Source organism: Enterococcus sp. AZ080 (assembly GCF_051714945.1).
Lineage (GTDB): Bacteria > Bacillota > Bacilli > Lactobacillales > Enterococcaceae > Enterococcus_B > Enterococcus_B pernyi.
The window spans coordinates 2645001-2702671 of record NZ_JBIOSV010000001.1; the positions used below are offsets into that span (position 1 = coordinate 2645001).

Sequence of the window (57671 nt, forward strand, 5' to 3'; positions counted from 1 at the left end):
TATACGTAACATCCTATAAAAGATGCTGGGTTCCCCCATTCGGAAATCTCTGGATCATAGCTTACGTACAGCTCCCCAAAGCATATCGGTGTTAGTCCCGTCCTTCATCGGCTCCTAGTGCCAAGGCATCCACCGTGCGCCCTTATTCACTTAACCTTATCAACCTTGCGGTTGGGTTTTGATCTTTCTTCTAGCGATAGAAGTCCAATCAAGAAAAATAAGCAATTGAACTTATTAAAAAACTCATTCAACGCGGTGTTCTCGGTTTGTATTACTTACATTTTTACTTCAATATCCAGTTTTCAATGAACAAAATTTTGAGAGTAGACCTCTCAAAACTGAACAAAGTATCGACAAACGTGTGTAGTCTCCGTAATATTCCTTAGAAAGGAGGTGATCCAGCCGCACCTTCCGATACGGCTACCTTGTTACGACTTCACCCCAATCATCTATCCCACCTTAGGCGGCTGGCTCCAAAAAGGTTACCTCACCGACTTCGGGTGTTACAAACTCTCGTGGTGTGACGGGCGGTGTGTACAAGGCCCGGGAACGTATTCACCGCGGCGTGCTGATCCGCGATTACTAGCGATTCCGGCTTCATGTAGGCGAGTTGCAGCCTACAATCCGAACTGAGAGAAGCTTTAAGAGATTAGCTTAGCCTCACGACTTCGCGACTCGTTGTACTTCCCATTGTAGCACGTGTGTAGCCCAGGTCATAAGGGGCATGATGATTTGACGTCATCCCCACCTTCCTCCGGTTTGTCACCGGCAGTCTTGCTAGAGTGCCCAACTAAATGATGGCAACTAACAATAAGGGTTGCGCTCGTTGCGGGACTTAACCCAACATCTCACGACACGAGCTGACGACAACCATGCACCACCTGTCACTTTGCCCCCGAAGGGGAAGCTCTATCTCTAGAGTGGTCAAAGGATGTCAAGACCTGGTAAGGTTCTTCGCGTTGCTTCGAATTAAACCACATGCTCCACCGCTTGTGCGGGCCCCCGTCAATTCCTTTGAGTTTCAACCTTGCGGTCGTACTCCCCAGGCGGAGTGCTTAATGCGTTAGCTGCAGCACTGAAGGGCGGAAACCCTCCAACACTTAGCACTCATCGTTTACGGCGTGGACTACCAGGGTATCTAATCCTGTTTGCTCCCCACGCTTTCGAGCCTCAGCGTCAGTTACAGACCAGAGAGCCGCCTTCGCCACTGGTGTTCCTCCATATATCTACGCATTTCACCGCTACACATGGAATTCCACTCTCCTCTTCTGCACTCAAGTCTCCCAGTTTCCAATGACCCTCCCCGGTTGAGCCGGGGGCTTTCACATCAGACTTAAGAAACCGCCTGCGCTCGCTTTACGCCCAATAAATCCGGACAACGCTTGCCACCTACGTATTACCGCGGCTGCTGGCACGTAGTTAGCCGTGGCTTTCTGGTTAGATACCGTCAAGGGGTGAACAGTTACTCTCACCCTTGTTCTTCTCTAACAACAGAGTTTTACGATCCGAAAACCTTCTTCACTCACGCGGCGTTGCTCGGTCAGACTTTCGTCCATTGCCGAAGATTCCCTACTGCTGCCTCCCGTAGGAGTTTGGGCCGTGTCTCAGTCCCAATGTGGCCGATCACCCTCTCAGGTCGGCTATGCATCGTGGCCTTGGTGAGCCGTTACCTCACCAACTAGCTAATGCACCGCGGGTCCATCCATCAGCGGCACCGTAAAGCGCCTTTCAAAACGAAACCATGCGGTTTCGATTGTTATACGGTATTAGCACCTGTTTCCAAGTGTTATCCCCTTCTGATGGGCAGGTTACCCACGTGTTACTCACCCGTTCGCCACTCCTCTCTTCCCGGTGGAGCAAGCTCCGGTGGGAAAAGAAGCGTTCGACTTGCATGTATTAGGCACGCCGCCAGCGTTCGTCCTGAGCCAGGATCAAACTCTCATAATATGCTAGTTCCTCACAGCGAAAGCTGATGTGGAACTGTAGTTCGAAATTTACTTTCGAACATCATATAGTTCATTTGTTAAGCTCAATTGTTTGCTAGCATATTGCTTGCTTGTTAAAAATGTTTGTTGTCTTGAATTGAATCAAGACGCCCTACACATTTGGTTTGTCTTACTTTGTTCAGTTTTCAAAGGTCTACGTGATAATTGAAACACAACTGTCTCAGCTTATCATTTGTGATTGCCTTAGCAACTTTTATATCTTAGCAAACTCTCGAATGATTGTCAACTATTTTTTAAAAGTTTTTTGAACTCGTTTTTCACGAGATCGTTTTAGCAACTCACTTATCATAACTCACCGTTTGTTATTTGTCAACATGTTTTTTTGTTTATTTCTTAATAAAATCAACATCTAAAAACTCATCTCTCATAACCAACTTCGTTATATTATCACATGGAATTATGATTGTCAATAAAACTTTTAAACAAATTTCATGATTGTTTTCATGTTTCAGCAACGTTGACTATACTATCATTAAAAAAAAGATTGGTCAAGGTAAAATTTAACTTTCACTGCACCTAATCTTTTTTTTATTTATTTCATTCCATTTCTATTTCCTGATAGTTGAAATAATCAAAATCAGCATAGCTCCCTCCTCTTACGTTTAAATCATGCACACCAATACCAACAAAGTTTCCTGTAAAACCACCTGTTAGTGTCTGCACATCAATTTCAGCACCGATTTTTTTCCAGTCTTGCGAACGTTTCACATAAAATTGTCCAAAAGTCTTTTCAACAACTACTTTAATCACTGTCTCTCTTCCTCTTAGCGGATAAATTTCAGGCCTAATCGTAACATGACCGTCAACTGCACTAAGTAATCGGAGACACTTCCCTATCTTTTCATCCCAGGTCATACAGCAATAATAATAATTTTCTTCATTTAGAAAAAGAAGCAGCCCAGCCATTTGGTTGAAGTGCTTTGGCTCATATTCCATCTTAGTTTGTGCAATAAATGAAAACGTTGTTTGCCGTATCGCTAATAAGTGTTGGTCAAACGTTGACTGCAGTGATTCTCCTGCGAGCATTCTTAGATAGCCATATCGGCTAGTCAAATCCCACCAAGTTATGTTTGGTAAACAACGACGAGCGTTCCAACTTTTTTTCATTTCACCTGCAAAATCATCAAAAAAACAAGAATTGATCTTTTGGATCACTTTCTCTTGTGTTGGAATGGTGACGATCTCTCTTGGTTCATTTCCTCCTTCTTTTATCCGCAACCAATAGTCTTCCGTCCAATACACTTCTTGAATAGCTGTTTCTCTACCTAAGATAGCAACACCTTCGATAGGGCGAGTACAAAGATGGACTATATACCATCTGTCGAATTCTGTTTGAACTAAACTTGCATGTCCCGCACATTGTAAACTTGAGCTTGGATAACCACTTGCTGTCAACATTGGATTTTGGGGATCGACTTTGTATGGTCCTAACAAATCACGACTACGACACACGGTAACAGCATGTCCACTACCAGTACCACCTTCAGCAGTCAGCAAATAATAGTAATCATTGACATAGTAAAGATGAGGTGCTTCGGTCTTTGCGAGTTCGGTTCCTGTAAAGATCGTGTGAATCGACCCGACTAGTTGTTTTTGTTTTGCATCATATTCTTGAATGACGATCTCTGCTGATTTATTAGGTGTAGTTAGTCGAAAATCCCAGATTTCATTCAAAAGCCATTTCCTACCTGTACGTGGATCATGAAAAAGCGAGGGATCAAAACCACTACTATTTAGATAGATTGGACTTTCCCAAGGTCCATTGATATCCTCTGCGATCATCATGTAATTGTGGGTGTCTTTAAAAGGACGTGTTACGCTTTTAACCTCTGTATAAATAAGATAAAATCGCCCAGCTGAGTAACTGATTTGTGGCGCCCAGATACTTCCATTGATTGGATGACCCTTTAACGATACTTGATCAGTTAAAATATCTGTTTTATGTTCCCAATTAATCAGATCTGTCGATTCATATACACGAATACCTGGTAACCACTCAAAAGAAGAAACGATCACATAATAAGAACTACCCACTTTCAAAATATTCGGGTCCGGATTAAATCCTCGAATGATTGGATTGACTACTTTACTTTGAAACATCCGATCTCCACCTTTGCTCTATTTTTTGGCGATACATACTTGAACCCGCTGCTAATAGATAGAAAAAGACAAAAGGGTACGCAATGAATTGTGTACCGAACAACAGCAGGACTCCTGAAATCAAATAAATGAGTGCCGCCATCGGACTTGCTTTTCCCTTCAACGATAGATAAAGAGCCAGACACAGCCCAACCAATGAGAGGAATAGGCTAACGCTAAACAACCCCGTCATGCTCCGTAGTGACTCAAAGGTTTCTTGTACACTACCAAAGCCCTCTAATGAGAGAGCTTGGTATGTTTCTCGGAAATTTGAAAGAGACATTTGATTGAAGGTCACAGCAATCCCACCAAAAAACAACAAAGCGGTAGACCCACCGATCAAGCCAAAAGTTATTTCCCATTTTTTCGTCATCTAATCGACCTCCGTTTCCACAGTAACCCATGATTCGCGACAAATTCCCCTTTGATACCTATTATTTTTTTCATAAAAGCGTGCTGTTTGTCTGTTTTGTTTCTCATCCCAGTCATGCCAGCCACTTTGGTAGACATGCGCTCCTACATCACACTCTTCAAATGTCACCTGAGCATACGGACGCCAAGGTCGACCTAAATAGATAGAAGGTGCCTCGTAATCTGCGATGATTGCACACCTAAAAAAAAGAAAACCTCGTTCTTGTTCTTTTACCGTTGAAGCGGCTGTGATATAACCATTAGAAGAACTAACCAAACTGTGGATGAAACAGCGGTAAAACAACGCATCTGCCCCACCGAAAATAAAGTCCACCGTCCCTTCGATCCAACATCGTTCATAAGATTGCCGACAATACTTACGCTCCTTTAACACTGGGGTAAAAAATGGGCGACCATCTTTTTGAATCGGAGGCAACGGTCCTGTGCATAATGTATCTTGTTGCCCGCACAACCGACAATTGATCAACTGGACTTGATGGGCATAATTGAATAGCGCGACTGCTTGACCTACTTGTTCTCCTGCACCAGCGTTATTGATGATTTGTATATTTTCGAGACGAATATTTTCTCCTTCAAGAAATAGTGTCGCGGTTCGAAATGTTTCTCTTGCTTCACCAGATGAAAGTGTTTGTTTCGCAAAACGGCATCCAACAATCTTTACTTCTCCTTGTCCAAACATTTGGAAATTTGACAGCCGACATTCGATATATTCATGATAGACCCCTTCTCGAATGATCATGGTCTTTTTTACGTAATTCGGCAATGAGCTAAGATGAGCAATTCCTGCTTGAATGGTCTGATAGTCTGCTTTTCTTGGAATCGGGTCGATCACGATTTCTGTCTTCATTATAGGTACTCCTTTAAAAATGCTTGCCACTTCATTCGCATATCACGTGTTTCAAAGTGTCCACCATTTAAAGAGTATCCTTGAAAATTCGTTGGCACTCCCAATTGTTGATAATACAAATCTAGCTGTTTATTCAAGCGACAGACGCCTTCTGTTGGACACATTCGATCGTTTTTTCCTACTATAGTGAGGCGTTTACGAGGAGCAATTTTTTGCTGAATAGCTAGGGTCGTATACTCCGTCAATAAATCAGGAACATAATAATAGTAACCGTGGTAGTCTAACATTTGATGTTTCAAGAGTGTTTCAACCTCTACTTGGCTAGCTAGGTCAATACATACTTTCACACGTTCATCCAATGCACTTGTCCACCAACTTAATAGTCCACCCATAGATAACCCGATCGTTGCGATACGTTGTGTGTCAATATCTTCTCGTGTTTCCAAGTAGTCGATCAAGCTTAGCACATCAAAGATCCGCATTCCCCAAAGTGTTCGTCCTGTTAATAAGAATCGCTTAAAAAGTTCACTTTCAGCAATTCCGCCGCGTTCTTCAAATCCCCAAGCATCAATCGCCCATATACCATACCCCATACTCGTCACGGCCTTTGCAAACGAAGGTTCTACAAAATAAGATGCACCTGCTAGTAATTCACTTTTTCCTAGTGAAAAATCACCCCCATGTGAATGCAGATAGATCACAGCAGGCAAAGGTTCCTTCTTTTTTACTGGATAAACATAAATGGCAGAAACAGGTTCAAGATCATTTAATATCAATTGATAATACTCAATTATTTGATCATCGATGATTTTTTGTGATAAACAGCTACCACTCGGTCTCAAGCAACGTGCGTCTTTCCCTAAGTACTCGATCAACTCCATTTTATTTAAGTTCCTTCTATAATAGATACATTCTTTTTATCCAACTCTGTCGATCGCATACGTTTAATTTCGATATCTTCCGAATCTTCAATCATGATTGCTGGTCCTTCATGATAATCGATCGTGATCTGCTGGAAAGAAATATGCTTACCAAACCGCACATAAAATCCTTGTTGGCGCATGGGTTCTAAACCTGTCATCATAGCTGGCACGCCCGCTTTTGCATCTTTTTCCATTGATATATCGACATGATCGAAAGAAATGTCTTGAACCGCTTGTTCTGCTAGACCATAAATAAATCCCGCGGAAGCATGAACATTTCGAGCAGTGATCGATGAAAAATGAACACGTCGAACTTGTGGCGTTCGCTCATCGATTGGATACACTTCCTTGTCCCAGACATAAGGATCTTTGCCACGAGGCCCGCAAAAATAATAAAGATTGATGACAAACGGACACAGTACTTGGTCCATGATCAAATTAGTTACTCGGACATCTTCGATCATCCCACCTCGACCTCGGCGTGTCTTTAATCGAATTCCACGATCGGTTTGTTGGAATACACAGTTCGAAATCGTTACATTCCGAATCCCGCCACTCATTTCACTGCCCAAAACTACGCCACCATGACCGTGTACCATCGTACAATTAGTGATCGTGATATTTTGACAAGGCACTTTATTAACGGCATCCTCTGTCCCTGCTTTGATCGCAATACAGTCATCGCCCACATCAATATGGCAATTACTGATATGCACATTATGACAAGACTCTGGATCAATACCGTCTGTGTTCGGCGAATCAGCAGGATTACAAATGACTACGTGATCGATAGTCACATCTTGGCAATGATTCGGATGGATCGTCCAACTTGGTGAGTCGACCAACTGGATATCACGAATCGTTACTCGTCGACAATGATCAAAACCAAGCAATTTTGGTCGCGGGTACTCAAGTATTTCATGCTCCTCTCGAAAAATGCGCCACCAGTTAGGACCACTACCATCTAATTTCCCTAAACCAGTGACAGCAATATTTTCTGCATGTTGCGCATAGATACATGAAGCATAGACCTTTTTAGGTACCCCCTCCCAGCTGGATAAAATGGCTGAATACTGGGCTGGGTCATCTGTAAATTTCAATACTGCTCCAGGAGAAAGATACAACTCCACATTACTTTTCAAGCACAATGGCCCCGTTAAAAACTGCCCACTTGGAATGGTTACTCTTCCCCCACCTGCTTCTGCTACTTGATCAATGGCTTGTTGGATCACCGTCGTGTTGAGTATATCGACTGAGGCACCTAAGCTTAAAATATTTATCACCTAGATACACCTTCCACTTCTACTAAGGCTTGCAAAAAAGCCCCAACACCTTTTTGATCATTACATACGATTGGCTCACTAATATAGTAGGCATAAGAACCATCTCTTTGGTCCGCCCCGCCTAGACCTGCAACTTGGCAATTTTTATTCAGATTCAACCAGCCTTCTTTTGTTTCCAAAACAAATTCATCAAATAAGCCTTGATAAGATTTTTTCAACTGAGGAAACCACACTTCCTTCTCCAATATTCCTATGCGAATCCCCTTTGCCATCGCATAAACGAACATGCTGCTTCCTGAAGCTTCTAGATAATTACCTTTACGGTTCGTTTCGGTTGTTACTTGGTACCAGGTGCCAGTTTCTGATTGATAAGGTAACAATGCTTCTAATGTGGATGTCAGAATCCGCCCCAATAATCGACAATCCACTTCTTTATGCAACAACTCGTAAGTATCAACACACGCCATCAAATACCAACCAATTGAGCGGCTCCAAAAATGATGAGATAATCCAGTTTCTGTATCCGCCCAAGGTTGGACCTTTTTTTCATCCCACGCATGGAACAATAAATTCGTTTTTGAGTCGAACAATCGCTGATAACTGATCTCGAATTGACATAAAACATCTTGATAGTCTTTTTTCGACGTAAAGGTTTGGATATATTCCGCATAAAAAGGCGCTCCCATGTACAATCCATCTAACCATATTTGCCAAGGATAGATTGCCTTATGCCAAAATACACCTTCAGATGTTCGTGGGTGATTCAACAATTGTTTGGCGCAAGTTTCTGCTGCTTTGCGATATTTCTCATCTCCTGTTTCTTTATAGAGTATAAAGAACAGTTTTCCGGTATTGATATGGTCGATATTGTATTCTTCTAATTCATAGCCTTTGATCGATCCATCTTCTTGTACGAAGTAATCAATGTTTGTTTGGATGAAGTCTAAGTACTTCTTCTCCTTTGTTTTCAGCCATAACAACTGAAATCCTTTCAAAACAACGCCATAATCATAAGACCATTTTTGTTTATATCCTTTATCTAGATACAAATAGGGTGTACGCGCCATAATACTATCTGCTAATTTCTCTGACCAATTCAATCTTCTTCCTCCAATCAATCATTTTAAGAGAGAAAGGGTTGCGGTTGGAATGGTTACAGCCCTTTCTTGATATATCTACTATTGCTGTGCAGCTTTATAAGCCTCTTCGTATTCTTCAGCAATTTGATCGCCACCTTGGGCACGCCAATTGCTGATTGCTTGTTTGAATCCATCTTCATCTATTTGTCCCATAATATATTGGACAGTTGCATCGATCATGATTTTTTCGATTTCTGAACCGACTTCATTGTTTTTCTCTGAATCTAATGGAACCGTTGGATCTAACACAACAAACTGTTCATTTTCCTTGACTAATTGATTGGATAATTCTTTCTCTGGATCAGCATCTTTAAACGAAAATGTGACTTCACTTGGTCTTGAACTAGACAATGGTTGCACTTCCTGTTGCCAAAGATCCATGTCGATATATTCGATTGCGCCATCGTCTTGCAATTGGTAATGTGTTCCTTCAATACCACCTGTCATCAATTTATACATATCTTCTTCTAATAAATCATCGACAAACTGAAGTAATTTCTTCAATTGTGCTTCATCTTTGACCGAGGATTTAGGAAATGCCAATAATCCCCCTACGCCATTTCCTTCTGACCACACATGATAATCCCCATCTTCACCATCTGATATTTTATTTACTGGCACAAGCTCCATCTCTGGTTGAATATCTTTCCCCATATTTTTTAGGTTTTTGATATCGATCATCCCGGTATAGATCCCTGTCTTACCTTGTGCAAATTGTTCCTGTTGGTCTGTCTTTTGAGTCACTGCAAAGTCTTGTGCTAAGTAACCGTTTTCAAATAAATCTCTAGAAAAATCCATCGCTTTCTTATATTCAGCTGTATCAAATTCGGGAGTAAATTTTCCGTTGCTCTCTACTTTCCAACCATTTGGTGCGCCGTAATACGAAGTGAATAATTTGAAGCTTGTATAACGGATATCACTTGGCGCGCGATCGCCAAAACCAACCGTATCATCGACACCATTGCCGTCTGGATCATTTTCTGTGAATTGTTTTGCTACTCCATAAAGTTCATCCAATGTATCTGGTACTTCTAAGCCTAGATTATCTAACCAATCTTTCCGGATAACTAAACCTGCACGAGCATAGTCTTTTTGCATAGGTACGCCATACAATGCACCATCGATACTTGCCGCTTCGATTCGATCCTCTGATATTTTACTTAAATTTTTATAGTCAGCTAAATAATCAGACACATCCCAGAAAACACCGGACTTCAATGCATTTCGTACAGAGGAATTTTTTAGCATAGCAATTTGTAGTGTCACGATATCTCCCAGCTCATTTGAAGCTAATGCAGTGGTCAACCGTTCCTCTTTTGACGCATCAGGAATCCAGTTAAACGTCAATTCTGTATTGGTTTTCTCCTCGATTTTATCAACGATCGTATCATTAGGTGGTGAAGCTGTATGTAAAATGTTCAACCACGTGATTCGCGTTTTCCCATCCTCTGTATCTGCGGATGTGTCACTTGAATCATTGCCACAAGCTGACAAAGCAAGTATGCTGAGTAAACCGATCCCTGCTGTTACTAACGTTTTTTTCTTCATAATTGTTCTCCTTCACTGAATGTATTTTTATCTATTGCTACTTCTTTCTTTTTAAGACGATCAAATAGTTGCACCGCTGTCCAAGTGATGGCAAAAAAGAAGAAGCTACTCCCCATGAACGTCAACATACCCGGCATCAAGCGAATAATTATCGCGTAACTGCCAATAATGATCAACAGTAAAACGAGTGAATAATGTAACTGAGAAAAACCGAATAAAAAAGCCATTTTGATTTTATAAAACATCCCTTGCCATTGGTAATGGGCCATAATTGGGAAAATATATAGTGCAGATAACACGTAAAAAAAGCTAATGACCAAAATCACAACGCGTAAATGCCAATTTTGGATATAGGCAAGATCTACGTATAAGACGAAAGCAACTGAAAAATACAACCAACTGATCAACAACGTTTCTTTGTAGTTTTCTTTAAAATAGTGAAAGTACGTCTGTGTCAGTGGAAAATCCTCAGATGAGCGTAACCACTTCCGGATTACTGAGACCATTGCGTAAGACGCTGGACCAAAAGTGAATAGTCCGAGACCCAAAACAACTAATATTCCCCACAAAAAATTTAAGTAAATGAGTTGCAGGAGTCTGATTAATTTTTTATTTGTACTCTCTAACTTTTGCAACATCTGTTTGCTCCTTTTCTAGTACACACCGTCTTCACCCAGTTTTTTTGCTACCTTGTTCGCAAGTATGACCATAAACAAGCCTACTACACCTTTGAACAAGCCCATTGAAGTACTAAAACTTAATTGTCCATTTTTCAATCCAGCAGTATAGATATATGTATCAAAAATCTCTGCCACACTGCGATTCAATGAATTGAGTAGTAAGTACATATGCTCAAATCCTAGGTCAAGTGTTTGACCTATTTTCAAAATCAACAAGGTAATGATCACTGGACGGATCGCAGGTAATGTCACATGCCATGTCTTACGTAAACGTCCTGCGCCATCCATTTCGGCTGCTTCATATAATTGCGTATCTACTGCGGTAATCGCAGAAAGGTAAATGATTGTTGACCAACCGAGTTCTTTCCAAATCACCTGTCCAATGTAGACTGTTCGTGTCCAATCAGGTGATGTCAAAAAACTTATTTTATCTAACCCAATACTGGCCAAAAATTCATTGATGACTCCACCGTCCACATTTAAAAAAACATAGGTGATCGAGACGATGATGACCCAAGACATGAAATGTGGAATGTAAATGATTGTTTGGATACTATTCTTGAATCGCTTGCTGGTTACTTCATTCAATAGAAGCGACAGAATGATCGGCATTGGGAAAAAGACAAAAATATTCAGTCCAAACAAAATCAGCGTATTCCTCAACAACATAAAAAATGTTGGCTCAGTAAATAAACGAATAAAGTGCTTGAAACCAACCCAAGGACTCCCCAGAATCCCCAGATAGGGTTGATAGTCTTGGAACGCAATCACTAAGCCACCCATAGGTAAATATCTGAAAACAATGAAATAAAGGATTCCTGGAAGAATCATCAAGTACAAAAATTTATTCGTTTTGATTCCAGCAATCGTCTTCCTTCTTCTTTTTGTTCGTTCTTCCTTTTTTGATAAAGTAATTGAACCTAGCTCTCTTTTTACACTCTCCATAAGCCCTCCTTGTTAAACATTGTGTGACTTTATTCGCTATCCACAGCATAAAGGAAGAAAAGTGATTCCGTATATAATCATTTTCACTGACGTAGGTAACTGGCGATCATCACTTGATTAATCACTTTTCTGCTTCATCTGTTTGATTTTTTAGGAAATGCCCGTTCCATCTATATGAAACCTCCTGATTTACCCTCCCTAAAAAATGATTATGTACGTAATTTCAAGCAGATGATAGATTGGAGGTACAAAAATACTTATGGTTTAAAGGAGGGTTCTCTCTAAATGAAAAAAAGGTTTCGCTTGGAGAAAAAAGCTTTACGATTTTTAATTCTATTTTTCTACTATTATTAGCTTTGATCTGTATCGTACCGTTTTTAAATATCATCGCCACTTCATTTGCTTCTACACAAGAAGTCGTAGCAAAAAAATTCATCCTTTTCCCGACTACGTTTTCTTTAGATGCCTATCGTTACATCTTATCTACACCAACGATTTTTCGAGCTTTAGCTGTTTCTATTGGTGTTACTGGGCTTGGGACAGTCGTCAGCATGTGCGTGACTTCATTGATGGCCTATGGATTATCACGTAAATATCTTTTTGGGCGAGGCTTTTTTAACTTTATGGTTGTCTTCTCCATGCTCTTTAGTGGTGGAATGATCCCGACATTCTTAGTGGTGCGCTCTTTGGGGTTGATCAATTCGTACTGGTCGATGATCCTACCTGTAACTGTCAACGCCATGAACATGATCATCATGCGTAACTTTTTTCAAGCTTTACCTAATAGTTTAGAAGAATCTGCCAAAATGGATGGCTGTACTGATTTTGGGGTCTTTTTCAAAATTATGTTGCCTCTTGCTTTACCTTCTATTGCGACGATTTCACTTTTTTATGCTGTGACCTATTGGAATACTTATATGACGGCGATTTTATACATTAACGATTCCTCAAAATGGCCGATCCAAATCTTGTTACGTCAAATTGTGATCGTGTCAAGTGGAATGCAAGCAGAAAGTAGTGCTGTCGATATCATCCCGCCGGCACAGACGATCAAAATGGCCGTCATTGTAATTGCTACAGTGCCAATGTTGGTTGCTTATCCGTTTGTTCAAAAGTACTTTGTGAAAGGGGCATTGGTCGGCTCTGTCAAAGGTTGACCCTTTCACACTTAAAGATACGCGTAAAAATAATTATTCATTTAAATAGCACGATCTAAGAAAAATTCATTTTTCAAAGATCGTGCTATTTCTCGCAATCGAAACAACTATTTTTCCTAAGTAACTTATGTAGGACTTTAATGATCGACGTTCACTAAGTTGTCCTCAACGGTTTTTCTTACGGTACTCACCAGGAGTGACGGATTCTTTCTTTTTGAAAAAGCGAATAAAGTTTTGTGAGTTACGATATTTGAGTCTTTCTGCAATTTCTTTCACGGATAACGTCGTTTCTTTCAACCATTTCTTAGCGATCTCTAAGCGGTAGTTCTGAATGAAATCTCCAAAGTTTTCACCGGTTTCTTTCTTGAACACATTACTCAAATAGTTAGGATTATAGTGCAGACGGTCTGCCACCATGTCTAGTGATAGATCACGATCGTATTCGCTATAGATGATATGGATCATTTTTTCTGATAACGATTTAAACTCTTGCTCCGTGATTTCTTGAGCACTTTTTGTGATTGGTTGAACAAATTGTTCTAACAGCAATTGTTCAAGTTCTTGAGAATGATAAGTATGTAATACCTTAACATATATTTGCTTCAATTCTTCAAACTGCGTAATATTCACACCCAATAGTTGTCCCAACTGAACAAATTCATTGACTAACCGAATAGCTACAACTTCTCGATTCAATCGATTTTTATTTTGAGTGAACATCTCAATGATCAATTCGTGAAGAAGGTGACTGACGTGTTCGTCTCCTGAACGGATGGCTTCAAATAAACGATTTTGTTGTTTCATCGGATATTTGATCAATGTCTTCTCCTGCTGCTCTGAGATGATTTCATGGTAGAACACAATTGAATTTGGTCCAGTGTTTACCCGATGGTATAAGGCTTCTTTCGCTTGGTCGACAGATTGCTTACTGTCATTGAGCGTAGTAAAACATTCACTGATCCCAATGCTAACAGTCAATTTGAGATATTCTTGAATCATTTTTTGGATCTGACGACAGTGATCCATTACTTTTTTATTCGCGAATTCTTCTTCTTTAGGAATTCGATAAATCGTTGCTTGCATTTCTTCGTTTAGCACGATAGGAATCATTCGTTCTTCTTTAGGAACGATCTCAGCAATCATTTGGTTGATAGCCAATAGCAATAAATCTCGTTCTCCTCCATGGCTGTCTTCAAAAAGATCGATCTGCACGATTGCTGTATAGTAACATTCATTTTGCGAGTCGTAGTTGAACTGCCGTAACCGTTGATCCAACTCCCGTTTTTCCACACGATTTCTAAAGAGACTCAAGACAAATAATGTTTCTAGTTGTGGTTTCTGAGTAATCAAATTTGCACTCAATAGTTCATTTTCACCAATTACTTGGCTCACTGACTGAACAACGTTCTCTAGTTTCTTTCCAGATAAGCCTTCCGAATGAAGATTCAATCGGTCTTGAATCTGGCTGATAGGACGAACATATCGCTCAGAAAAGATATAGGACAAGCCCCCTACTAAAATGATCAAAGTAAAGGATACAGTAGCTAATCCGATTTGCAAGTTTCGGACAGTCGTACCTATAGTTGCAGGATCGATCTCTAATTGATACTGCCATTGATTGTAATCAGATTGGAGCAAGATGAAATTCCGACCATTTCTTTGAACCACTGTTGGTACATTCGCTTCGATATTTTGGACTGTTATCATCCCTTCTCTTGATGATTCAGCATCAGTAAAAAGTATCTCTGCTCCATAATAGATCGTTAAGCGGTCTTCATTGCTTCGTTCAATGATTCGTTTCAGTGCCTGATGGTCGATCGAAGCAAAACCTAGCGCATACTTTTCACTGACTGCTTTAGGTAATGCAACAACCATTTCAATTCCATCTGGTTGTTTCGTCCAAAAAACTTGTTGATCCTGATGGACGTACTGGGCTTTTAAATCAGTCACTTCTTGTGGTGATAGTTGATTCAGCGACCCATTCACGACACCCCAACCGCCTTCTAGGCTGACTAACTTGAACGCATTTTCCTCCATTGCGATCGTTTCAATAAAATTAAGTTCTTTTCGTACTTCGGAATAAATAGTGTAGTCGGTATGATTCAAAGGAGATTGAAATATTTCGGAGAAGTTTTTAGTGGAGCCGTATGTAGCGAAAGAGTATTCAATCGTCCGAAACTTCCATTCTACATTTGTTTTGATTTGTTTCAATAGATTTTGTTTATCTAATAAGTAGTTCTCTTCAATCGATTCATAGGTGTTGGTATAGATAAACAAACTAAAGCCAACGACCAGTACCACACCGATAATAAAAAGCGGCATAAACATTTGATAAAACAACATTTTGTTCCTCATTTAGCTTTCTCCCCCTCCAGAATTAAAAGGCTTACATTTTATGTAAAATTGATTATCTTCTAAAGCAATGAGTATCTTCACTCTTTCAGATTAACATACTACTATTTAAAAACATAAGTTTTTTTGAAAGAGCAAAACCTAACGATAGCAAGCTATATTGACTAAACCTTCCATTCATATTACGATGAATGCGCTACCAAAAAAATTGAACCTAGCATGAAAATCAAAAATAGATTTAGCTATAAAAAAAAACATAAAATCTGTCAAAAAGAAGCATGAAACCGTCATAAAAATAACAAGCATTGATAATTCTCGTTTCGTTCCAGAGATTTTTATCATAAAATTTTTGTCTCACAGAAAGGAAATCATTCGATGGAAAGATTAACTAAAAAGCAATACCCTAAAAACCAAGCTACAATTACTTGTCTACAGTTTGGTGAAGGAAATTTTATGAGAGGATTCGTTGATTGGCAACTTCAGCAGTTAAACAATCAAGGACTCTATCAAGGAAATGTTGCAATCGTCCAGCCACTAGCTCACGGCTTAAGTGACAAGCTGGCTGAACAAGATCAGCTCTATACGGTTCTACTTCAAGGGTTAATTGATGGCAAAGTCATCGATACGACAGAGCCGATCACTGTGATCGACCGTACGCTCAACCCTTACGAGCAATGGCAAGAATTCCTCGCATTGGCAGAAATCGATGAATTAGCCTTTGTTTTTTCTAATACGACAGAAGCTGGTATTAGTTATCATGAAGCCGATACTCGAAATGATATCCCTCCAACAAGCTTCCCCGCAAAATTGACTGCCTTTTTGTATCATCGATTCAAAATGAATAAAAACGGACTTACGATCATCCCATGCGAATTGATTGATCGCAATGCAGAGCTTTTAAAAAAATTCGTTTTACAGTATGCAAAAAATTGGCAGCTTGAAACAAAATTTGTCAATTGGCTACACCAAGAAAATCATTTTTATTGCAGTTTGGTGGATCGGATCGTTCCTGGATTCCCGAGAGATGAAATCGATGAATTGCACCAACGATTGGGATATGACGATCAACTGTTGGTCAAAGCTGAACCATTTATGTTGTGGGTGATCGAAGCACCAGAGGAATTGAATGAACGCTTACCATTGAAAAAAGCAGGTCTGAATGTTGTTTTGACTGATGATTTGACGCCTTATCGTGAGCGGAAAGTCCATCTACTCAATGGTCCTCATACTGCAATGGTGCCGATTGGTCTACTGTCAAACGTCTCAACAGTCGAAGAAGTCATGAAAGATCCTCTGCTATCCGATTACATCAACACATTAGTGACTAGTGAATTGATCCCAATGTTACGCTTACCCGAAGAAGAATTGCTGGCGTACGCTAGACAAATCAACGAACGGTTCTTAAATCCTTTTGCACATCATCAATTACATGCGATTGCTTTGAACAGTGTTGCCAAATTTCAAACACGATTACTACCTATTCTAAAAAAATACATTGAAAAAAGGGAAGCGCTCCCTTCCTACCTGACTGTCTCATTTGCTGCCTTGATCTTGCTTTATCGTTCCGATCATTCGAAAATCCAGGTAAACGATGACCCTATGGTACTCGCTAGCTTCGCTGAAGCTTGGGCTGAGCCAGAGACTGCTGTCCTTCAACTATTGAAAAATCCAACGCTTTGGGGCGAAGATCTATCCGTACTTCCTGATTTAACAGAAACAGTTTCACTTTACGTGAAAGAGATCGATCAAAAAGGCATTCGTAACGTATTACATGAATTGAAAGGATGAAAAAAATGACTGATCCAGATTTCTCCACTCGAATCATCCAATTACACCCACAGGACAGCGTTGTCGTAGCTACTACCACGATTCCAACGAATACAACACTTCGCTTCGATGATGTTACGTTAACTACCTTTGAAGAAATCCCCTTAGGCCATAAAATTGCTTTGTCTGATTTGAGCGCAGGGACTGATGTGATCAAGTATGGCTATCCGATTGGTCATCTCTTGACGGATGTCAAAGCGGGGCAATGGATACATACGCATAATATCAAAACAAATCTTTCTGGTGAGGAAAGCTACCAATACCAACCAAAATCACGCCCCATCGTCTATCCACAAGAAAATCGCACCTTTCAAGGCTATCTTCGTGAAGACGGACAAGCTGGGATTCGCAATGATCTCTTTATCGTTCCAACCGTTGGCTGTGTCAATGGAATTGCTGAATTGATCATCCAAGAGTTTAAAAAACGACATGCAGATGACAATCCTTTCGATCATCTCACGATTTTAAAACATCCTTATGGTTGTTCTCAACTAGGTAAGGACCATGAGAATACGAAAAAGATCTTAGCTGATGCCATCCATCACCCAAATGCTGGCGGTGTGCTTGTATTTGGATTAGGTTGTGAAAATAATACGATACAAGAATTAAAAGCTAGTTTAAATAAATATAACAAACAACGAGTAAAATTTTTAACTGCCCAAGATGTCACTGATGAAATAGCACATGGCGTATCATTACTTGAAGAATTAGCAGAAATCGCACGAAGAGATTTCCGTGTTCCTGTTCCTCTGGATAAACTAACGATCGGTTTGAAATGTGGTGGTTCGGATGGATTGTCAGGGATTACTGCCAATCCATTGCTAGGTGCCTTTTCTGACTATTTGATTTCACAAGGAGGTAGCACGATCTTGACGGAAGTGCCTGAAATGTTTGGTGCCGAACAAGTACTGATGGCACGAGCAGAAAATCAAGAAGTCTTTGAATCGATCGTTCGTTTGATCAATGATTTCAAACAATATTTTCTCTCTTATAATGAACCAGTCTATGAAAATCCTTCTCCTGGAAACAAAGCAGGCGGTATCTCTACCTTAGAAGACAAGTCACTTGGTTGCACCCAAAAAGCAGGAAATTCAACGGTAGTCGATGTGTTAGCCTATGGTGATAAAGTACGTAAAACTGGGCTGAGTTTACTGGAGGCACCCGGTAATGACCTTGTTGCCGCATCTGCGTTAGCTTCTGCTGATTGTCAACTCGTCTTGTTCACCACAGGTAGAGGAACACCTTTTGGTTCTTATGTTCCCACGCTGAAAGTATCAACTAACACACCTTTATTCGAACGAAAACAACATTGGATGGACTTTGATGCTGGTGAATTATTGACTCAATCCATGGCAGAGGTCTTACCTTTATTTATCGATAAGATCATCCGTGTTGCGAGCGGAGAAGAGACAAAAAATGAAGCCAACGACGTAAGAGAACTAGCTATTTTTAAAAATGGTGTCACACTTTGATTTTTCTTATCACTACCTAATCTGAAATTGAAAGAAGTGAAGTAAATGTTTTTATCTGATGATTTTTTATTAACCAATCAATGGTCAAAAAAACTGTACCATTCATCTGCTGAAAAAATGCCGATCATCGACTATCACTGTCATCTATCACCAAAAGAAATTTATGAGAACAAACCTTTCACTAATTTGACAGAAGCCTGGTTGAGTGGCGATCATTACAAATGGCGTTTGATGCGAGCTTGCGGGGTTCCTGAAGAAAAAATCACTGGTCACGCCTCAGATTACGAAAAATTTTATGCTTGGTGTCAAACGGTGCCGAAAATCATAGGCAATCCTTTGTATACTTGGACACATCTTGAATTGAAACGTTTCTTCCAAATCGATTTACTGATCAATGAAGAAAATGCCCTTAACATTTGGGAACAAGCAAATAAACGTTTAGCTGAACCAGCGTTTCGGCGACGAGAGATGGCGAAAAATGCGAAGGTGACTGTCATTTGCACAACAGATGACCCCATCGACGAATTAGTTTATCACGAATTATTGGCAAAAGAAGAACCTGATCTCAAAGTATTACCAGCATTCCGTCCCGATGCTGCGTTAAATCTCACCCACGAGGGATTTTCTGAATGGTTGTCAAAATTGTCTCACGTAATTGGCAAACCAATCGCTGATTACACTTCTTTGATCACCGCATTGAGTCAAAGGATCGACTATTTCCATCAGCATGGCTGTCGCCTATCGGATCATGGATTAGATCGCTTGTCCTATCATACAGCTTCGGAAAATGAGCTTGAACAGATTTTCCAGAAAGCATTGACGAAAGAAACACTGACACAAACAGAAATTGATGCTTATCGAACGGAAACACTCAACCGGCTGATCACTTTATATCATGCGCATGGTTGGACGATGCAGTTGCATCTCCATGCTTATCGTAACTGCAATACCCAAGCATTCACACGCTTAGGGCCAGATACTGGTTATGACGGAATCAACGATCAACCACTAACCAGCCACCTGCAACAGTTATTGGATCATGCCGATCAAACCAGTCAATTACCAAAGACAATCCTTTATTCACTCAATCCAAATGATTATCCCTTACTTCTTGCTCTGATGGGTTGCTTTCAAAAGGAAACCGCCGGAAAACTTCAACTCGGTTCTGGTTGGTGGTATAACGATACCCGAGCAGGCATGCGTGAACAGATGACACAACTTGCTGATGGCGGTGTTTTAGGAAATTTCGTCGGTATGTTGACGGATTCTCGCAGCTTTCTCTCTTATACACGACACGAGTATTTCCGACGCGTTCTCTGTGAGCTGATCGGTGAAATCGTGGAACGAGGTGAAGCGCCCGAAGACATCCATCTTTTAGGAACCTTAGTGGAAGATATCTGTTATACAAATGCGCGAAACTATTTCGGTTTTTTTGAGGAAGAAGAATGACTATGCAAACGATCCATATCGCAGGCGACTCCACTGCTTCGATCAAACACATGACTGCTCGACCAGAAACCGGCTGGGGAGAAGTTCTTGGTAAATACTTCCAGCCTAAGATTCGGGTAAACAATCAAGCAAAAAATGGCCGTAGTTCAAAATCATTCATTGAAGAAGGACGATTCACTCGCTTGAAAGAAGAATTTCAAGCGGGGGACTTTTTGCTGATCCAGTTTGGCCACAACGACCAAAAAATCACTGAAGCAAAAGGAACAGAACCATATGGTGGGTATATAGATGCACTTGCTATCTATGCACAAACAGCCTTATCCTCAAATGTACAGCCAATTTTCTTGACCCCTGTCACGCGACGCCTTTACTTGAAAAATGGGCAATTAGATCCGAACTGCTTAGGAGAATATCCAAAAGCAATGAGGCAATTCGCAGAAAAAAATAACTACCCCATTTTGGATGTTTTCACTCGTTCACAAGCAACTCTTCAACAGTATACGCAAGAAGAAACAAAAAAGTTCTACTTGCATTTACCAGTTGATACTTATGAAAATTATCCCTCAGGACTTTGTGACAACACTCATTTTAGTCCAGAAGGCGCTGCTTTAGTCGCTCAACTCGTCGTTGAACTACTAAAAGAAACTGATCTTCCATTAGTAAATTATCTTGATACTCCTCATATCTAAAACTTGATTCAAAGGATTTACAATTTTACCCAGACAAAGCAAAAACTTAAAGCATACAATATGCTTTAAGTTTTTGTTTTGTCTATTAAATTAGGACTCAATGATACGATCAAAGGCTTTGTGTTCGATCATTATTCTTTTGTTTTTCCGCTAATGAAGGTCTTCTAGCCGTAATTGCCAAGCTGACGCCCTCTTTTAATTTTTCAAACATAAAAAGATCTTTGTTTTCTACTTGTAGACTTTGGCGGATTTCTTGGAAGATCATTCGTTGGTCTTTCACTGTATAACGTGCATATTCGTGAATATAGCGATGAGTTACCATAAATGAAAGAAGAGCAAAAGGCGTGTGATTCTTTTGTTTTTCTGTTAACCGCTGATATATGACTCGATCCAGTTTTTCTGCCCAGATCAAACTGTTTTGATAATGCTCGAAATGCGTTTTTGTGGATACCCAACGAAAATTTTTATCATAGGCCCATGAATCTTCGACAAGCTGATGTTTCAATTTTTTTAGTGTCTGTAGTAACTCTTTTGTTCGTTTATGTAGGATAAATTGATTGAAAAGGGCTAAGTCAAAAGGTTTCGTAACATTCAATTCTTTAATAGGTGCGGTAATTTCGATCGTCATTTTCTTTGGCATAGGTTCACATCCTCTCGTTTGTTTATCGGTGCCTTTCTGCAACTTAATGATAACAAAGGATGATCCTTGCCTGTCCATCACTTTTTCTTCTGAAAGAAAAAATTGTTTTTCATAAAAAAACTGGCATGAAATCCTTTAGAGATTTCATGCCAGAAAGTTATTTTGTTGGTGACTATTCGCTGTACAAGTCGCGTACTGGTGTCATGATGATACGGTTTAAATCGTTGATGATCGTGCTGAACCCTTGTTCTTTTTGCATCAAGTCATTGATGACTTCTTCTGTTTGGATTTTCATTGCCATTTCTTGCGCTCTGGCAGCATCTTCATCGCTGAATTCTTGTCCGCTCATTTGTTTTTCTTGTAATTCGATCTGCATCGCTTGGAAATCTTTGAACAGTTGGTGTGCTTCTTCATTCGCTTTTACTTTTGCATAAGCTTCTTCTAGCTCTTTGAATTCTTTTAGTTCACGAATCTCACGTTCGATTTGATTTGCACTATCATAAATATTTGACATACGACGGCCTCTTTTCTTCTATTTAATAAACTCTATTGTAACATGAGGTGATTTGTTTTCAAAGTGCCTACTCTCCTTGGAATCGACGCCATAGATCTCGTGTTGCATCACCGATACCTTGTACGCCTTCTCTCAGCATATCGCCAAAATTCCTTAGGCCATCTTTTGCTTGTTCGCCATAACGATCTAAATTGTCTTGCCAGTTCCCCTGATTCTCTTCATTGGTTTGTGAATTATCTGGTACTTGATCTGCTGGGACGACTTGACCGCCGGTAGCATAGGCATCCGCAACATTGAATCTTGTTTGCTCGGTGTAAGGCAAGATGCCTTCTGCTGCTGATTTGAAGACTTTCCCCACCACATTGCCACTTGTACCTTCTAAATAGTGAAGTTCACTCGTTTCTTCAAATCCCAACCAAGTAGATATGACTACATCTGGTGTATATCCAACGATCCATTGGTCATTCGCTTTTGTAGCATCAAAATTCGTTTCTGTCGTTCCTGTTTTCCCTGCCACCGTATAACCATATGGATTCGCTGCAACACCCGTTCCATTAGAGAACGTACCTAGTAACATGCTGGTCATTTGATTCGCCGTTTCTTCGGAAATGACCTGCTTTGGTTTACTGTTGGTATTATCAACGATGACTGCTCCAGTAGAGTCAACGATCTTGGTGATCAAATGCGGTGTATACATCTTCCCATTATTGGCAAATGAACCATAAGCCCCCGCCATAGTCATAGGAGATACCCCATTTTTCAAACCACCTAACGCTAACCCATAATACTTGTCTGAATCAGCTAAAGGTAAGCCAAATTCTTTTGTCTTATCAAAGCCTTTTTGAAGACCGATCTCATGAAGTAGCCACACAGCTGGTAAATTCAAGCTTTGAGCAACTGCTTGATACATCGGTACTTCCCCTTGATAGGTCCCATCAAAGTTGTGTGCATCATAATAAGATTGTGGTTTATCTTCAAGAATACTTGACGGTGTATAGCCAGCTTCTAACGCAGGTGCAAACACACTGAGTGGTTTGATTGATGAACCAGGTGAGCGTTTCATCTGCGTTGCAAAGTTGAATCCTCTAAAGACATGTTCCCCACGTCGACCAACGAGCGCTGCAACCCCTCCTGTTTTCGGATCTAGTGCAACTGAACCTGATTGGACCATGGCACCATCTGTCGCATTTGGAGGGAATAACGCATCATTTTGATAAGTCGCTTCTAGTTGTTGCTGATAATTCTGATTCAATGACGTATAGATTTTATAGCCTTTGTTCATGACATCTGCTTCATCTAAGCCATATTCACTAACAGCTTCATCAATCACTGCATCAAAATAATAAGGATAACGATAACCAGACTCCGAACCAGTATACGTATCATTCAAATAGTGTGTGATGTCCGTCTGAGACTCAGCAGTTGCTTGTTCTTCACTGATTTTACCATTGTCTGCCATCACGCTTAACACCGTATTTTTCCGATTATTAGCATTTTCTGGATGATCGATTGGGTTGTAGATACCAGGACCCTTCAACATCCCCGCTAACGTAGCAGCTTCAGACAGCGTGACATTGTTAGCATCCACTCCAAAATAGCGTCTTGATGCATCTTGTACACCCCAAACCCCATTACCAAAATAGGCATTGTTCAGATACATCGTTAAAATTTCTTCTTTGCTGTACTTCTTCTCGATCTCAATCGCTAGAAAAAGTTCTTTCGCTTTTCTGTCAAACGTTTGATCTAGTGTAAGATACGCATTTTTGGCTAACTGTTGGGTAATGGTACTTCCGCCACCCCCGCCTGTACCACCAGATGTGATCATCCTTACTGCTGCTCTGGCAATCCCTTTGATATCAAAACCAGGATGTTGATAAAAATTCCGGTCTTCGGTCGAGATAACGGCATCTTGGATCAGTGGAGAAATCGCATCTAACTCCACATAAGACCCTTTTTGTGCATACAACGTCCCCGCCTCTTCGTTGTTTTTATCATAAATCACGGTCGACTGACTCAAACCAGATTTCAGTGTTTCAACATTCGCTTGTTTTGCTAATACAAATAGATAAATACTCGTGATCAATACGAAGATCAGTCCGATCAGTAAAATCAACTTGTTGATATGATATTTTTTCCAAATGCGCTTACGCCATCGATGGAATTGTCCGAGGTAAGGCTTAATCCATCGCCAAAAACTGATGAGCGCAGTTTTTATTCTTCTTAACATGCTCTGAAAATCCATTCACTTCTTCTCCTGTCTATTGATCTCATTCTTCTCATTTTAACATAACTAATTATGCGTGACGTCCTGCTTGAGATGTAGGTGTACGCTTTGTTTATTCACAATGTGGATAGTTTAGCATATGAAGTGAAGGAATTTTTCCATTTTTTTCTTAAATATCTGTTAAAAATGTTACAATGAATCTGAATTTCAATGAAAGGTGTGAGCATGTGGACATCACAATCACGTTACCTGAATCTCATCCAACCATGACGATTCGAGAATTATTAGAAAATGAGTGGCTTGTACCAAGAAAAGTCCGACACTTTTTACGTATACGTAAAAACGTCTTATTGAATCGCGAACCTGTTTTATTCCATCACGAAGCAAAAGCTGGAGATCAAATCACTTTGCACTTCGAGGAAACTGACTATAGTTACCAAGAGATCCAATTGGGGGAAGCAACAAAAGTCAGCGTGTTGTATGAGGATGAGCACTTGATCATCGTCAACAAACCAGTCGGTATCAAAACGCATCCGAATGAACCGACAGAAACGAATACGTTATTGAATCATCTGGCTGCTTACTTAAATCAAAAAAAGCAACGTCCATATGTCGTTCATCGATTAGACAAGGAAACGAGTGGAGCTGTTCTATTTGCTAAAAATCCTTTTATTTTACCTATTTTAGGTAGAATGTTGGAACAGAAAAAAATCTACCGCCGTTATCAAGCCGTTGTTTGGGGTAAACTTTCTCAAGATGTAACAATTACAGACAAAATCGGCAGAGATCGTCATGATCGTCGCAAACGAGTGGTTGATCCAAGAAATGGGCAACCAGCCATCACACATGTCCAAGTCGCCGAATTTTCGGCAGATAAAACAAAAGTCTATTGTGTCTTGGATACAGGACGAACCCACCAAATCCGCGTACATTTAGCAAATCAAGGCCACCCCATTGTTGGTGACCCGCTCTATCAAACGAAGTCAGCGAAACGTTTGATGCTCCATGCGTTAGAACTCCATATGCCCCATCCATTTACACAAGAAAAAATCATTGCACAAGCATTGCCGGGATTATGGTAAACACTTGAAAATAGTCATAAACAAAAAACTGAGAATTGGGAACTTAATACGAGCCCAATTCTCAGTTTTTTTCTGTTTCTATCAAAAATATGAATTGACAGTAAGCGCATACATGCTAGACTTACATTAGTATGTATATAAAAAATATCAAGGAGATCATTCATATGAATATTGAAATAACTAACCTTTCGTCACAAATTGCTGTAGCAACCAAAGCGACTGCTGTTACTATGGAGAACATGACCGTTGCAATAGATACTGGCTATGAAAAATTGATGCACGCTGTTGCTGAACAAGGTGCCCAACTGATTGGCGCCCCCTACTGCGCTTATCTGAATAGCAACGAAGACTTTACCATCTTTGACATTGAGTTAGGGATTCCTATCAATACAGCTATTTCTGCAAGTGATGAGGTGTATATGAGTCAAACGTATGGTGGAAAAGCCGTTATCGCCACACATCAAGGTTCTTACGCCACACTTAAGGCAACATACGAGGCAATGCTGGTTTATCTCCAAGAAAATCATTTGGAAAGTACAGGCGTTTATTATGATTACTATCTAAGTAATCCGCTTGATACACCGGAAAACCAATTATTGACACAAGTTGTTTTTCCAATCAATTAAGTTCGGATTCATGTTGCTCCAAACCAGTCTCATTTGCAACAATTATTTCTTGTACATAATGCTTCTATGACCAATAGAAAATAGTTCAATTATAATTTCAGAGTCAATTATATTTGTTAGTATGCGATAATTCCCAATGCGGTACCGCCACTCACCACCTTGATTTCCAGTCAATCCTTTACCGTGTTGTCGAGGGGTGCTGGTCCCTTCCAAATTTTTTCTAATCCAAGCAACGATTATTCTTGCCTGATTTCGATCCATCTTTCTTAACTGTTTCTGCGCTTGAGGCATATAGATAACTTTATACTTCAGCTAAGAACTTCTCCATGCCAGACTGAGAAATTCCCTTCTCTTTTTTCTTTTTAGAAAGTGCCATTGCATCTTTTAATAATTTTAAATCAATCTCATCTTCGATTTTATCAAGTACTGACGTCCTGTAAAGTTCCTTCAATGATGAGTTATGTACTTTAGCATATTCTGCTACTAGTTTGTTTTCATCATCTGGAATTCTAAAGGTAATTGTGGATTGCCCCATAATCTACCCCTCCGCTCTAATTTGTAACAACATCGTAATAAAAAATACATTCTTTTGTCAATACAACTTTAGTACGTAATATATAGAATAAAAAAGAACGGCTACCAATAATGACAGTCGTTCTCTATACCTATTTTTATTCAAGTTTCCATCTAAAAATTAAAAGTCGCTATTTTCTTCTTAGATTTATGCAAATTCATTTCCTTCTCGATGTGCCTTTTCCGCCAATAATAAACTGCCGATGATCCCACTTTCATTTGGCATGCCCCATTGAACAATATACTCCTCTACTGGCGGCGTTTCCATGTAACCAGCCATCAATGTCATAAATTGTTCTCTCACTTTTTGTAGTAAGTGTGCTTGATTCATGACACCACCACCTAAAATGATTTTTTCTGGCGCTAATGTCAATGTATAATTGACTAATGCTTGTGCAAGATAATATGCTTGGATATCCCAGACAGGATGATCCTCAGGTAAATTTTGTCCCTTGATTCCTGTACGTGCTTCGATCGATGGTCCAGCCGCTAATCCTTCTAAACAGTCTTTATGGAAAGGACAAGTTCCTTCGTAGTCGTCTTCTGGATGACGTTTGACCATGATGTGCCCCATTTCCGGATGCGCACTTCCAGAAAGAATATCGCTATTCAACACAACACCGCCACCAATACCTGTGCCGACAGTCAAGTAGATGCAACTGTTTTTCCCTTGCGCCGCCCCTTTTAACAATTCACCATATGCCGCAGCATTGACGTCGGTTGTCCATGCCAAAGGAACGTCGTATCGTTGTTTGATGCTTCCTAAGAAATCAAAATCTCGCCATCCTTGTTTAGGCGTAGCTAAGACATAGCCATAGCGATCATTCGTTGGATCAATACCGATTGGACCAAAGGAACCGATTCCAATTGCTTCTAATTCAAAGCGATCAAAGAAATCAAACACTAACGCCAATGTTTCCTCCGGTAAAGTTGTCGGTACACTGATTTTTTCAATGATTTCTCCCTGATCTGATACTGCACAAATAAATTTTGTTCCACCTGCTTCTATTCCACCATACATCAATTATTCCTCCTCAAAGCCGACTGTCCGAATCTCATAAGGCTGGAGCATTTCGTCAATCGTCTCTTGACATTCTTCTTCAAGGAGATTCAACCGTTTGCCTTTTTTGCCATTTTTCGTCAAATGCAACGATTCTAAATGACTAGACATATTGAATCCTCTCGCTACTAGTTTATCATTAAGTTTGCTTCGTTTCAAAGCAGTAATTGCAAACGTTTCCCCTTCAATTGATAAATATTGGTTTTTCGGTGATAGTTTGCCTACTTGATTGGACAATTGCTTTGTCGAAAATGGAATTTGAGCTGCATAAGCATGCTTGTAGGTGGCGAATTTATCTTCTCCTGTATGGACCTCTAAACTGTAATCGAATTGGTGAACACCTAAACACTGTGCTTCCGGTGTTGGGAAATAACCCCAGTCGCCCATCTCACCGACGCAACGCAGTAATGTCACCGCAATGGTTTTTCCATCCAAGATTTCATATTCATTCAAACCAAAATTACCAATCGTTATCCCTTGGGTTGCATCGCCTAATTGGACAAAGGCATGTTGATGCTGGGGATTGATCGGGTTCTCCCAACTTGCAGAGACTTGGTTTGGACGAGCTACAACTTCAAAAATACTATCTGCTTCGTGTTGTTCCACATGTAACTTCGTTGGGAATAAGACACGTAAGCGATGATCTTTCATCTGATTGTCGATGGTTGTTGTAAAATCGATCTTTTTGCTCTCTGCACGCAACGTAATCAGTGTTGTGATTGTCAGTGGCTTTGTTTCTTTTGAGCGTTGGGCTTGCCTAAAGCGGAACTCTCGTACCATTTGTTGCTCTTTTTCTAACCGATCATCTGCAGAAATAGGGATGTCAATGGTTTGAGTTAGTTTGATTTGAGCGATTTTAGATGTATCCTTGATGATCTCAACAGTACTTCTCGGTTGGTCTTTTGAAAGAATCGCTTGTTCATTCTTTGGTTGCTTGAAGATATATTCGTTACCGATGTCACCGACGTCTTCAAATGTCAATAACTCTTCAAATTCTTGCCCGCTCGTTTTATCCAATAAGGTCAATGTCCCATTTTGCTCAATGGATACATGCACGAATTGATTTTCAATACAGCGTCCTGCTTGAGTAATCATCGACTCTTGTTTTTCATCCGTTGCTCCTTCAACTAAAGCGAATGTTTCCCATGAAAATGCAGGCATTTCATCAATTGGTAGCTCAATCGTGACATATCTTGCCATATATGGCACTCTAAAGCGATCTTTCGGTAAATCATAGCCAAATGATACAACTTCTTCAGAAACCAAAGCTGGGATCTGTTTTTTTTCAGACGTTTCAACATGGTAGTATTTCTTAGGTTGTTCCGCCAATTCTTGATATAGCTCCTCTGGAATACCTTCTGCAAATCGTTTTCGTTCCAACTCTAAAGTGATTACGGCTGACCCTGTTTTGGGCATTCCTGCTGTATTGAAAATAACAAAAGGATAGCTTTGCTTCGAAAATCCACTGGTATCAATAGCTGTTGCCAGTTGATCCAATGCTTCTTGTGCTAAAAATCTCCCCACTTCATTGGCTTTTTCAAAACGCGGAATCATTTCTCGATGAACGGAGTCAACTGAGCATCCGCAAATGCTATCATGAGGATGATTTTGCATCAGTGTTTTCCAAGCGTAATCTAATTGATCGTGCGGATACCTTCCTGTCACTTCATATGCCATCGTTGCTAAAGGTTCTGTGACATTTTCAAGTTGACGTTGTACTTTTGTGTTCCACTGTTTGAGGTAAACTCTCGCAGAAGCTGTATTGGCTAACGTATACCAGCCATCGGTTTCTTGACTCGTCAATTCTCCTTCAACTGAGCCAAGATCCTGAGGAAGATCCTGTTGTACCGTTTCTAGATAATCAGTAAAATTGGAATGAATGAATTCATAGTCAGGATACAATTCATTGGCTAATCGAATTGCCTTTGATATATCTTTTTGTACAGGTTGATGATCCACTCCATTCATCATCAATAAATGGTTGGTTGACGCATATTGCTCGGCATCTGCTAACTTCTGATCCCAAAAACGAATCGCAGCTTCTTTCTCAGCTGGAATCTCATTCCCGTTACTGTACCAGTTGGCAAACAATAACCCAAAGATCTCCGTTTGATCAGGGCCTTTCCACCACATCTCAGAATATTGTGACGAATAGTTCTCAGCTTCTAGTACTTGATTATCAAAGCCTATCGGTTTCACCCCACGACCAAACGCAGCAGCTTCTAGTCCTACTTGCTTCATCATTTGTGGCGTTTGTCCCATATTGCCAAAAGTATCAGGGAAATAACCTAGCATGACCGGCGTTCCCCATTTGCGACTTTCTTCCATACCGATCAACATATTCCGAACATTTGACTCTGAGCTAATTAAAAAATCATCCTGTAAAATATAAAATGGTCCAATCCGTAATTTTCCTACATCGATGGCTTGTTGGATTGCTTCTCTTTTTTCAGGACGTACTTGTAGATAGTCATCTAAAATAATGGTCTGTCCATCTAAATGAAAGCTGTTGAAGTCTGGATCGGTTTCAAACAGCTCCAACAAATCATCCATTAACTCCACTAATCGCATGTGATGTTGCTCATATGCCATGTACCACTCACGATCCCAATGGCTATGAGAAATGATATACACTTTTTTCTTCATATCTATTCTCCTCCTTATTTTTCCACTCGGATATCAAAGTAATCCATGACTAATTCACAAAACATCATGTTTGCCCAAGAAAACCATTCTCTTGTGTAGTTTTGCGGATTGTTCACATCAAAACCTTCATGCATCAAGTGTGTCCCTGCATCGGTCGCTACTAGTAAATCAAGGATTCGTTCTTTTTCTTGTTTGTCTTCTGTCGTCATTCCTTCCATCGCTAGGGCGATTGGCCAAATATAATTCTCGGGCGTATGCGAAGAACCAATTCCTTTTGCATACTTCCCTTCATAAAAGTAAGGGTTCTCTTTACTTAACAAAGTGTTTCGCGTATTTATATAGTGTTCATCTGTACTGGAGCAATAACCCAAATAAGGTGCTGAAATCAAATTAGGCACATTGCTATCGTCCATTAATGAGGCATTCCCTAAGCCGTCTACTTCATACGCATAAATCGTTTCACCTTGTTGATTTTCGATTTTTCCATAGGTGGCAATCCCCTCTTGGATGGCTGTTTTTAAGTCGTTTGCTTTTGTAACGATTTCTTGGTCTTCAAGAATTGAGGTGAAAATCTCTTCCACATATCCTAGAATAACTACAGCAAACATATTGGATGGGACAAGATAGCCATATTGACAGGCATCATCGCTCGGACGAAATCCTGACCAAGTCATACCCGTGGGCGCAATCGCCGATCCACGTCCCTCGTTGACTAACGTATCTTCTTTTCTTGTGGTGTCTCTTGTAAAGGTGTAAGGCGATTGTCGATGGTCTTGTTCTACTTGAAAAACTTCTAAGATTTTTTGAATCCCCTCAATAAATGAGTGGTCAAATTGATCTGTACGTCCGGTATTCTTGTAAAGTAAATAAGCTAGTTGAACAGGGTAGCATAAAGAATCGATTTCATATTTTCTTTCCCAGATCCAATCGTTCATTTGAGTGTGATCGGTTTGATGCCCTGCGCCATTTGCTTGTTCATTGAACGCATTTGCATATGGATCGATCGTGATATAGTAAAATTGCTTTTTGACTAACCCACTGATCATGTCAGCTAAATCTTCATCCTCTTTCGCAATTACTAAATAAGGACGAACCTGCGCGGTGGAATCACGTAACCACATTGCAGGGATATCTCCTGTGAGTAGAAAAGTTGTCCCATCCTCTTGCCGTTTGACTGTGGTCAACAACGTATTCGCAAAAGCCGAAGAAAAATTCTTAGCCCAATCTGCATGCTCTTCTCCACATTTTTGTATGATGTCATCCATAAATTGCTTCACTGAATTAGGTATATCTTTATAAGCCATATTATATAAACTCCCTTTTGTTTGATATGTCATTATGAATTATACCTGCTCGTACTATAAATGTCTACGCTTTCAATGAACTTTTTTCTATTTACTTTTTCAAGTATTATGCTATGATTTAATTATGATATATCATTAAGAGGTGTAATTATGGAGCAACCATTATATAAAACAATATTTTTAGCGCTAGAAAAAGCAATACATGATGGAACTTTACCTGTCGACAGTCAAGTTCCCACTGAAAAAGAACTATCCCAACAATACAATGTTAGTCGGATCACGTCCAAACGGGCATTGACAGAATTAGAACAACTAGGATTGATTTATCGTGTACGCGGAAAAGGAAGTTTTGTTAAAGCTCCCAAAAAAGGTGTTCCTTCACGTAGTCTCTCTACTCATAAAAGAATCTTATTTCTTTTGCCTTACTTGTCTGATTTATCCGTGGGTGACTTTACTCAGGGCTTGAATCCAATCATGCAAGAACATCAATTCGAGGTCATGATGACGACTTTAGATTTTTTAGAAACAAAGACAGCCAATGATTTGATGCAAGAATTTGATGGCTTGATTTATTATGCTTTTGAAATAGATCAACATCTTGACTTGCTTTTTGAGCTTTCCTTAAAAGACTTTCCAGTACTCATGCTAGATAAAAAAATATATGAGTTACCTTTTCCAACTGTCTTATCGGATAACTTTCAAGGTGGTTCTTTAGCAACCAATCAATTGATTGAACAAGGTCACAAAAAAATCGCTTATCTTTTTGGTGATTTATCCCATCCACAATCCGTGAGACAACGCTATCTCGGTTATCTTGAAGCACTGAATAAAGCAGAGTTATCGTTCCATACTGCATTAAATGATCCAATGGCGACCACTAATGAATTAGCTAACTATATTCATACACATAACGTTACAGCATTTGTTTGTGAGAATGACTTAGTTGCAATTCAAGCAATGACTACGTTAAAACAATTGGGTTACACCATTCCCAATGATTTTTCCGTCATCGGGTTCGATGATATCCAAGCTGCTGCTTTGGTTGATCCGCCTTTAACAACGATTGCCCAAGATTTTCTCCAATTAGGCGAATTGGCGGGCAAAGCGATGATCCAGTGGTTACAAACAAAAGAAAAACCGGCTGACATCAAACATCCTGTTACTTTGATCCAACGACTATCGACAAAGGAGTATACACATGGACATTCAACAAATTGATACACGTCATGGCACTGCGAATCAAGCCAACTTTTCTAATGGGAATTGCCTGCCTTATACAGGCGTTCCTTTTGGTATGAACTATTTTGCCCCACAGACAAATGAACAAAGAGGTAGTTGGTGGTTTCACCCCGATGACCGGATTTTCCAAGGTTATCGTTTGACTCATCAACCTAGTCCTTGGATGGGGGATTTCAGCCACTTTTTGATGACTCCGTTCAGTGGAGTATTACAAGAACCCACGGTGTTCCATGCCCAAAGTTCGTATCGCCCAGAAGAATGTACTTTTTGTCCCACCCACCTTTCCATTGACCAATTGCGTTACGGTATTCAATCGACATTGATCCCTAGTATGTATGGTGGCATCCTTTCCATCACTTACCAACAAAATGATAGCGGTTTATTACTAGCGTTTCCTGGCCGTTTCCGTCTTACTGCAAAAGATGCCTACACACTAGAAGGCCAAGTCACTCATTTTGCGGGCGCAGAAGATCCGAATTTCACTTTTTATTTTGTTTTGGGCTTCGAACAGCCTCTGACAACTAGTGAACTCGAGTATTCTAGCGAACAAGCAGACACCGTAGCTCTTTATTTTGGTCATATCAAGCAACAGACGATTCGGCTAGGGACGTCATTCATTAGTAATGAACAAGCTCACCACAATTTGAAACAAGAGCAAGAAAAACAAGAAAAAGACTATCTTTTAGACAGTCAGGAGCAATGGCAAAACTACTTTGATCGAATCAAAATCAACCATCATGATCAAAAACAAATGCAAACGTTCTATCACAATTTATATCGGACATTCCTATTCCCACAAACTTTTTACGAAATTGATCCAGAAGGAAAAAAAATCCATTATGATACCACTAGTTGTACAGTAAAAAATGGGATTCTTTATACAAATAATGGGTTTTGGGATACGTACAAAACGGTTTACCCACTCTTTTCATTGATTGCGGTCGAAAAATATGAAGAGATGTTGGAAGGTTTTTTAAACAGTTATCGAGAAACTGGCTTCTTACCTAAATGGCTTTCTCCAGATGAACGAGGTCTCATGCCTGGAACATTGATCGATGCAGTGATCGCTGATGCTGCCATCAAAGGTATCGGCAGTCAGAATATGCCGGAATTTTTAGAAGCCATGAAAAAAGGAGCGACAGTTCAAAGTGATCAACAAAATTATGGTCGCCAAGGGACAATCGATTATTTAAAGTATGGCTACGTGCCAAACCATTACCATGAATCGATCAATCACACACTTGATTATGCCTACAGTGATTTTTGTATCAGTCAAGTTGCTCAAACACTAGCTGATGTTGAAACAACTCATCACTATCAGCAACAATCCATGAACTATCGCAATGTTTTTGATACAGAAACTGGTTTTATGCGTTCAAAAGACTGCTCAGGAAAATTCCGTCCTGATTTCTCCTCTATCTCTTGGGGCACAGATTACGCAGAAGGAAGTGCATGGCAAAGCAGTTTTGCTGTTTTCCATGACTTTGCAGGTCTGATCGAAGCGCATGGTGGAAAACAAGCTTTTGAGAACAAATTAGTTGAATTATGTAATCAACCGCCTAAGTTTGAAGTCGGTGGTTATGGGTTTGAAATCCATGAAATGAGTGAGATGGCAGCAACTGAATTTGGACAATTAGCCATCTCTAATCAACCAAGTTTTCACTACCCTTATCTTTTCCATTACCTTGGGAAACCCGAAATGGCACAACCTTTGATCAAACAGTTGCTTACGCAACTTTTCGATGCATCACCTACTGGCTATCCTGGCGACGAGGATAATGGCAGTATGGCCGCTTGGTATATCTTTAACAGTTTAGGTTTTTACCCAGTTACACCTGGAACCGGTGAGTATGTCATTGGTATCCCACTGTTTGATCAAGTGATCTTAACACTTTCAAACGGCAATCAATTGACTATCCATGCTACGCCTAACCAGCCCCAACAACAGTTTATTCACCATGTAAGTCGAGATGGCTACACTTATGAAAAGCTATATTTTACTCATAAAGATTTACTAAACGGTGGCACGATCAACTACCATTTAGGCATTGTTCCTCATACTAAAACTTATTCAGAGGATAGTTTGCCTTATTCTTTAAGTCGCCAAGAATAATATCAGTGGTTCAGCTAGAAAAGAAGCGTGGTTAAGGAAGCTTACTCTTTAGTTAATTCCATTTGCCATCGTCTTCAGCACTAATTTTAGAGAATGTGCGACTCCATTAGGACTTTATTGAATGATTGATTTCACTCATGACTCGTTGTTTACAGATGACTCGTTGAGATGCTATACTAAAGAAAAGAAGCGATGCGCTAACATCACTTCAATGTAGCCGCATGACGGTAGCAAAATTATTTGGAAATTCCCCGTTAAATCTCGCTAAGGTTTATGACGGGGTTATTTTTTATCGTTTTTGCTGATTGTCAGCATAATGCCAACAAGCGCAAGCATCAACGATCCAAACTGGATCATCAATGCCAGTGCTTCCGCAACAGACAAAAGGTTACTCCCTTCGTTGAAGTAGGAAAATGCTCATAAGCATCACCCTCTGAGCAGCTACCATCATAAACAATCTACATGGTCCATTTTAACATAGAACCCATCACATATTTTATATTTTTTGTTTTTTTATATGATTTTTTTCACTTATTCAATCATATAAAAACAGAGATAATGAGATGTTAAATCTCACGATCTCTGTTTTTTTTCAGATGAAACTTCCTTCTGTTTGACTTTGATTTTCTCGGTATTCTGAAGGCGACTGTCCAACGATTTTTTTGAATAATTTTGAAAAATAGGTCGTATTATTATAGCCGATTTCATTAGAGATCTCATTGATATTTTGATTACTATGGATCAGCAACCATTTTGCTTGTTCCATTCTTAAGTGATTCAAGTACGCAGAGAAGCTTTTTTTAGTTTCTTTTTTAAACAGTTGTCCTAGATACATGACATTCAGATGCAAATGTTCTGCGACTTCTTTCAAGGTTAAAGGTTCTTTATATTTCTCATGTAAGATTTGAAGAACTTTTTCGACATTTTGACTATATTTTTGATTATGCTGATTTTCCAATAAAGATAGTAGGAGTTGATGCAACTCTTGGACAGATTTTGCTTGATTGATTTTTTGGATGCCTGTTAAGTATTCATCATCTTCTAAACGGATCAGCTCACGATAGATATCCATAAATAATAAAAAACTGAAATGACGGATATCTTCAGGCGACATGACCGCCTGTTGGAATTGCTCGAAAAAGTCAGAGATCATTTGTTGTGCGAGCGCTAATTGACCACTTTTCAACACACGACTAAATGATACAAAATCAATTGATTGTTTAATTTCTGCTTGTTCGGCATAGAAAATACGTTGATTTTGATCCCCATAGAATTGATGTAGTTGTAAATTATCTTTAGCATGCTGGAAGCTTTGCGGTATCGTTTCCGGATCACAAGATTCATCCCCAATACTGATCAGCCAATTCTCACACATCAGCGACTGTTCAACAAAATGGCTAAACAATTCTACTGCCTCCTCCTGAAGCAACAAAACAAATAAAACAAGTTCTCCATAATTCCGTTGGTAATAAAAAGGTTCTTTTCTTTTTGTCAGCCACTGACTGATTGTCGTTTCAGCCTGCCTAGGTACTTGTGCAAGTAAGACACGTCGCTGACGCTTGCCTAGTTTTTCTAAAAGTTCTTCTTCACTAGGTTCATCCAATTCATCATTCAACCATTGGCTAAATAGAATTTCTTGGTACACTTCTTGTTGATTTTTTTGTTGTCTTCGATGATCCAAGCGTTTCTTGACGGTTTCAAGACTAGTAATCAGTTCTGCTTTATTAACTGGTTTCATCAAATAATTAACGGCGCCTAACTGCATCCCGCTTTTTAGATAATCAAATTCTTGATAGCCCGATAAGATCATAAATTCAAAAAAATGTTCTTTTTGAGCAACTTCAATAAATTCTAATCCATTCATCTCAGGCATCGTTACGTCTGTGACAACTAGATCAATTGGCTGCGTCTCTAAAATCGATAGTCCCTGCATAGCATTTTCTGCAGTAGCAACAACGTTAAATCCTAAATTTTGCCAATTGATGATTTTTTGTAAGCCAGCTAAGATCATATATTCATCATCAACTAGTAGTACATTATAAGTCATCAGCAGCTCCCCTTTTTATTTTAAAAGTAATATGGATCGTTAATCCACCAGTTGCATTTCTAGCTAGGATCATCTGATAACTCGGTCCAAAACTAGCACGCAACCGTTCATTGACATTTTGTAAGCCGATCGATCCACTGAGTTCTACTTTGTTTTGCGCCAACTGTGCGCTGATTTCAGCTAATCGCTCTTCCGTGATTCCTTTGCCATTATCACGAATCAAAAGATGAACAAGTCCATTTTCTTCAAATACTTTTACACTCAATGCGTTATCAAAACGAGTAAAATCAACGCCATGTTTAAAATAATTTTCTACTAATGGTTGGATGATAAATTTCGGTACTTCAATCTCTTCCAATGATGATTCAATCGTGAAATGATAGGCGATACGGCTAGGATAACGCATTTGATAGAGGTACACATACTTCTCACAAAAATCCAATTCTTCTTTTAAATGAATCGTCTTTTCCTGGTTGGTGTTATTACGTAATAATGCAGAGAAAGCATAGACAACATCTGCTAGTTCTTCACTACCTTCACTGATGGCATACATTCGAATATATTCCAATGTATTGTATAGAAAATGCGGATTGATTTGTGCTTGTAATGCGCGCATGTGCGCATCTTGTTGTTTGATTTCTAATTTGTAGATATCTTCCACATATTGATTGATACTGCCTAGCATCTCATTGATTCCGACTGATAGGTCTTTTAGCTCGTATTCAGTGATACTAGTATCCACACGAGTATCTAAATTCCCTCTAGCCACTTCATCCATGGCTTCCATGACACGATCGATTTGTTGAGAATAACGTTTGAACGTCTTGTATAAATATAAAAGCAATAAACCATCCAATAAAATGACGCCAATAATTAACGGTGCTAAGCTTTTTTCTGTTACTTGGCGAACCGTACGCTTATCTAATGTGGCTAAAATACGATAATCGTCGGACACCTCTTGCGATTGGATAAAATTCGATTTTTCTAATTTCTCCACTGGTAATGTAGAATCCGCTTGTAGGGTCTGATTGATCAACTTTTCCTGCTTAAAGATTCGTTCTTTGCCCAGTGCTCGATCATGAAATGTATACAACCGATTACTCGTTCCGGAAATCATGTAAAGAGATAATCCATTAAACGTATTTAAATTCGTCAGCGCTGCATCAAGTTCATCTTTATCAAACCCTACAAACATACTGCCAATTTCTGCGCCACCTTGTGTAATCGTCATTTTGATATAAAAAGCCTGTTTTAATTGTGGCGTTCCCTTCTTGACTATCCCGCCTTTGTTCTCTCTAGTGGACTCAAAATATTCTGGTAATTGGTTGAACACAAGGTACACACTACTTACCTCTTCATAATTGACATACATATCACGAACTACGTTAGGGAATGAAAGAAAATCAGCAGATTGTCGTTGTCGGTCGTACGCATACATCAAATATTGATCGATCGGTTTAGTTAAATAAGTGGTGGTATTCTCGATTTTATCTGAATCCCCTACAAATTGATCTTTGATCACTTTACTTAACGTTGTTTTATCACTAAGCGTTCGCAACGTACTTTGAACTGCGTCATTCACTACTTGTTGTGCTTGAATTTGTCTTTGGATGAATGTATGCACACTGATGATGATCGTTGCAATCATCGTCAAAGCAATCATCATGATCGCATATTTACGCAATAAACGGTTTAACAACGTTCCTTTTGAAAAGATAAAATCTAACCTATTCATATGTTTCCAACTGCAAGTCCAGATTTTCCCGCCATTGTTTGGTGATCGTTCCGTTCCAAACTGTAAGTAACCCAATCAAACCAAATAAAATCAACCCTTTATAATTCCACGTCACCCAAAGAATCAGACCACTGCCAAGGATGATTTTTAAGAAAGTTGAAAAACTTGCGAAACTGGAAATCAAGCTCAACTTCAGCAGATTTCTTAAAGTCATTTGATAGCCACTATCTAAAATCATACTATATTGATACGTCGCATAGGCGTACAACATGCTGAACAGTATAATAAAATCAACCACTAAGAAAAGAATCCCTTGAATCTGTACAGATAAATACAAGTTATAACTAAGCAAAAAAAGACAAGCCGAAAAAAGACCAAACAATTGATTTCCTCGCACGAAGGACTGTTTGAACATCTGCCAACTTTCGCTGATCGTGATGTCTTTATATTCGAAACCATGGAGATAAAACTGTTCATTGACAACTTTCCAAGCTGGCCCGATTCCTAAAACGACGCCGCCACACACAGCTAAGCCCCAAAAATACAATGTCAATTTCATGATGACCCATACGCGTATGAATACTGTTTCCAATGCTCTACCTAACACAGGACTTCCCCCCCTTTTATTCTTCATCATATCCTATTATACAAAAACATACTGTAACATTGAGCATATTGGAACCTTTAAAACCAAATAAATGGTCTTCGAGGAGCAATACTTCGGTTATCAGCTAGATAACCGATAGTCCAGAAGTAGCTTCTTCGTAAATAAGGCGGAATCCACAAAAATGCAAGAGCAATTTCCGTGGATTCCGCCTTATTTCTCGGAGCTAGATACTTCCATCATAACTTCAGTATTGATTAATTGTTCTCTTGTCGGAATGTATCATATTGTTTTTGCATTTCTGTCAGTACTTTGTCGTATCCAGCTTTATCTAAGGCATCCATTAGTTTTGGTAAGGTTTCATCTGGATCGACAGTTCCAGTGTTCAATCCATCAAGGTATTGATTCATGACATTTGAGATATTACTCAATTCAGTTTTTACGCTGTCTGTATTAAAACTGAAGCCTAAGATTGGAGAAGTTTCAGCTTCTGCAATCGATTGATCTCTTTTAGCGATCATTTCATCGGTAATCGTATCTTGTGTATAAAGAATCTTATTGTTTCCAGTATTCCAAGCAGACATGTGTGTTTTTGGCTGATAGCCGTCTAATAATTTTACTTTGTCATCGCCAACTTTTTCCCATGCCTCTCCTTCGATTCCCCAAACCAAGCCGTTAAGCAATTCAGGATCGCTATTCAATAACGCTAAGAACTCTACTGATTTCTCTTTGTTTTTTGATGTATTAGAGACAACAAAATTTGCCATTTGCGCTTGTCCTGTTGATTTCAAAGGAACAGTAATTGGTTTCGATACTAATTCTTGATTTGCAGCATTTGTTAAAATCGTATCGCCGTAATCGTATGGTCCTTGTGTTTCTCCACGCATCAACCATGTATTACCTTCTAACGGATAATCTTTGTTACTAGTCGCTGCATCACTAGGGATCAATCCTTGATCATACCAACTATGCATCGTCCGTAACAGTTCGATGTAATTTTCGTTGTCATATTGATTAATGATCTTTGTTTTGTCGCCATTCAAATCAACCGCAAATGGCAAAGTATTTCCTAATGGATAATCGAAATCCCCTTGTACTTTAAATCCTTGCCCAATGGCAAAAGCCGCTGTATTCGGTTCTTTTTTATGGAATTCTTGTAAAACTTTTTCTGCATCTGCATACGTTTCAATACCATCAATCGATAAATTGTGTTTATCTAATAATGGCTTATTGAAAGTCAACACTTGTTGTGCAAAGACATTGGCGTTTACAGGGAAGGCATATAATTTCCCGTTGACCAGATTGCCTTTGATATATGCTTCATCCAAAGAATCATACGCTTCTTTTCCATATTTAGGCGCTAATTCAGTCAAGTCTGCAAACGCGCCTTTTTGTGCATTTGATACGTAATTGTTGGCAAAAGCGATATCGTAATTTTCACCGGATGAGATGATGACGTTCATTTTCTTCTCATAGTCGCCCCAACCAATATAATTGATATTGACTTTTACACCAATTTTTTCTTCAATACGTTTATTTGCGACTTCCATCAGCTGATCAAGGTTATCTGGTTTGTCACCGATCTGGTACATTTGTAATGTCGTCGTATCACTGGCCGCTGCATCGTCCTTGTCACCTGAACCGCCCCCACAAGCTGCTAAACTGATTGCTGTTAGTGCTGAGAATCCTGTAAAAGCTAATTTTTTCCATAACTTCATATCTTTTTCCTCCTATTTTAGTGCTTTATTCTTTGACGCCGCCAATCGTTAACCCTTTAACAAAATGTTTTTGGAAAAATGGATAGCTGATCGCAATCGGTAATGTTGAGATAACAACGATTGCCATACGAGCAGACTCTCCAGGAACAGAAGCAAGACCGCCGGCTAACTGACTACCTGCTCCAGCATTTTGAGTAAGATATTGGATATTGCTTTGAATCTTCATCAATAAATATTGCAATGGAACGAGATTATCGTTTTGAATATACAGTAACGCATTGAACCAGTCATTCCAATAACCTAAAGCTGCAAATAAACTGATTGTCGCAATTCCTGGAATCGCTAAAGGTAAGACGATTTGTACAAAAATCCGAAGTTCACTCGCCCCATCTATCCTAGCAGATTCAATGATCGAATCAGACACCGAACGTTTAAAGAATGTTCGCATCACGATAATATTGAACGGACTGACTGCCATCGGTAAAATCAATGCCCAAATCGTATCTTTCAGTTGTAATAAATTCGTCATCACTAAGTAGTTCGCAACCATCCCTGGTGAGAACAACATCGTGATCAAACAAAAGACTGTAAAGAAACGACGAAATGGAAAGTTGGATCGAGAAATAGCATAAGCATATAAAGAAGTTGCTGTACTATTGATCAACGTTCCTACTACTGTCACAAGAACAGTGACGAAAAGAGCCTGAAAAATTTTGTTTTGCATCTGGTCAAACAAAAAAGTATACCCAAATGTACTAAATGTTTTAGGCCAGAAACTATACCCTTGTGTGGACAAAATGGATTCATCTGTAAAAGAGATCGCAATTACAAAAATAAATGGTAACACACAAGAAAAAGCAAAAAGTGCAATCAAAATATTGGAGAAAAAGTTGGTGGTTTGACTAAACGAGCGGATCTCTACTCGTTGAACTTTCTTTTTATTCATTTTTCTCCTCCTTAGAACAATGCCGATTCGCTGTCAAAACGACGAGCAATCGTATTGGTGATCATTAATAAAACAAAGCCGACGACTGATTGATACAGCCCAGCTGCGGCCGTCATACCAAAGTCGCCAGTGGATGTCAGCCCATTATAGATATAAGTATCTAAAACTTGTGTCACTTCATAAAGCGCTCCGGAATTTCTTGGGATATTATAGAACAAACCAAAGTCCGCTCGGAAAATATTTCCAACTGCTAATATCGTCAAGATCGTCATCAGAGGGACCAATTGTGGAATCGTCACATGTTTGATTTGTTGCCACTTGCTTGCGCCATCCACCATCGCTGCCTCGTAATACGTCGGATCGATTCCCATAACTGAGGCAAAATAAATGATACTGTTATAGCCGATCCCTTTCCATGTTCCAATAAAGACTAGAATAAATGGCCAATATTTAGGATCATTATACCAATTGATTGTTTCTCTCCCACTTGCTGCCAACCATTGATTGAAGATCCCTTTATCTGGACTTAAAAACGCATAGACAAAGTAACTAATGATGACCCAAGAAAGGAAATAGGGAAGCAATGACATGGTCTGGTATACTTTTACCAATCGTTTATTTCGCAATTCACTCATAATGATTGCAAACACGACAGATATCAAAAGATTCAGTAAAATAAATGTCACATTATATAAAATCGTATTTTTGGTAATCAGAAACGCTTGATCAGAAGAAAATAAAAACTTGAAATTCTCCAATCCAACCCATGGACTCTCTCTTAAACTGGCAAGAAAGCCATCCGCAGAAATATGGAAATTTTTAAACGCAACGACATTCGCTAATACCGGGATGTAAAAGAAAAAAATCATCCAGATCATCCCAGGGATCGCCATTAAAACAAGCGCCTTATAGCGCCATAAATTCCCAAAAAAACCTTTTAACCCCTTCCTTTTTCTCATATAAAAACTCCTTTCACCTCATTCGCACTGTCATTATAGCGCTTTCAAAAGATATAATAAATGAACAAATCATAGGGAAAATGAAACAAATTATAGAGAAGATTGTAAAAGAATCATTTTGATCTGAGGTGTGAGACAGAAAAACGAAAAATAGCTGTTTTAGGTTGCCATCTATCATGATTTCAATAAATAAACAAAAAAACTTACAGGATTGAGTAGTATACCCCAATCCTATAAGCTGTGTTTTCAGGCTCTATTTACTTCTTACTTGTGCCAATTCATCTGGTGTCATTTGGCGATACTCTCCTAAAGCTAAATCTTCTGGCAGAAGAAAATTCCCCATACGTATCCGTTTCAAGTAAGTGACTTCTTTGCCAACGGCTTTTACCATCCGTTTGACTTGATGGAATTTCCCTTCATGTAAGATCAAGCGGATACGAGAAGTGATTGTTTCTTCATCGACTGAGTCAATGAACAGTTTTGCAGGCAGTGTCTGTTCATCTCCATCAATGAGTAATCCTTCTGCAAATGCTGACACATCTGCTTTCGTCATCACACCTTTGACCTCTGCCAAGTATTCTTTTTCTACGTGTTTTTTAGGAGAGAGTAATTGATGTGAAAACTGTCCATCATTGGTCAGGATCAACAATCCTTCTGTATCTTTATCTAACCGACCGACTGGAAATAGATCTTCCCGAAAATCTTCATCAGAAAGTAAGTCGATGACGGTTTGATCATGATTATCTTGAGTTGCTGAAACTACGCCAGCTGGTTTATTCAAGATATAATAAAAATCTTTTTGATAATGTAAGGATTCATCTAGATACATCACCGTGTCTTCGGTTTCTTTCACTTGATATTTATCACTTTTAATACAGTTTCCATTGACGGTGATCAAGCCTTTTTTGATCAGCCCTTTGACTTCTTTGCGGCTGCCAAGACCGATGTCAGCTAAAAATTTATCTAAACGCATGTGATTGTCCCCTTTTCAAGCAATGCCTGTCTTATTTGATACGTAACCGTCGGCGTAAACGAATCATCCCTTGACGTCCTAATAACTTATCTGCGAGACGAAGCTTCAGTGCCAGATACGTATAAACCAAACCACCCACTCCGGCGACTAAAACAATTAATATTAGTGATTGGAACTTACTGTCTTGGCTCAAGAACATCCCGAAAATCATTTTCGTCAGCCCTGCTGCAAGGAGCATCAACAGAGTAAGAATAAAAATCAATAAGGTGCGGCGCCATACAAATTTCCGATTGAAGCGAGCCACTTGATGGATTTTCTTTAGTATCAGTGAACAAGAAACGATAAAACCAATCATCGTTGCGAGCAATGGTCCATATACTTCAAAAATACGGATTGCTGGATACTGCAAGACTAATTTTACGAGAAACCCAACCAGTAAGTATTGGATCGCCGCTTTGTTTTCAAACATCCCTTGAAGCATATTCGATACAAGCATATAAAGTCCTAGAAAAAGACCGACAAAACTTGCTTGGATCAATACTTGGCTTCCTAATTGATCTGGTGTATAAAATAAAGTATTCAAAGGGTATGCCAAGAGCATCACACCACACGTTGCAGGAAACATAATAAAGGAAAACAACTGTAAATTACTGCTTGTTAATTTTGCTAGTCCACGACGATCCTTGATCGTTACCGCTTCCGTGATCAAAGGTAAACCTGTCGCAGCAATCGACGTCGCTAAAGCAATGACGACCATTGTCAACTTGTCAGGATTCGCACTGAAAATTGAAAAAAGATCCAATAATTGGGCATTGGAATATTCAGTGGTATCCGACATGATTTTAATAAATGTAAATTGATCGACTAATTTAAAAATCGTGATCCCTGATCCTACGATGATAAAAGGAATCGCTTCTTTGATCGTATCCAACAATAATTCTTTCGTGGCAATGGTCACTTGGTTTTCACTGTACTGCACACGAGCTGCTGTATACGCTTGATGTTTCTTCAAAAAATATAATAAGACAGCCAAGCTGACGATCATCCCAATAAATGCTGCAAAAGTCGATTGGGTCACCGCAGTTACGTAGTCCCCTGACAGGACTTTCATGATGATGAATGTAGAAAGCAACAGATAAAATACGCGCGCAATCTGCTCAACGATTTGCGAAAGTGCATAAGGCATCATTTCCTGATTCCCTTGGAAGTATCCTCGAATAACACTCATACAAGGAAATACTAATAGTGCTGCACTTAATGAGCGCATGATTGGAATCAATTCTTCCCCACCACCAGAGGCACGAGCTAACCAAGGCGAAGCAAAATACATAAATCCTGCAAAAAACACCCCTAAAACAGCCATCATTTGCATTGCTCGTAGAAACAACCGGTGAGACGTCCCGTATTCATTCAATGAATTGTAACGTGCGGTTTGTTTCGCAATGGCAGCTGGAATCCCCGCAGTTGAAATCATTAAGAATAACGCATAAATATTGTACCCCATATTGAATAATCCATTGGCAGCCTTTGCATTTTCGCCCATCCAAGCATACCAAGGAATAATATAGACTGCGCCCAGTAATCGAGAGATCATATTACTTGCAGTCATCCAAGCAGAACCTCTAGCCATTTTCTCTTGAACTGTCAAATTTTCTACTGCTGGTTTTCTTTGATTAGTCATTGATCAGATTCCAACTTTCTTCAAAACATTACTCATATTTTAAGTGTAAATCCACAAAGTAGCAATCTTTTTATCGGCTTTTTTTATTTTATATCAGTTAAAGTCTTTACATAATAACTGTTTTATTTTGATTACAGAATGCTCTTGTTCTCTATCCTCATTCTTTGGAAACTGGCTTATTTTTTTACCAAGGGAGTATTTTCTGTTTTAACATCTTCATTCAATTCACCGAACGAAATTAAAATGTGAAAAAATCGCTTAATTTCTCAGTTGCTTTCTATTTATTTTATTATTTTTAATATATTGGGATTTCTGTAATGAATTATCTCCATCTATTTTTAGGTCCTTTCCTATTTTTCGGCCTGCCTATTTTTTTGATCTTTTCAACTAATTTTCATTTTTACTTAAATCGTCTGTTCACGAAAATACGTAACAAAAAATATGCTATAATAAACCAAATAAATACAAAGTGAGGGATGATTCAATGAGCTTCTCCTTAGAAGATATCCGCAACTTATTGTTAAAAGAAAATCTGTTAAAAGAATTTGTATCACCACAGGGGTGGCATCTGTATGCTCCAGAAAATAGAGTATTCAAGAAATTAAGTTATGACTCACGTCAGGTCGATGCTGAGACATTATTTTTTTGTAAAGGATTAAATTTTAAAGAAGAGTATTTAACTGCCGCAATTGCTCAAGGGCTTAATTACTACGTGGCTGAAGAACCTTATGAGAACGAAGCTTGTGGCATAATCGTGACCGATATTCGCAAAGCAATGGCAATTCTTTCCATGGCTTTTTATGATTATCCACAAAACAAGATGCTAGTCATCGGATTTACTGGGACTAAAGGTAAAACCACCGCTGCATACTTTACCAAGGCCATTCTAGACCATACGACTAACTATAAAACTGCCCTGTTTTCAACAATGAATACCACATTAGACGGCAAGTCTTTTTTCAAATCTAATCTGACAACACCGGAATCACTCGACTTGTATCGCATGATGGCTGAAGCAGTAGAAAACGGTATGACACATCTTGTCATGGAGGTTTCTTCTCAAGCCTACAAAACGCAACGTGTTTATGGACTCACTTTAGATGTCGGGATTTTCCTAAATATTTCACCCGATCATATCAGTCCGATCGAACACCCGACGTTTGATGATTACTTTTATTGCAAACGTCAACTGATCTTAAATTCAAAAAAAGTGATTTTAAATCGTGAAAGTGATTACTTTGATTTATTAGTGGAAACAGGACAAGTCCACGGTATTCCTGCCATCACTTACGGACGAGCAGATACTACAGACGTTCAAGTGAAAAGTTTAGAAAATCAAACGCAAGCGTTCGAATTGATCACACATGGTTCTGAATTACCTGTTGAAGCAGAATATACGATCAAATTAGCTGGTGGCTTTAATCAAGAAAATGCAGCTAGCGCAATCATTGCAGCGACATTAGCGGGTGCTTCGATTTCAGATGCCCAACAAGGACTAAGAGAAGCTAGGGTTCCCGGACGCATGGATCAGTTGACCCATAAAAACGGCTCCCATATATATGTTGACTATGCCCATAACTATTTAAGTTTAAAAACATTATTAGCATTTGCTAAGAGTGAGCATCCTAATGGCCGTGTGATCGTCGTTCTAGGAAGTCCAGGAAACAAAGCGATTTCCCGCAGACAAGACTTTGGAGAAGTCTTGTCTGAAACAGCCGATGTCGTTTTCTTGACCGCAGATGATCCTGCTTTTGAAGATCCACAAAAAATTGCAGAAGAAATCCATGCAGCGATCACAAATACAGCACTTGCTGTTCATTATGAAATGGACCGTCCGACTGCGATCCAACTAGCATTAGCAGAAAGCCAGCCAGAAGACTCTGTTGTGATTGCTGGTAAAGGCGTGGATGCCTATCAAAAAGTCGGTGGCGTAGATGAACCTTATGAAGGTGACTATGACATAGCAAAACGCTTGATTGAACAATGATTGATTTACAGAAAAAGCAGATTTTCTAATTTAGACACTTAACAACAACTAAAAAACCAACTCATCATGAGCTTTCCTTTTTTATGATGAGTTGGCTTTTTTAGTTGGTTAGTTCCATGATTTTTGACGAGAGGGGAAGTGAATGATTTTTTCTGTGGATTCTTGTCTTTCAATATTTTTGTATGAGCCTTTGCTTTCAAATTATCGAGAGACTGTCATTTCGAATCATCGGCTTTGCTTGTATAGATACTCAAGTTTTTTTGTTTATTGGATTTGTTTCTTTCATTTCTTTTACTTGTCCTCCTTTTTCTAAACCTCTTTATTTCATACTTATGTCTAGTATACGGAGGATTTCCCACATATTTGTCCTTTTTTTCTGTTATTTGATATAAATATCAAGCATCATTGAGTTGCCATCGACCATTTTTACATCTTTTTATGACTGTCCATATATGAACCAGGCTATTCCCCTTATTTTTAGAATGTTGCACTTTTGACTATCTTGGTAATTGAAATGTCGCGGCTTGCTTTAAGAGGGGGAGCAACTGTTTTCTAATATTCCCTTGCCTTACTTTGATCGTGTTCTCCCTCTAGAAGTAACTTCGTAGGTTCTATTGACTAATAGATATCTATTTTTTTGTATACAAGGTTATTTTTTACAAGCTTCCCCCAATTTTCTCATTATTCAACATATATAGGCTTTTCTTTTTTCATAACAACTCACTAAAAAACTCAGTTACCATCTCTAACGAATGGCAACTGAGTTTTCTTTTGAATCACTACGCCACTGAACCTTCTCTTGCTAATTCTGCGGCTTTTTCTTGTTCTTCAGTCAATAATTTATTGTCATAAAACTTGATGAATGGCAACCAGATGATAAAGCCGAGAATCGCACATAATACGGCTAAGACAGCGGCTTTCCAGTCACCTCCACTACCAACAAAGGCGCCGATCCCTACCGGTGAAGGCCAAGGCATTTGGGCTAACATTGGTCGAACGATTTCTAATTTGATAGCAAAGTATGCTAATGATGCGGATGCCATTGGTGCTAAGAAAAACGGTACTGCCAAGTAAGGGTTATAAACGATCGGCATCCCGAAAATGATTGGTTCATTGATATTGAAAATCCCTGGTACTAATGAAGCTTTTCCTAATACTTTTAACTGATCGGATTTTGCCATAAAAGCAATAAAGATAATTAATCCTAATGTCGCCCCAGAACCACCAACTGTTACATAAGAGTTATTAAATTCGCCGGCTAAAGGATAATTTGCTCCTTGCGCATTTGCTGCCATATTCGCTAAAACGATTGGTGTCAAGAATGAGGTAATAATGTTCGCCCCATGAATCCCTACGATCCATAACGCATGGATCAAGAAATAAATAATCATGATCCCTATCCACGTATTCGTCAACTCTGTTACAAAACCAAATGGAATAGCAATCATTTTGAAAATATCTGTTCCTAACGCAACTAATGTGCCATTGACAAGCATCACCACAAAGGCAATCACAAACGTTGGGATCAATGCGGTAAAGGAACGTGAAACCCCAGGTGGTACAACATCTGGCATCTTGATGACCCAGTTGCGTTTCACACACATACAATACAACTCAACTGCAATGTAAGACATGATGATGGCGGTAAAAATACCTGAAGTACCTAGACGCTCGACAAATGCGCCCATACGTACACCACTAACAACAGTTTCTGCATCGGTCATACTAGAGATCAAGCTGATTTTTCCGTCTGAAATGATCAACTCTGGGATACACATGAAGAAAGCAAAAACAGATAATAGCGCACCAGTTAAAGGATTGACATTCAGTGCTTGTTCATCTCTTTCGATCGACGTTAATTCATAAGCAAATACAATAGCAAAATAAATAGATAATATCCCCATCGTCATCGTATTGACGATCATATACAAGTCGCTGACTTTAAAGAAAGTTGCATTGAAAAATCCTTCTAAAAACGGAAATGGTAACGGTAAAATATTCAAAACTAAAAACATCGAACCTACGATCGTAAAGGGAATCGACGCCATCCCAGCAGCCATTACTGCGCGTACGATCTTGAATTGTGCCACTTTCCCCATCGGTCCCATCAAATATTTCTGTAGAAAATCAAACATCTATTTACTCCCCTTTCCAAAATGTACTACACGTTCATACTCTTTGATTCGTTGATAGTGACGATCCGTATTTGCATGGATTTTATTCAAGCGTCGCTGACAAAACAGACAGATCAGTAGCCCACTAGCAATCACAAACAGAATCAATGCTTGTCCATTTGAACCATCCGCCATAAAAGGAAACAATTGAGAATATCCTGGTGAAAATACTGCTAATAGGAGAAATACATTGGTTACCGCTTGCAATCGGAAATAAGTTCGAGTAACCGTTGCATTATTTTTATGTGTACGATAGAGTGCCACTTGTTCTGCGACGACTGGTAAAAGAAAGAATAATAGCCCTAATGGTAACCAAAACATCTTGCTACTCGCAAGGAGTAAGGAAACCAGCCAGTAAAGATTGGTAAAAAAGAAACCAGCTGTCAAATAGCGAATGATCAAATAGCGATTAAAATATAAGACTTTCAAACTAAATGCTTTTTTCTCTAACTCCCGTTGTTTTTTCTCAGCTTCACTCATTTTCCCACCTCCGTTCTTGTTTATTTTTGATATAAGTAACTCATCTCTTTTGCCACTTCCAACAAAGTCATCGTCGTCATCAGATGATCTTGCGCATGGACCATGATGATTTCCATTTCGATCTTTTGCCCACTTGCATATTCTTTCAATAAATGCGTTTGTGACCTATGGGCTTCCAAAATCTCCTGATTCGCTTCATTTAGCTTTTCTTCAGCTTCTGTGAAGCTTTCTGCTCGTAACAAAGCAAATGCCTCGTGGATCAATGTTCGTGCATTGCCACTGTGAAAAATAATATCAAATGCGGTCACTTGGAGCTCTTCACTCGTCATTTTCTCCGTCATCAAGACGCCTCCTTAGTAAATCATTTTCATAAATTGTTGATTAAAGTTTTCAAACGTTGGTTCAGCTAAAATCAGCTGCTGTAGATCCAATCGATCAATAAATTTTACGATTGCCTTCGTTACAACAGTGATTCCTTCATTCTCGATACAAGAAGGAGAGACTAGAAAGACAAAATGGAGCGCCCCTTGTTCATCCCATGCCATCCCATCAGGAATGATCCCCACTGCAATTTTAGCAGTAACCCCCACTGGGATCGCTGGATGCGGGACAACTACTTGTTCACTGAAAATGATTTGCCCCATTTTCTCACGACGTTCGATTTGGTGAGACATCTCAGACGTATAATTCTCCGTTTCATCTTCTTGTAAAAGTGCCAACAATTCAGCGATCACTTGATCTTTTGTTGGTGCTGAAGAATAGACTTTAAACCATTTTTTTGAAATCTGCTCTTCGTAAAATGCCCTCTTTTCTTTCATGAGTGAGACAGTTTCTTGGGGCTTCACGAAACAACTTGGGCGATGTTCTTCAATCACTTTACGGATTTTTTGAACATCTTGATCATTCAAGAAAACACTGACATGAAGAACAGGGACTTTGAAAAACATCGTTGATAAATCAATGGAAGAAATGATCAAATCAACATTTTTTAACGACTGTTCATCGATTTCGTAATAGCCTTTCACTTGATTCACTGCAATATTTTTTCCAAATTCACTCAATACTCGATTCTTTAGCAATTGCGCACTTCCATAGCCAGTCGCACAAATGATCAATGCCTGTAGTTTACAATCTACCTTATTTTTTTCAATTGCTGCCATTAAATGAAGCGCTAAATACGCCCATTCATCCTCATTGATTTTATAACCTTTCAGCGAAGGCATTTGACCAAAATAGTATTTGGTTAATTCAAATGCTCTCGGATCTTCTTTTTTGATTTCTTTTGTTAAAGGATTTTCCAGAGCGATTCCTCGCTCTAAGCGAACCAGCATCGGTTCTAAATGATTGAGTAAGCCATTCCTGAATTGATAATCCTCGACGATGGACTGCCCCAGAACCTGAGCTAACTCTTTAAGAACTGACATTAACTCTGTCACTAACTTCTGATTCTCCCTTTTATGGTTTTGATTCGATTTAGCCATCAAATGTAACGCTAAATAAGCAATTTCATCTTTTGGGAAACGAACATTCATTATAGACTCGATCCGTCTGGTTATCTTCTTAGCTGCTTGATATTCGGTCTCATGGATTTCTTCTCCAGTGATTTCAGGTACTTGTATCTCAAAACCAGCTCGCATTCGCTTGATTGCCAATGCTAAATGTAACGCTAAATTTTGTATCACAAAATCGGACACCTTCAATTTGGATTCACGAATCTCGTCCAAGATGACGATCACTAATTCTTCAAAATTGATTTCCTTGAAAAATTGACTGTTACCGAGATATTCTTTTAAAGAATTGGTATACTTATTTCCAAAAAAGGTATCCATGATCACATGTCGCTTGTCCTGTTCTTGACCCTCGATCCACATTCCCTGCTTATGTTTCGACACAATTTTCAACGAATATTCGGCGATCTTCTCTTTGATTTCTTGGATATCATTCACTAAACTCGAACGGCTGATATATAACTCTTCTGCCAAATCATCGATCACAATTGCGCGATCTTCCAAAAGTAGTTTATTTAAAATGTACTTTTTTCGATCTTCTGAATCATAAAACTCAGTCACCTGATCACCATATTCGACAGTTACTTCTCGTTGCTTTAAAAACAGGGCAAAAGCAAGCTTGTTGTTGATCTCTAGTTGATACCCTTGCCCTTGCTTGGCGATGAGTCTTCCGCCATTGTTTTCGATCACTTCATTCAATGTTTTTAAATAGTTGCGAATCGTACGGTCAGATAATAATAATTCAGAAGCGAGGTACTGGCTCGTGAGGTATTCTCCTTGATGATCAATCAATTGCCGCAATAACTCTTTTTCTGTTTGTTTCATTATTATCTTCCCCTATTCGTCTATATATTTTCCTCAATCAGCTCCGCTAATTTTTGGATACCTGTAGGGATAGGAACATACGCTTGGAATGGTATACTTACGACCGGTTTCCCTACTGTTTTTCCTAGTTTAACAAATTTATCCAAGTACATTGTGGTTTGAGGACTGATCAAGAACAAATCGAAATCACTTGTCTTGATTTGGTTGTCCCCTTCAGTTGCAGAAACCGCATCAACAAATACTTCTTCCCCTTTTCCTTTAAAATATTCTGTTGTTTTTGATGCCATCATCGAAGAAGACATTCCTGCGGCACAAATAATCAATGCTTTTTTCATTACGATCACTCCTCTAATTTTTTAATTGGATTTCTTACATTCACTATAAAATGTAATCGCTTTCTTTTCAAAATAGATTTTTCCGTATCGCTTAGGAAAATAGTTATAAGATTACGTACAAAAAAGAAGTCACACAGTTGTGCAACTTCTTCTTATCAATTACTGCGCATGGAAATTCAAACGCATACTGTAGATTGGATTCAAGGGATCATCCAAGCCTTCAAAATCAAAGTTTTCACCAACTGTGCCAAATAATGAGAAGGAGAAAGAAGCACTATGCCCTTCGATCGTTCCTAATTCTCTGCGGTTATTGAGGTTTTTTCCTGATGAGATCAACATGACTTGATTGTCATTCAAATTGTTTTTTACCCCAAGATCGATTTCTGTTAGTTTTTCCGTAGCGGATTGACTAACGACCGAACTCACTGACACTTGGACCGCTCGTTCCGCATTGTTTTGGATCTGATATGTTGGTGAGACGATACCATTGCTTTCTTTACTTTCTGCAAAGGATACGTTCACAGGAATCGTCACATCAATGTACTCGGACGTATCTTCTAGAATCGTGACTTGACTGTTCAGTGTCCGAACATTGCCCGCTTGGTCTGTTAAGGTGATCGTTACACCATGATCGCCTACCGCTAAATCCGCAAATGCGACATTATTTTCATACGCAACTTCGACTTGAATATCTGGTGACAATGACCAGTTATCCGTTGGATCCCCATCTAGAAATTCACGAGCATCTGATACTGTTTGTCCTTTTGTGAACACCAATGGATCTTTTAATGTTCCGTCGGGTGCTGTGGTATCTAGTATCCGTGGCATGATATTTTTAAAGACATATTCATTCCCAGCTTCATCGGTTGCTGTGAGATCCATGTAATAGGTATTGTATTCAGTATTCGGCTCTAAACTATACAAGGGATACTGACTTTTCAATTGAATATTTTCTAACTCTGACCAATTGTCCGCTAAATCATTGATCAAGGAACGCAACTCTTCTTGAGTAAAATCTCGATAACGATCGGCCTCAAAAACGGTCCAAGTTCCTTTGACGCTTCCTGTCGGCGCTTGCGTATCGATCACTCGATAGTTCACAGGATATTCCGTCTGATTGCCTCGGATATCTTGTAAACGGACTTTTGCATCATAGACGATCATCGAAGGTGCAACATTGACGATACTCACAATTTCTCCTAAATCATTCCGCAAAGAAAGATCGATTTGATCTGAGGCCGTCGTATTATCCAATGGATCTTCAGTAAAGAACTGTAATAGATCGTCTCTCGTCAATTCATCTTTTCTTCGTGCTTGGAAATCGACAGGTTGGGTTACGACATTTCCTGTCGGTCCTTCGTTGTCTCCTGCTTTGAATTTAACTTCGTGAGGACTTGACTGATTCCCATGTCCATCCGTCAACCGGATGTAACCGGTATATTCCTTGAATTCTAAATCATCTAACTCAAACTCGTTGCCTTCACTATCCACTAATTCAATGACAATATTCTGTGGCAATGTCCAGTTATCACTAGGATCTCCATTTAAGAACTGCAACAAGTCTGTTCGTGAAAAAGTATTAGCTGTATGACTCGAAAAGTCGATGACTTCATTTTTAAAATTGGCTGTTGGAGCGGTCGTATCGACTATCTTCGGCATTGTTCTACTAAAGGTATACTTATTCCCCGCTTCATCGGTTGCAGTGACGTCCATCGGATAAAATTCATCCGGTAAATTCGGAGCGTAATTATACAAGGGCAGACTTTTCAATTGAATATTTTCTAACTCTGACCAATTATCCGCTAAATCATTGATCAAGGAACGCAACTCTTCTTGAGTAAAATCTCGATAACGATCGGCCTCAAAAACGGTCCAAGTTCCTTTGACGCTTCCTGTCGGCGCTTGCGTATCAATCACTCGATAGTTCACAGGATATTCTGTCTGATTGCCTCGGATATCTTGTAAACGGACTTTTGCATCATAGACGGTCATCGAAGGTGCAACATTGACGATACTCACAATTTCTCCTAAATCATTCCGCAAAGAAAGATCAATTTGATCTGAGGCCGTCGTATTATCCAATGGGTCTTCAGTAAAGAACTGTAATAGATCGTCTCTCGTCAATTCATCTTTTCTTCGTGCTTGGAAATCGACAGGTTGGGTTACGACATTTCCTGTCGGTCCTTCGTTATCTAGTGTAAATTTGACTTCTTGTAAGTTTGACTGATTTCCTCGCTCATCTTCTAAACGAATATAACCTGTCTGGATAGCATCTGATGATTCTAAATTTTGTAAGTTTATCACTGTACCATTTTCGTCAACGAGTTGAATGATGATATTTTCTGGTAAGGTCCAGTTATCATCAAGATCATCATTTAAAAACTGCATGAGATCTGTTCGCGAAGGAATCTCTGTTGTCACTTCAGAAAGATCGATTGTCTCTGTTTGTACTGTTCCTGTTGGGGCTAATGTATCAACAATAGCGATTCTTATTGGTGAAACATAGCCAGCATTTAACGATTCATCCGTAATGGTAAAGCCATCTTGATAAGATGTACCTGGTCTTAACTCGGATAAGTTCCGTTCATAAGTCACCTTTATGTTTTCTGAATATGTCCAATTATCACTAAGTGTATTTATTGCGGATCGGAGCTCTTCTTGAGTGAAATCGCGATGTCGATTCGCTTGAATGGACGTCCACGTCGTTTTTGCTGTTCCAGTAGGAGCTTCGGTATCTACGACTGTTGCGTTTGTCCAAAATTGTGTAGGACCTGCGGTCGAATTGTTATCCTGAAGATACACTGGTATTCTATTACTGTAACCAGGATACCAGCCGTCTCCCAAACTAACCGTGGAATAACTCCAACTACCTGTACTCGGTAATGTATGGAACCAGCCTTGAATGACTGATTGAGGAAGACTCTGACTTCTCGTCGCCTGAACAGTCACATTTTCATAAACACCCACTGAAGCAACCGGATTGATAGTCAAGTGTGCAATTGTTTCCCCTGTATAATTGAGCTCCATCACTTTCCTTGGTGTAGCAATATTCGGAAACTGCGTTGCGACAACCGTTGAACCTAGCACTACATTTCCACGAATATCTAATGATATCGCTGTATTCCCTGTTTGTGTTCGTGTAACTGTGAAATTGATGGTTGCAGTATAGTTAGCATTCTTTGTCACTGTTGCAGAAACCTCAATAGCTGAATTACTTGATACTATATTATTCAAATCATAAGTATTTTGGTGGGTCGAATGATTGCCGTAGTACATCTGTGTGTAAAATTCGTCCGGCATTCCTGCAGGACTGTCAGTCGCAATTGACGAAATCCATCCATTACTGCCATTGATTCTTTCAACTAAAGAGTGAGTCGGTACAGTAACTGCGAATGTTGTGGATGAACCTGCAGCTGTATTTAAATCGATTGTTCGATTAATTGCATTTTGTAAGATATTTTCTAGATATGAACTTCTACCGTGATTAGTCAACTCTCTAACATTTTCTGTAGACAAATTCAATCGCCCCAAATAGCCAGATAAAAGACTTTCATCAAGTGGAGGCACTGCTTGTGGTTCCACTGTCTCTAGGGACTCCTCTGTCACTTCTGCTTGTGGTTCAGGTTCCTTCGGTACTTCTGATAGCTCTTCGTGAATCATTGATTCTTGTTCTTCGACCATTTCGGTTGTTGCTCCAGACAAGTCGCTTTCTGGTTGTTCTTGTGTAATCTTTGCACTAGATGTCGGTTCATTTTCTATAGCCATTACTACTGAAGGCATCAGCACATGTTGAAACAACAGAAACGATGCAGCGATAATCCTTATTTTTTTTGCTTTCAAAGTTTCTCTCCTCTCTCTTATTTTTTGACAATACATTTCATCATCGATCTTTTTGGATAAAAAGAACGTTATAAATAATCGTCTAAAACAAACTGCTTGATTATAAATTCTCTGCAAAGTACAGCTGTAGAAAAAGATATGTAGTTAGCTCAGGCCCCTTCACAAAAAATATTGCTAGCAAAAGCAAGATCATTTATATGAAATCAATCATCCACTCCTCTCTACAAAGTAAAAAAATATACACATCCTATAGATATTATCTATAATTTCAAAATACTAATAAAATCTTTTTTTACCGTTAGCAAGGTAAAAAAACATCCTACACATGAACTTCAGTTGATAACTATTTTTTTGACTTTACCTTTTACTTGTCTACACTAGATTAATTACTATTCCTTGAACAAAAAGGGATAACTATTATATAGAGTAAAAATATGAAATCATCACTGATAATAAAATTTCCCTCCGATGGAAATTTATAAAAAAAAAACACATTCTCATGAAATCCAAATGATTTCCATGAGAATGTGGCATCTCGTTTTTACTTTTTTTCTATTGGTGCTTACTTATTAATTTGCGACGATGTTGACTAATTTATTTGGAACCACGATCACTTTTCTGATTGTTTTTCCTTCTAGTTGTTCTTTGATACTCTCATCGTCCATCGCTGTTTTTTCTAGTTCTTCTTTTGATAAGTCACGTGCGACACTGGCTTTTGCACGAACTTTTCCATTGATTTGGAAGACCACTTCTACTTCATCTTCAATCAAAGCAGCTTCATCATAAGTTGGCCATGGTGCATAAGAAAGATCTTGTTCATTGCCTAGGATCGCCCATAGCTCTTCACCGATATGTGGCGCGATCGGCGCAAGTAATTGTACGAATCCTTCGATATATTCATAAGGTAAGGCATCGACTTTATATGCTTCATTGACAAAGACCATCAATTG

Annotated in this window: 44 protein-coding genes and 2 rRNA genes (2 of these 46 cut by a window edge); 10 read left to right on the forward strand and 36 right to left on the reverse strand. The window is 39.2% G+C overall.

From position 1 onward, the window contains the following. The 11 genes from IGK01_RS12545 to IGK01_RS12595 all read right to left on the reverse strand — a co-directional run. A 23S ribosomal RNA gene (locus IGK01_RS12545) occupies positions 1-156 on the reverse strand; it reaches 2759 nt to the left of the window's first position. A 230-nt stretch (positions 157-386) separates the two neighbouring features. Then, positions 387-1947 (reverse strand): 16S ribosomal RNA (locus tag IGK01_RS12550). The 16S and 23S rRNA genes sit together here, the layout of an rRNA operon. A 596-nt stretch (positions 1948-2543) precedes the next feature. Beyond that, the gene (locus tag IGK01_RS12555; RefSeq protein ID WP_438840802.1) at positions 2544-4106 is read right to left on the reverse strand and encodes a glycoside hydrolase family 43 protein; all 1563 of its coding nucleotides are present in this window, start codon (positions 4104-4106) and stop codon (positions 2544-2546) included. Then, complete coding sequence (locus tag IGK01_RS12560) at positions 4093-4518, reverse strand: DUF4064 domain-containing protein (RefSeq protein ID WP_438840803.1); 426 nt, start codon at positions 4516-4518, stop codon at positions 4093-4095. Before IGK01_RS12560 ends, IGK01_RS12555 begins: the two co-directional genes overlap by 14 nt. After that, positions 4519-5424, reverse strand: a complete 906-nt coding sequence (locus IGK01_RS12565; RefSeq protein ID WP_010734182.1) for a pectinesterase family protein — start codon at positions 5422-5424, stop codon at positions 4519-4521. Further along, a complete protein-coding gene (locus IGK01_RS12570) occupies positions 5424-6305 on the reverse strand; it encodes an alpha/beta hydrolase family protein (protein WP_409173628.1) in 882 nt (293 codons plus the stop codon). Before IGK01_RS12570 ends, IGK01_RS12565 begins: the two co-directional genes overlap by 1 nt. Before the next feature lie 5 nt (positions 6306-6310). Then, on the reverse strand, positions 6311-7630 hold the full coding sequence (locus IGK01_RS12575; RefSeq protein WP_375152533.1) for a glycoside hydrolase family 28 protein: 1320 nt from the start codon (positions 7628-7630) through the stop codon (positions 6311-6313). Continuing rightward, complete coding sequence (locus tag IGK01_RS12580) at positions 7627-8730, reverse strand: glycoside hydrolase family 88/105 protein (RefSeq protein ID WP_010734178.1); 1104 nt, start codon at positions 8728-8730, stop codon at positions 7627-7629. Before IGK01_RS12580 ends, IGK01_RS12575 begins: the two co-directional genes overlap by 4 nt. A gap of 78 nt (positions 8731-8808) precedes the next feature. Continuing rightward, a complete protein-coding gene (locus tag IGK01_RS12585; protein ID WP_023520458.1) occupies positions 8809-10317 on the reverse strand; it encodes an extracellular solute-binding protein in 1509 nt (502 codons plus the stop codon). Beyond that, positions 10314-10955, reverse strand: coding sequence for a YesL family protein (locus tag IGK01_RS12590; RefSeq protein ID WP_409173629.1), 642 nt, complete (start codon positions 10953-10955; stop codon positions 10314-10316). Before IGK01_RS12590 ends, IGK01_RS12585 begins: the two co-directional genes overlap by 4 nt. Positions 10956-10970: 15 nt before the next feature. Continuing rightward, positions 10971-11942, reverse strand: coding sequence for an ABC transporter permease (locus IGK01_RS12595; RefSeq protein WP_062806086.1), 972 nt, complete (start codon positions 11940-11942; stop codon positions 10971-10973). Between the two features lie 323 nt (positions 11943-12265). On the opposite strand from IGK01_RS12595, the gene IGK01_RS12600 reads away from it, so the two are divergent. Continuing rightward, the gene (locus tag IGK01_RS12600) at positions 12266-13099 is read left to right on the forward strand and encodes a carbohydrate ABC transporter permease (RefSeq protein ID WP_438840842.1); all 834 of its coding nucleotides are present in this window, start codon (positions 12266-12268) and stop codon (positions 13097-13099) included. Positions 13100-13264: 165 nt separating this feature from the next. Here IGK01_RS12600 and IGK01_RS12605 read toward each other — a convergent pair whose 3' ends face one another. Next, a complete protein-coding gene (locus IGK01_RS12605) occupies positions 13265-15454 on the reverse strand; it encodes a helix-turn-helix domain-containing protein (protein ID WP_409173631.1) in 2190 nt (729 codons plus the stop codon). A 372-nt stretch (positions 15455-15826) separates the two neighbouring features. On the opposite strand from IGK01_RS12605, the gene IGK01_RS12610 reads away from it, so the two are divergent. Genes IGK01_RS12610 through IGK01_RS12625 form a run of 4 tightly spaced genes read left to right on the forward strand, consistent with a single transcriptional unit; the run spans position 15827 to position 20888 of the window. After that, entirely contained in the window at positions 15827-17239 is a 1413-nt protein-coding gene (locus IGK01_RS12610) for a tagaturonate reductase (RefSeq protein ID WP_137072903.1), read from the forward strand. A 5-nt stretch (positions 17240-17244) separates the two neighbouring features. After that, on the forward strand, positions 17245-18750 hold the full coding sequence (locus tag IGK01_RS12615) for a UxaA family hydrolase (protein WP_438840804.1): 1506 nt from the start codon (positions 17245-17247) through the stop codon (positions 18748-18750). A gap of 45 nt (positions 18751-18795) precedes the next feature. Next, positions 18796-20199: a glucuronate isomerase gene (gene uxaC, locus IGK01_RS12620; protein ID WP_010734170.1), complete on the forward strand. Its 1404-nt coding sequence runs from the start codon at positions 18796-18798 to the stop codon at positions 20197-20199. Between the two features lie 2 nt (positions 20200-20201). Next, the gene (locus IGK01_RS12625) at positions 20202-20888 is read left to right on the forward strand and encodes a rhamnogalacturonan acetylesterase (RefSeq protein ID WP_023520464.1); all 687 of its coding nucleotides are present in this window, start codon (positions 20202-20204) and stop codon (positions 20886-20888) included. 109 nt (positions 20889-20997) lie between these two features. On the opposite strand, the gene IGK01_RS12630 is transcribed toward IGK01_RS12625, so the two are convergent. The 3 genes from IGK01_RS12630 to IGK01_RS12640 form a co-directional block, all read right to left on the reverse strand. Then, complete coding sequence (locus tag IGK01_RS12630; protein WP_023520465.1) at positions 20998-21528, reverse strand: hypothetical protein; 531 nt, start codon at positions 21526-21528, stop codon at positions 20998-21000. A 172-nt stretch (positions 21529-21700) separates the two neighbouring features. Beyond that, positions 21701-22042: a YlbF family regulator gene (locus IGK01_RS12635; RefSeq protein ID WP_010734167.1), complete on the reverse strand. Its 342-nt coding sequence runs from the start codon at positions 22040-22042 to the stop codon at positions 21701-21703. Positions 22043-22109: 67 nt separating this feature from the next. Further along, a complete protein-coding gene (locus IGK01_RS12640; RefSeq protein ID WP_023520466.1) occupies positions 22110-24284 on the reverse strand; it encodes a PBP1A family penicillin-binding protein in 2175 nt (724 codons plus the stop codon). Between the two features lie 209 nt (positions 24285-24493). On the opposite strand from IGK01_RS12640, the gene IGK01_RS12645 reads away from it, so the two are divergent. Both IGK01_RS12645 and IGK01_RS12650 read left to right on the forward strand, forming a co-directional pair. Further along, positions 24494-25348 (forward strand): RluA family pseudouridine synthase, encoded by an 855-nt coding sequence (locus tag IGK01_RS12645; RefSeq protein ID WP_023520467.1) that lies wholly within the window; start codon positions 24494-24496, stop codon positions 25346-25348. A 164-nt stretch (positions 25349-25512) separates the two neighbouring features. Beyond that, entirely contained in the window at positions 25513-25974 is a 462-nt protein-coding gene (locus IGK01_RS12650) for a GyrI-like domain-containing protein (protein WP_438840805.1), read from the forward strand. A gap of 42 nt (positions 25975-26016) precedes the next feature. On the opposite strand, the gene IGK01_RS12655 is transcribed toward IGK01_RS12650, so the two are convergent. From IGK01_RS12655 to IGK01_RS12675, 5 genes are all read right to left on the reverse strand, one after another. Next, a complete protein-coding gene (locus IGK01_RS12655; RefSeq protein WP_224434911.1) occupies positions 26017-26286 on the reverse strand; it encodes a type II toxin-antitoxin system RelE family toxin in 270 nt (89 codons plus the stop codon). Next, positions 26276-26509 carry a type II toxin-antitoxin system RelB family antitoxin gene (relB, locus tag IGK01_RS12660; RefSeq protein ID WP_010734162.1) on the reverse strand — a complete coding sequence of 78 codons (234 nt, stop codon included), beginning with the start codon at positions 26507-26509 and terminating at the stop codon, positions 26276-26278. Before relB ends, IGK01_RS12655 begins: the two co-directional genes overlap by 11 nt. Before the next feature lie 186 nt (positions 26510-26695). Continuing rightward, positions 26696-27568 carry an ROK family protein gene (locus IGK01_RS12665; protein WP_023520469.1) on the reverse strand — a complete coding sequence of 291 codons (873 nt, stop codon included), beginning with the start codon at positions 27566-27568 and terminating at the stop codon, positions 26696-26698. Between the two features lie 3 nt (positions 27569-27571). Beyond that, positions 27572-30253: an alpha-mannosidase gene (locus IGK01_RS12670; protein WP_438840806.1), complete on the reverse strand. Its 2682-nt coding sequence runs from the start codon at positions 30251-30253 to the stop codon at positions 27572-27574. A gap of 14 nt (positions 30254-30267) precedes the next feature. Then, complete coding sequence (locus IGK01_RS12675) at positions 30268-31557, reverse strand: glycoside hydrolase family 125 protein (protein WP_034691560.1); 1290 nt, start codon at positions 31555-31557, stop codon at positions 30268-30270. A 150-nt stretch (positions 31558-31707) separates the two neighbouring features. Between IGK01_RS12675 and IGK01_RS12680 the strand changes: the two genes are divergently transcribed. Continuing rightward, positions 31708-32775 carry a GntR family transcriptional regulator gene (locus tag IGK01_RS12680; protein WP_010734158.1) on the forward strand — a complete coding sequence of 356 codons (1068 nt, stop codon included), beginning with the start codon at positions 31708-31710 and terminating at the stop codon, positions 32773-32775. Continuing rightward, positions 32756-34909 (forward strand): GH92 family glycosyl hydrolase, encoded by a 2154-nt coding sequence (locus IGK01_RS12685; RefSeq protein ID WP_023520472.1) that lies wholly within the window; start codon positions 32756-32758, stop codon positions 34907-34909. Before IGK01_RS12680 ends, IGK01_RS12685 begins: the two co-directional genes overlap by 20 nt. 282 nt (positions 34910-35191) lie before the next feature. Here IGK01_RS12685 and IGK01_RS12690 read toward each other — a convergent pair whose 3' ends face one another. The 9 genes from IGK01_RS12690 to IGK01_RS12730 all read right to left on the reverse strand — a co-directional run bounded on the left by IGK01_RS12690 (position 35192) and on the right by IGK01_RS12730 (position 45572). Beyond that, positions 35192-35293, reverse strand: a complete 102-nt coding sequence (locus IGK01_RS12690; RefSeq protein WP_019724559.1) for a putative holin-like toxin — start codon at positions 35291-35293, stop codon at positions 35192-35194. 208 nt (positions 35294-35501) lie between these two features. Continuing rightward, positions 35502-36956 carry a response regulator transcription factor gene (locus IGK01_RS12695; RefSeq protein WP_153830600.1) on the reverse strand — a complete coding sequence of 485 codons (1455 nt, stop codon included), beginning with the start codon at positions 36954-36956 and terminating at the stop codon, positions 35502-35504. After that, positions 36946-38691, reverse strand: coding sequence for a sensor histidine kinase (locus IGK01_RS12700; RefSeq protein ID WP_023520473.1), 1746 nt, complete (start codon positions 38689-38691; stop codon positions 36946-36948). Before IGK01_RS12700 ends, IGK01_RS12695 begins: the two co-directional genes overlap by 11 nt. Further along, entirely contained in the window at positions 38684-39298 is a 615-nt protein-coding gene (locus tag IGK01_RS12705; protein ID WP_023520474.1) for a YesL family protein, read from the reverse strand. Before IGK01_RS12705 ends, IGK01_RS12700 begins: the two co-directional genes overlap by 8 nt. Positions 39299-39552: 254 nt before the next feature. Continuing rightward, positions 39553-41013 carry an ABC transporter substrate-binding protein gene (locus tag IGK01_RS12710; RefSeq protein ID WP_438840807.1) on the reverse strand — a complete coding sequence of 487 codons (1461 nt, stop codon included), beginning with the start codon at positions 41011-41013 and terminating at the stop codon, positions 39553-39555. A 25-nt stretch (positions 41014-41038) separates the two neighbouring features. Further along, positions 41039-41959 (reverse strand): carbohydrate ABC transporter permease, encoded by a 921-nt coding sequence (locus IGK01_RS12715; protein WP_023520476.1) that lies wholly within the window; start codon positions 41957-41959, stop codon positions 41039-41041. Between the two features lie 11 nt (positions 41960-41970). Then, positions 41971-42918: an ABC transporter permease gene (locus IGK01_RS12720; RefSeq protein WP_010734151.1), complete on the reverse strand. Its 948-nt coding sequence runs from the start codon at positions 42916-42918 to the stop codon at positions 41971-41973. Positions 42919-43171: 253 nt separating this feature from the next. Then, positions 43172-43891, reverse strand: coding sequence for a pseudouridine synthase (locus tag IGK01_RS12725; protein ID WP_023520477.1), 720 nt, complete (start codon positions 43889-43891; stop codon positions 43172-43174). Between the two features lie 31 nt (positions 43892-43922). Further along, positions 43923-45572 carry a putative polysaccharide biosynthesis protein gene (locus tag IGK01_RS12730; protein WP_010734149.1) on the reverse strand — a complete coding sequence of 550 codons (1650 nt, stop codon included), beginning with the start codon at positions 45570-45572 and terminating at the stop codon, positions 43923-43925. Positions 45573-46056: 484 nt separating this feature from the next. On the opposite strand from IGK01_RS12730, the gene IGK01_RS12735 reads away from it, so the two are divergent. Next, positions 46057-47559: a UDP-N-acetylmuramoyl-L-alanyl-D-glutamate--L-lysine ligase gene (locus tag IGK01_RS12735; protein ID WP_010734148.1), complete on the forward strand. Its 1503-nt coding sequence runs from the start codon at positions 46057-46059 to the stop codon at positions 47557-47559. Positions 47560-48338: 779 nt separating this feature from the next. Here the strand turns inward: IGK01_RS12735 and celB are convergent. The 7 genes from celB to leuS form a co-directional block, all read right to left on the reverse strand. Next, on the reverse strand, positions 48339-49694 hold the full coding sequence (gene celB / locus IGK01_RS12740) for a PTS cellobiose transporter subunit IIC (protein ID WP_023520478.1): 1356 nt from the start codon (positions 49692-49694) through the stop codon (positions 48339-48341). Then, positions 49695-50213, reverse strand: coding sequence for a hypothetical protein (locus IGK01_RS12745; protein ID WP_409173642.1), 519 nt, complete (start codon positions 50211-50213; stop codon positions 49695-49697). It lies immediately after the preceding gene. Positions 50214-50233: 20 nt separating this feature from the next. Next, on the reverse strand, positions 50234-50554 hold the full coding sequence (locus IGK01_RS12750; protein WP_137072931.1) for a PTS cellobiose transporter subunit IIA: 321 nt from the start codon (positions 50552-50554) through the stop codon (positions 50234-50236). A 12-nt stretch (positions 50555-50566) separates the two neighbouring features. Next, entirely contained in the window at positions 50567-52546 is a 1980-nt protein-coding gene (locus tag IGK01_RS12755) for a BglG family transcription antiterminator (protein ID WP_438770879.1), read from the reverse strand. A 20-nt stretch (positions 52547-52566) separates the two neighbouring features. After that, entirely contained in the window at positions 52567-52881 is a 315-nt protein-coding gene (locus IGK01_RS12760) for a PTS cellobiose transporter subunit IIB (RefSeq protein WP_010734143.1), read from the reverse strand. 159 nt (positions 52882-53040) lie between these two features. Beyond that, positions 53041-56721, reverse strand: a complete 3681-nt coding sequence (locus IGK01_RS12765) for a hypothetical protein (RefSeq protein WP_438840808.1) — start codon at positions 56719-56721, stop codon at positions 53041-53043. Between the two features lie 569 nt (positions 56722-57290). Further along, on the reverse strand, positions 57291-57671 hold the end of the coding sequence (gene leuS, locus IGK01_RS12770) for a leucine--tRNA ligase (RefSeq protein ID WP_438840809.1). 2034 nt of this gene lie beyond the right edge of the window; the window shows 381 of its 2415 coding nt (coding positions 2035-2415); the start codon falls outside the window, past its right edge — the gene reads right to left on this strand; it ends in the stop codon at positions 57291-57293.

Excerpts from the sequence above, each read along its gene's own strand:
- IGK01_RS12555 (WP_438840802.1), bottom strand. The coding sequence starts at position 4,106 with ATGTTTCAAAGTAAAGTAGTCAATCCAATCATTCGAGGATTTAATCCG.
- IGK01_RS12560 (WP_438840803.1), bottom strand. The coding sequence starts at position 4,518 with ATGACGAAAAAATGGGAAATAACTTTTGGCTTGATCGGTGGGTCTACC.
- IGK01_RS12565 (WP_010734182.1), bottom strand. The coding sequence starts at position 5,424 with ATGAAGACAGAAATCGTGATCGACCCGATTCCAAGAAAAGCAGACTAT.
- IGK01_RS12570 (WP_409173628.1), bottom strand. The coding sequence starts at position 6,305 with ATGGAGTTGATCGAGTACTTAGGGAAAGACGCACGTTGCTTGAGACCG.
- IGK01_RS12585 (WP_023520458.1), bottom strand. The coding sequence starts at position 10,317 with ATGAAGAAAAAAACGTTAGTAACAGCAGGGATCGGTTTACTCAGCATA.
- IGK01_RS12590 (WP_409173629.1), bottom strand. The coding sequence starts at position 10,955 with ATGTTGCAAAAGTTAGAGAGTACAAATAAAAAATTAATCAGACTCCTG.
- IGK01_RS12595 (WP_062806086.1), bottom strand. The coding sequence starts at position 11,942 with ATGGAGAGTGTAAAAAGAGAGCTAGGTTCAATTACTTTATCAAAAAAG.
- IGK01_RS12605 (WP_409173631.1), bottom strand. The coding sequence starts at position 15,454 with ATGAGGAACAAAATGTTGTTTTATCAAATGTTTATGCCGCTTTTTATT.
- IGK01_RS12610 (WP_137072903.1), top strand. The coding sequence starts at position 15,827 with ATGGAAAGATTAACTAAAAAGCAATACCCTAAAAACCAAGCTACAATT.
- IGK01_RS12615 (WP_438840804.1), top strand. The coding sequence starts at position 17,245 with ATGACTGATCCAGATTTCTCCACTCGAATCATCCAATTACACCCACAG.
- uxaC (WP_010734170.1), top strand. The coding sequence starts at position 18,796 with ATGTTTTTATCTGATGATTTTTTATTAACCAATCAATGGTCAAAAAAA.
- IGK01_RS12625 (WP_023520464.1), top strand. The coding sequence starts at position 20,202 with ATGCAAACGATCCATATCGCAGGCGACTCCACTGCTTCGATCAAACAC.
- IGK01_RS12630 (WP_023520465.1), bottom strand. The coding sequence starts at position 21,528 with ATGCCAAAGAAAATGACGATCGAAATTACCGCACCTATTAAAGAATTG.
- IGK01_RS12635 (WP_010734167.1), bottom strand. The coding sequence starts at position 22,042 with ATGTCAAATATTTATGATAGTGCAAATCAAATCGAACGTGAGATTCGT.
- IGK01_RS12640 (WP_023520466.1), bottom strand. The coding sequence starts at position 24,284 with ATGGATTTTCAGAGCATGTTAAGAAGAATAAAAACTGCGCTCATCAGT.
- IGK01_RS12650 (WP_438840805.1), top strand. The coding sequence starts at position 25,513 with ATGAATATTGAAATAACTAACCTTTCGTCACAAATTGCTGTAGCAACC.
- relB (WP_010734162.1), bottom strand. The coding sequence starts at position 26,509 with ATGGGGCAATCCACAATTACCTTTAGAATTCCAGATGATGAAAACAAA.
- IGK01_RS12665 (WP_023520469.1), bottom strand. The coding sequence starts at position 27,568 with ATGTATGGTGGAATAGAAGCAGGTGGAACAAAATTTATTTGTGCAGTA.
- IGK01_RS12670 (WP_438840806.1), bottom strand. The coding sequence starts at position 30,253 with ATGAAGAAAAAAGTGTATATCATTTCTCATAGCCATTGGGATCGTGAG.
- IGK01_RS12675 (WP_034691560.1), bottom strand. The coding sequence starts at position 31,557 with ATGGCTTATAAAGATATACCTAATTCAGTGAAGCAATTTATGGATGAC.
- IGK01_RS12680 (WP_010734158.1), top strand. The coding sequence starts at position 31,708 with ATGGAGCAACCATTATATAAAACAATATTTTTAGCGCTAGAAAAAGCA.
- IGK01_RS12685 (WP_023520472.1), top strand. The coding sequence starts at position 32,756 with ATGGACATTCAACAAATTGATACACGTCATGGCACTGCGAATCAAGCC.
- IGK01_RS12695 (WP_153830600.1), bottom strand. The coding sequence starts at position 36,956 with ATGACTTATAATGTACTACTAGTTGATGATGAATATATGATCTTAGCT.
- IGK01_RS12700 (WP_023520473.1), bottom strand. The coding sequence starts at position 38,691 with ATGAATAGGTTAGATTTTATCTTTTCAAAAGGAACGTTGTTAAACCGT.
- IGK01_RS12710 (WP_438840807.1), bottom strand. The coding sequence starts at position 41,013 with ATGAAGTTATGGAAAAAATTAGCTTTTACAGGATTCTCAGCACTAACA.
- IGK01_RS12715 (WP_023520476.1), bottom strand. The coding sequence starts at position 41,959 with ATGAATAAAAAGAAAGTTCAACGAGTAGAGATCCGCTCGTTTAGTCAA.
- IGK01_RS12720 (WP_010734151.1), bottom strand. The coding sequence starts at position 42,918 with ATGAGAAAAAGGAAGGGGTTAAAAGGTTTTTTTGGGAATTTATGGCGC.
- IGK01_RS12725 (WP_023520477.1), bottom strand. The coding sequence starts at position 43,891 with ATGCGTTTAGATAAATTTTTAGCTGACATCGGTCTTGGCAGCCGCAAA.
- IGK01_RS12730 (WP_010734149.1), bottom strand. The coding sequence starts at position 45,572 with ATGACTAATCAAAGAAAACCAGCAGTAGAAAATTTGACAGTTCAAGAG.
- IGK01_RS12735 (WP_010734148.1), top strand. The coding sequence starts at position 46,057 with ATGAGCTTCTCCTTAGAAGATATCCGCAACTTATTGTTAAAAGAAAAT.
- celB (WP_023520478.1), bottom strand. The coding sequence starts at position 49,694 with ATGTTTGATTTTCTACAGAAATATTTGATGGGACCGATGGGGAAAGTG.
- IGK01_RS12745 (WP_409173642.1), bottom strand. The coding sequence starts at position 50,213 with ATGAGTGAAGCTGAGAAAAAACAACGGGAGTTAGAGAAAAAAGCATTT.
- IGK01_RS12750 (WP_137072931.1), bottom strand. The coding sequence starts at position 50,554 with ATGACGGAGAAAATGACGAGTGAAGAGCTCCAAGTGACCGCATTTGAT.
- IGK01_RS12755 (WP_438770879.1), bottom strand. The coding sequence starts at position 52,546 with ATGAAACAAACAGAAAAAGAGTTATTGCGGCAATTGATTGATCATCAA.
- IGK01_RS12760 (WP_010734143.1), bottom strand. The coding sequence starts at position 52,881 with ATGAAAAAAGCATTGATTATTTGTGCCGCAGGAATGTCTTCTTCGATG.